This is a genomic window from Achromobacter sp., assembly GCF_050285565.1.
Classification (GTDB): Bacteria; Pseudomonadota; Gammaproteobacteria; order Burkholderiales; family Burkholderiaceae_B; genus Achromobacter.
Genome location: NZ_JBLZXG010000015.1, coordinates 1 through 55791, shown reverse-complemented (window position 1 = coordinate 55791; position 55791 = coordinate 1). Strand labels below are relative to the sequence as shown.

The following is a 55791-nucleotide window of genomic DNA, read 5'->3' as shown; positions in this document are numbered from 1 at the left end:
ACCGGCTGGAAGATCGGCTACTGCTGCGCGCCGCGCCAGCTCAGCGCCGAACTGCGCAAGGTGCACCAGTTCATGGTGTTCACGGTACCCTCGCCGATGCAGTTCGCGCTGGCCGAGTTCATGCGCGATCCCAAGCCCTATCTGAACCTGCCGGCCTTCTACCAGGCCAAGCGCGACCGCTTGTCGCAAGGCCTGGCCAAGACGCGTTTCAAGCCACTGCCCAGCCCCGGCACGTTCTTCCTGCTGGCCGACTACAGCGATATCTCCAAGCAGAGCGAAGCGGATTTCGCGCGCGACTTAACGGTGCGTCATGGCGTGACGGTGATTCCCGTTTCCGCCTTCTATCAGCGCCCCGACGCCGCCGAATCCAACCACCGCATCGTGCGCTTCTGCTTTGCCAAGAAAGACGCCACGCTGGACGCCGCGCTGGAACGGTTGGCGCAAGTCTGACGCCGAGCAACACGCGAACCGAAAGCGTCCCGATGGGGCGCCTTTCTTTTTGCTGCATCCGCGTTTCGACCCGCGAAAAAAAGGAGCGCCGTGGCGCTCCTGGGCAATCGCCGGCATCGCGCTCGCGGCAGCCCCTCGCCCCCAAAGGGCGGGGCTGCGCGCGAGCGCATCACGCCGGTCCGGCGGCAACCTTCCTGCCCTTGCGCATGCGGCGCAGAGCCTGCGGCACCACTACCACCGCGATAGCGGCGGTCCACAACGTGATGGCGACCGGACTGGCGAACAGCACCGACACATTGCCATCGGTCATCGACAGGGCGCGGCGCAGGTTCTGTTCCATCATGTCGCCCAGCACCACGCCCAGCACCAGCGGCGCCATCGGCACGCCGAACTTGCGCAGAAAGTAGCCGAGCGTGCCGATGCCGGCCACCAGCAGCAGATCGAAGGTACCGGCGTTGATCGCGTATACGCCGATGTAGCTGATGCACAGAATGCCCGGCACCATCATCCAGCCCGGCACCGACAGCACTTTCGAGAACAGGCGCACCATCGGCACGTTCATGATGAACAGCAATACATTGGCCACGAACAGCGACGCGATCAGACCCCACACCAGCTCCGGCTTGGAATCGAACAGCACCGGCCCCGGCGTGATGTTGTAGAGCGTCAGCGCCCCCATCATCACCGCGGTGGTGCCCGAGCCCGGCACGCCCAGCGTCAGCATCGGTACGAACGAACCGATGGCCGAGGAAGTGGCGGCCGCTTCGGGGGCCACCAGCCCGCGCATGTCGCCCTTGCCGAACTTGGCATCGGGATCCTTGGCTTCGACGATGCGCTTTTCCTGCGAATACGCCACGGCCGCGGCCACGCTGGCGCCCGCGCCCGGCAACACGCCGACGCCGAAACCGACGAAGGCACTGCGCACCACGCTCCACCAGGTAAAGGCCAGCTCTTTCAGATTGAAAATCTTGCGGCCGCTGGGCTTGACTTCGACACTGTAGCCGGCCATCACTTTTTCGAGCATTTCCAGCATCTCGCTGACGGCGAACAGGGCGATCACCACCACCACGAAATCGACGCCATCGGCCAGGTGCACCGAGTCGAAGGTATAGCGGTATACGCCCGAGTTCGCGTCCACCCCGATGACCGAGATCGACAGGCCGATCATCGCCGCCAGCACGCCCTTGATGGGCTGCTTGCCGAGCAGACTGGTGAGGCAGCAGAAGGCGAAGATCATCAGCACGAAGTATTCGGCGGGACCGAAGGCCAGCGCCCATTTGGCCAGCAGCGGCGCCAGCAGGATGATGCCCACCACCGACACGATGGCGCCGAAAAATGCCGACCACGCCGACAGCGACAGGGCCACGTTGGCCATGCCCTGGCGCGCCAGCGGATAGCCGTCCAGGGTGGTCATGATGGCGCTGGCCTCGCCCGGCACGTTCAGCAGAATCGATGTGATGCGGCCGCCGTATTCGGCGCCGACGTACACCGCCGCCAGCAGGATCAGCGCGGTCTCGGGCGGCAGGTTCATGGCGAACGCGATCGGGATCAGCATCGCCACGCCGTTGATCGGCCCCAGCCCGGGCAGCACGCCGACCATGGTGCCGAAGAATGAACCGATCGCGGCCACCAGGATATTGGTCCACGACAGCGCCACGCCAAAGCCGATCGACAGATGATCGAGGATTCCGCTCATATCAGGTTCTCCAGCAGTCCGCCGGGCAAGACCACATCCAGCACCTTGTCGAACAGCACGTAGAAGAAAGCGCTCATGACGACGCCGCCAATCGCGCACTTGATCCAGCCGCCACCGAACAGGCGGCCGACGAACACCGTCATCAACGCGGTGGCAACAATGAAGCCCAGCCACTGGAACAGAAATGCATACGCGGTGGCGAACACCACCATCAGCGCAATGCGGCCATTGGCGCCGGCCGGATTGGGCTCGACCGCGTTGCCGCCCTTGTAGGCCAGGCGCAGACCGCACAGGCCGATGATCAGCGCCAGCAGCAGCGGGAAGGCGCGCGGGCCCACCGGCTCGTAGGCGAACGGCGCTTCGATGCCCCACCCCGCCCAGGTCATGAAAGCCGCCAGCGCAAGCGCCGCGATGCCCAGGATTCGATCGTTCATGATCAGCATTCCGTTGGTAGAAGGCTTATTTCTTGATCAAGCCGAAGGAGTCGGCCAGTTCGGCGTATTGCTTGACCTGCTGCTTCACGTAGGCATCGAGATCGGCGCCGGTCTTGTTGAAGGGGAACAGTCCCTGCTGTTCGCGCAGCTTGGCGAACTCCGGCGCGGCGGCGACGCGGTTGAAGGCGTCGACCCAGAACTGGTAATCGGCATCCGACACCTTGGGGCCGACGTAGAAGCCGCGGATGATGGGCCAGACGATGTCGTAGCCCTGCTCTTTGGCGGTCGGCACCATGCCCAGCTTGCCCGGCAGGCGCTGATCGTTGAACACTGCCAGCACGCGGATGGGGGCGCCGCCTTCAAGCATGGTGAAGGCTTCGGCGGCATCGCCCATGTAGGCCTGGATGTGGCCACCGCGCAGCGCCGTCACGGCCTCGCCGCCGCCTTCGAAGGCCACGAAGCGCATTTTCTTGAAATCGACGCCGGCCGCCTTGGCCGTGAGCGCGGCCTTCATCCAATCCTGGCTGCCGACGGTGCCGCCAGCGCCCAGCACGATCTTGGTCGGATCCTGCTTGAAGGCTTCCATCAGGCCCTTCAGGTCGGTGTACGGCGAATCGTTGCGCACCACGGCCACGCCGTAGTCGGTGCCGATGGCCGCCAGCCAGCGCACGTCGTTGACGTTGTACTTGCCGAACTTGCCTTGCGCCAGGTTCAGCAGCGACCCGCCCGAGAACGCCACGATGGTGCCGGGTTCGTTGGGATGCTGGGCGACGATGTTGTTGTAGGCCACGGCGCCGATGCCGCCGGGCATGTAGACGATGCGCATGGCGCTCTTGAGCGCCCCGCTCTGCTTCAGGCCCTCGGTGGCCAGGCGGCAGGTCAGGTCGAAGCCGCCGCCGGGCTGGGCCGGCGCGATACATTCGGGGCGGCGCGGTTCGTCGGCGGCGTGGGCCGCGCCCAGGGACAGGGTGATCGCGCCGAGCGCCGCGACGGCGGCCAGGCGCAGCGTGAGGCTGGTCTGCATTCTTGCGTCTCCGAATTTATAGGTCTAGGCATGGCTGGCGCTCGAGGCGGCCTGCCGCCCGGTCGTGCATCCAGCGGATGCAACCGTACAAAATCGAAGCTTTCCAATACCTTTCAAAAACCGCGATTTTCCTGGTGCGGCGCAACATCGGCCGGTGTTTCCAGGGAAAACACCAGCGTGGCGCGCAAGCCGGGCACGGGCGCCCGGTTTTCCAGCACGAGGCGCGCCCCCAGCAAACCGGCGATGGTTTCGACAATGGCCAGCCCCAGCCCGGCGCCGGGCTTGTTCTTGCCGGCCGCGCCCCGGCGAAACCGGGTACCGGCGCGGGCGATGTCCTCGACCGACATGCCGGGTCCGCTGTCTTCCACCGCCAGGCGGGCCTGGCCGGCTTGCCGGCGCACCACCACGGTGACCACGCCGCCGGGAGCGGTGTAGCGGACGGCATTGTCGACCAGGTTGCTGACCGCCTCGCGCAGCAGCCACTCCACGCCGGGCACCCTCACGGGGTCGTCCCCGGCATCCAGGCCGATGTCGATCTGGCGGGCGCGCGCGGTCGGCAGCAGGGCGCGGATGACCCCGTGCGCCACCGCCGCCAGGTCGAGCGGTTCGGCCGTCAGCCCACCTTCGGCCAGCGAAGCGTCTTTAGCGCGCGCCAGCGCCAGCATTTGGTTGGTGGTGCGTACCGCCCTGTCCAACCCCTCCTGCATCGCCAGAAGGGCTGTACGAACCTCCTGGGGGCATGTTTCGCGCAAGGCGTAGGCGGTCTGGGTCCGCAAAACCGATAACGGTGTGCGCAATTGGTGCGAGGCGTCGTCCAGGAACTGGCTCTGAACCCTCGCCTGGGCCACGTAGCGGGCCATGTGGAGGTTTACGGCGGCAACCAGGGGTAGGACCTCACCCGGCATCTCGGACGCGCTGACGGGGCTTAAATCGTCCGCGGAGCGCCTTTCCACTTCCTGCCGCAGGCGCTCCAGGGGGCGCAGGGCCATGAACACCCCCAGGACGATCACCAGGACGCTGATCAGGATCACCGCCAGGTCGCGCTCGACCGAGCGCACCAGCACCTGGTGCAGGAAGGCCTGGCGGCTTTCCAGACCCTCGGCCACCTGGACAATGACCCGTCCCCCTTTATTCGCGTACAGCGGCGGATCCATGGGCCGGGCCAGGGCGGCCACGCGCACGGGCGCGCCCTGGTAGGTGGCGTAAAAAAACCGCGGTTCGCCGGACACCAGCGGTTGGGTCGGCATGGGCAGGCCGGGATGGCCGATTTCGGCCAGCCCGTCCTCGGTGGCCACGCGGTAGAACACGCTGCCATTGGCCGTGAGCTCGAAGAATTCCAGCATCAGGTACGGCTGCTCCATGGCTAATCCACCGCTGGCTGTGGATATGTTGTGGTCGATCGCGCGCAGCGCGCCGGCGAGCGAACGGTCGTAGGCAATATCGACCTGGTTGCGCAACTGGTGGTTGGACAGCCACAGGGCGCCCATCATCACCAGCACCAGGGTCGGAATCAGCCACCAGAGCAACTGTGTTTTCAGGGTGCGGTTGCGGTTTTTTTTCCTGGAAACCGGGGTTTTTTCCGGAAAACTAGTTGTCAACAGCGTTCTCCAGGCAGTAGCCCATGCCGCGCATGGTGGTGATCTGCACGCCGGTTTCCGCCAATTTCTTGCGCAGCCGGTGCACCAGCACCTCGATGGCTTCGAGGTTGATGTCAGCATCGTCCGTCACGATGCGATCGAGAATCTGCTGCTTGTTGATGGGTTCGCCGCTTTTCTGGATCAGCACGCGCAGGACCGCGTGTTCACGTGGGGATAACTGCAAAGCCTGTCCGCAGACCGTGAATTTCTGCGCGAAAGTCTCGAAAACCAGGTTTCCCAGGGTGAGCCGCGGATGTTCGCGGCCCCGGCTGCGGCGTACCAGCGCGATCAAACGCGCTTCCAACTCTTCCACAACAAACGGTTTCGGCAGGAAATCGTCCGCTCCCTCATGAAGCGTCCCGATTTTTTCGGCCAGTGAATCGCGCGCGGTCAAGACCAACACCGGCGTACGGTCGTCCCGCGCGCGGATCTTGGCCAGCAAGGTATGGCCATCCATGCCGGGAAGTCCCAGGTCGAGGATGACCGCATCGAATTCTTCGACCGCCAACCTTCTTTCGGCGATCAATCCGTCGTCAGCCCATTCGACCACGAACCCGGCGTGCCGGGCCAGGCTTCTTGAGAGCCAGCGAGCAAGTTCCGCTTCGTCTTCTATCAGAAGGATGCGCATGGACGGAGTCCGGGGGGGCGTGGCTGGGGGATAGGAGAAAGCATGTTTGTCTTTTCCCTGTATTTCTCTTTATATAAAGACTAATGATTAATAAGGCCTGTGGATAACTACCTTAACCTTGGAAACCCGTTTTTTTTCATCGACTTGCGAGCGTTTTTGGCTGTGCAAGAACTCTGTGTGGGAAAAGAGCTGAAGTTGGACAAGATTTCGGACCGGGTCCAAAACCCCTGCTTGTTCAACTCGCCTCCACACAATGTGCACAACCTGCCGCCTTAGGAGTTATCCACAGCCCTGTTCCGCCAAACCGGGCCTGGCAGCGGCACTTTTACCCCGAAAAAACGCCGGTTGCCTACCCTGGTTTTCGCCCCTTTGCGGGGCCGTAAAGGGCCCTGGAGGCGACGCCCGAATCGCCCGTGTGAGGGGTGCCGTTCCGCGCCGGTTGACGGCGGGCTGAACAAAAAGTGAGCAGATTTCCGCCGTAGAATCCGCCCATGGCACGACAACTCAGAATCAAAAAACCGGCCTGGGCGACCTGGCTGCGCGGCCGTCTGCTGGCTGACAATCTGCCCGCGACGCTGTGCGCGGCCGCCCTGATGGGACTGGCCGGCGCCCTGGCGACGGTGATTTTTCGGGAACTGCTGGGCTGGATCCAGATGCTGCTGGAAGGGGGCGATTCGCCGCACGGCATGGTGTCGCTGGCGCGCGGACTGTCCTGGTGGGAGCGTTTTCTGCTGCCGGCGGCCGGGGGCGCGATCGCCGGGCTGATCCTGCAGATCGCCAGCCGCCGCCTGCCGCCGCGCGGCGCCGCCGACTACATGGAAGCGATTGCCATCGGCCGCGGCGTCATCGGTTTTCGCCAGACCGTGGCGCGCAGCATTTCTTCTTTGTTTTCAATCGGTTCGGGAGCTTCGATCGGCCGCGAAGGGCCGATGGTGCAGTTGGCGGCGATGTTCTCGTCGCTGTCGGGCCGCTATCTGGTGCTGCCACCCCGCCATCTGCGCCTGTTGGTGGCCTGCGGCGCGACCGCCGGGATCACCGCTGCCTACAACGCGCCGATCGCCGGCGCCCTGTTCATCTCCGAAATCGTCTACGGCGCCATTTCGTCGGCCACGCTGGTGCCGCTGGTGGTGTCTTCGGTGGTAGCCAATATCGTCACCCGCCAGATCCTGCACTACGACGCGGTGTTCCATATGCCGCCGTTCGAATTCGTGTCGGGTTGGGAGGTCGCCAATTATCTGGGACTGGGTCTGATCGCCGGGTTGCTGGCGCCACAGTTCCTGCGGTTTCTCGACGCGAGCAAGAGCTTGTTCCGCCGCCTGTCGCTGCCGCTGTGGGCCAGGATGGCGCTCGGTGGAATGGTGGTCGGGGCGCTGTCGGTGTTCAAACCCGAGGTCTGGGGCAATGGCTATAGCGTGGTCAACAGCATGTTGCACACCGAATGGGCCTGGCAGGCGGTGGCGGCGATCCTGTTGTTCAAGATCGTGGCCACCGGCGCCAGCGTCGGCTCCGGCGCGATCGGCGGCGTGTTCACGCCGACTTTGTTCGTGGGCGCGGCGGTCGGCGCCTTGTACGGATCCGGGCTGCACGCTTTGTTTCCCGCTGGCGATCTGTCGGCGGTGTCGAGCTACGCGGTGGTGGGCATGGGCGCCTTGCTCGCGGCCACGACGCACGCGCCGCTGATGTCGATATTGATGATCTTCGAGATGACGCTGAGCTATGAGGTGATGCTGCCGCTGATGCTGGCCTGCATCAGCGGTTTCGTGATCGCGCAACGCATTCGGCCGGCATCGGTATACGCGAAATCTCTGGCCAGCAATCGCCTCGCGCGCGAGACGCTGAAAGCGGCGCCAGTGGGGTCGGCTGGCAAGTCGGAAAACGCCTGATTGAAGCTATTTTTGAATAAAAATCCCTTGAAAAATAGGGGTGAGCAAAAGCTCGCATATTTTAGAGGGCTTCCCTTTTTGCGTGACGGATAGGGGGCGGTGAAGGGTCGGGTTGGCTGGCCTGAAAGGCAGGATGGCCGGCTCGATTTTCAGCTGGAAAATCATCGTGGCATTGAGCGGATGTTTATAACGCGAGCAATTGCTCACTTATGTGCGACGTATCCATCGCCCAAGGTGGCGGCGCACGAAAATGCCGTGAACGTCCAGCTTGCCGCGGTGGCGCGCGTCGACACGGCTCCGCCCTTGCGCGGGCCCGATGCGCCCGCGGTCGCTGCCACGCCTGGCCTCACTTCCCAATACAGAAACTGGAGAAGATCTCGCCCAGCAAGTCGTCGCTGGTGAATTTCCCGGTGATGCTCGACAGGCTGTCATGCGCCAGCCGCAGTTCTTCGGCGAACAGATCCAGCACGCGGTCGTCCTGTTCGGCGTGTTCGGCCGCCAGCGCCAGGTGTTCGGCGGCGTCCTGCAGCGCGCGCAGGTGGCGCTCGCGTGCCAGCCAGGGCGATTCGGCGCCGGGATTCCAGCCGGCGATCCGCAGCAGCTCGGCGCGCAGCGCGTCCAGGCCGGCGCCGCGCTTGGCGGAGATGCCGAGTTCACCGGGGCCGGCGGCAAAGGCTGTGGATAACAGATCCACCTTGTTGAAAACCTTCAGCACCGGCGTGCGCGGCGGCAGGCGCGCGGTGATCTGCGCGTCGAGCTCATCGCCAGGCTGGGTGGCGTCCTGCAGGTGCAGGATGACGTCGGCGCGTTCGATTTCCTGCCAACTGCGGGCGATGCCGATGCTTTCCACGGTGTCGTCGGTCTCGCGCAGGCCGGCGGTGTCGACGATGTGCAGGGGCACCCCGTCAATATGGATCTGCTGCACCACTTTGTCGCGCGTGGTGCCGGCGATGGGCGTGACGATGGCGATGTCATCGCCGGCCAGCGCGTTCAGCAGGCTCGACTTGCCGACGTTGGGCTGGCCGGCCAGCACCACGTGCAGGCCTTCGCGCAGGATCACGCCCTGGCGCGCCTGGGCGATGAGATGATCGAGGTCCGCGGCCAGTTTTTCCAGCGTGGGGCGCGCCTGGTATTTCTCGAGGAAGTCGATTTCCTCTTCGGGGAAATCGAGGGTGGCCTCGACCAGCATGCGCAGGTGGATGATGCGGTCGGACAGATCATTGACGCGGGCCGAGAAGTCGCCCGACAGCGAGGCCATGGCGCCGCGCGCGGCGGCCACCGAGGACGCTTCGATCAGGTCGGCGACAGCTTCGGCCTGCGCCAGGTCCATGCGGTCGTTGAGAAAGGCGCGGCGGGTGAATTCGCCCGGCTCGGCCAGCCGCAGGCCGAGGTCGCGGCCCGCTGCCAGGCAGCTATCGAGCACGCGGCGCAGCACCGCGGGACCGCCGTGGCCCTGCAGCTCGAGCACGTCTTCGCCGGTGTAGGAATGCGGTCCCTTGAAGTACAGCGCGATGCCTTCGTCAAGCAGTTCGCCGTCGACCGCCTTGAACGGCAGGTAGTGCGCATGGCGCGGGGTGAGGTCGCGCTGGAACAGGCGACGCACCAATTCGGACAGGTCCGCACCAGAAACGCGCACCACGCCGATGCCACCTCTTCCGGGGGCGGTTGCAATGGCGGCGATGGGGGCGTGGACGGACATATCGGGGACAACGCGAGGCAAGGACAATAGGGGAATATAACTGTTGCGCGGGGCCTTGTTTGCTGGTTAAGGTGCGCCAGAGGTTTAAAACCCGAAACATCCCTGGGAGATCATGATGGCATCTCGGTTTTCGCGTGTGTTGGCCTGTGGTTCGGTGGCGGTTCTGCTGGCCTTCGGCACCCTCAATTCGGCGCTGGCGCGCGACCTGGTGATCGGGCTCAAGACCGAACCATCGTCGATGGATCCGCAATATCACGCGCTGACGCCGAACACCCAGATATCCCAGACCATCTTCGACACGCTGGTGGCCACCGACGCACAGCTCAAGCCGGTGCCGTCGCTGGCCGAATCCTGGACTGTCGACGGCAAGGTGTGGACCTTCAAGCTGCGGCCCGGGGTCAAGTTCTCCGATGGTTCGCCATTCACGGCCGAAGATGTGGTCTTCACCTACGACCGCGTGCCGAAGGTACCGAACAGCCCGTCGCCCTTCACGCTGTACCTGGGCTCGGTGGCCAAGGCCGAGGCGGTCGATCCGTTGACCTTGCGCATCACCACCAAGGAAGTGGCGCCGAACCTGCTGGTGAACCTGGCGCAATTGCCCATCATGTCGAAGAAGGCCGCCTCCGGCCCGGCGGCCGAGGGCAAGACCACCACCGAACTGAACAGCGGCGACGGCCTGATCGGCACCGGCCCGTACAAGTTCGTTTCCTGGAAGCGCGGCGCTGAATTCGTGTTGGCGCGCAATGACAATTACTGGGGCAAGAAGCCCACCTGGGACAAGGTCATCTACCGCCCGATCAGCAACGCCGCGGCGCGCGTGGCCGCGCTGCTGGCCGGTGACGTCGACATGATCGAGGATCCCCCGACCGATGACCTGCCCAAGCTCAAGGGCGACAAGAAGCTCTACGTCGAAGAGACACCGTCGGTGCGCGTGGTGTACGTGGCGCTGGACCAGTACGCCGAGCCGTCGCCGGGCATTCAGGGCACCGAAAAGAACCCGCTCAAGGACAAGCGCGTGCGCGAGGCGCTGTCGCTGGCGATCAACCGCGACGCGCTGGTCGAACGTGTGATGGGCGGCGTGGCGCTGCCCGCGGGCAACCTGCTGCCCTACCCCATGTTCGGCTCGAGCAAGGAGCATTCCAAGGCGCCCAAGGCCGATGTGGAAAAGGCCAAGGCGTTGTTGAAGGAAGCCGGCTATCCCAATGGCTTCTCGATCACGCTGGGCGCGCCCTCGGGCCGCTACGTCAACGACTCCAAGGTGGCGCAGGCCATCGCCTCGATGTGGACGCGCGTGGGCGTCAAGACCAGCGTCGATGCGATGGCGCCGCCGGTGTTCTTCAAGAACCGCGACAGTTATGCGTTCTCGGCCTACCTGGCCGGTTGGTCGGTGACCAGTGGCGAGATGTCGAACGCGCTGACCTCGCTGCTGGTGACGCGCAATCCCGAAGCGGGCCTGGGCACCACCAACCGCAGCCGCTATTCCAACCCGAAGATGGACGAACTGGTGAAGGAAGCCTCGGCCACCATGGATGACGCCAAGCGCGCCGAGCTGCTGTCCAAGGCCAGCAACATCGCCATGGACGACTATGCGATGCTGCCTGTGCATTTCGAGCTGTCGGTGTGGGCGATGAAGAACGACATCCGCTATCAGGGCCGTCCCGACCAGGTCACGCTGGCGCAGTTCGCAACGCTGAAGAAGTGACGCGATTCGCGGGCGGTATCCAGTGCTAGCGACAATCGTACGAAGACTGCTGCAAACCATCGTCGTCATGCTGGTCATGTCGGCGCTGGTCTTCGCCGGCATCTACATGGTCGGCGATCCGGTGTCGATGCTGGCCAGTCCGGAGGCCACCGAAGCGCAGCGCGCGGCCATCCGCGCCTCGCTGGGCCTGGACCTGCCGCTGTGGCGGCAGTACCTGATCTTCATGGGCCAGGCGGTGCGCGGCGATTTCGGCAACAGCTTCCTGACCGGCGAACCGGCCATGCGTTTGATCCTGGAGCGCATGCCGGCCACCGTCGAACTGGCCTGTGTGGCCATGCTGCTGTCGGTGCTGATCGGCGTGCCGCTGGGCATCATTGCCGGCCTCAAGCCCAAGGCGGCGGGCTCGCGCGCCATCATGACCGGATCGGTGCTGGGCTTCTCGCTGCCCAACTTCTGGGTCGGCCTGATGCTCATCATGGTGTTCGCGGTGATGCTGGGCTGGGTGCCGGCCGGCGGCCGCGGCCAGACGGTCAGCATCGGTTCGCTGCAACTGAGCGTGCTGACGCTGGATGGCTGGTTGAGCCTGGCGCTGCCGGCGGCCACCATCGCCTTCGCCAAGTGCGCCATGATCATCCGCGTGACGCGCGCCGCCACGCGCGAGGCGCTGCCGATGGACTACATCAAGTTCGCGCGCGCCAAGGGCCTGTCGGAAAAGCGCGTGCTGGGCGTGCACCTGCTCAAGAACATCCTGATCCCCGTGGTGACGGTGGCCGGCCTGGAGTTCGGTCAGGTGATGGCGTTCGCGGTGGTGACCGAGACGGTGTTCTCGTGGCCCGGCATGGGCAAGCTGCTGATCGATTCCATCATCAACCTGGACCGGCCGGTGGTGGTGGCGTACCTGCTGCTGATTGTGTTCTTCCTTGTAATGCTGAACCTCGTGGTGGACATCATCTATACGGTGCTCGATCCCCGCGTACGCCTGGATAGCCGCCGATGACCGCCCCCGCGACCGCCACCGCGCCGACCGCCGCCGCCAAGGAACAGACGCCGTGGCGCCGTTTCCTGGGCGATTTCTTCGCCAGCAAGCTGGCCACGCTGGGCCTGGTGATGCTGGTGCTGATCGTCGGCGCCGCGCTGCTGGCGCCGTGGATCGCGCCGCAGAATCCGTATGACCTGGCGTCGCTCGACATCATGGATTCCAAGCTCAAGCCGGGCAGCGAAAGCGGCGATGGCGCCATCCACTACTGGCTCGGCACCGACGGCCAGGCGCGGGATCTGCTGTCGGCCATTCTGTATGGCATGCGCACCAGCCTCTTGGTGGCCACGGTGTCGGTGCTGGCGGCGTTCGGCATCGGCGCCACGGTGGGGCTGATCGCGGCGTACTTCGGCGGCCGCATCGATGCCCTGCTGATGCGCATTGTGGATATCCAGTTGTCGTTTCCGGCGATTCTGGTGGCGCTGATGCTGCTGGCGATCCTGGGCAAGGGTGTGGATAAGGTGATCATTGCGCTGATCGTGGTGCAGTGGGCCTATTTCGCCCGCGCCGCGCGCGGCGCCGCGCTGGTCGAGCGCGGCAAGGAATACGTCGAGGCGGCGCGCTGCATGTCGCTGTCGTGGGGGCGGGTGCTGTTTCGCCACGTGCTGCCCAACTGCATGCCGCCGCTGATCGTGATCGCCACCATCGACCTGGCGCATGCCATCGCGCTGGAGGCCACGCTGTCGTTCCTGGGAGTGGGCGTGCCGGTGACCGAGCCGTCGCTGGGCATGCTGATCTACAACGGCTTCGAGTACCTGCTGTCGGGGCAGTACTGGATTTCGTTCTTCCCCGGCATCGCGCTGGCGCTGGCCATCATCGCCATCAACCTGGTGGGCGACCACTTGCGCGATGTGCTCAACCCGCGCCACGCGAATTGAGGGCGGACGCGATGCAGACGCAAGCTGTGGAAAAGTCGCCGGTGCTCGATGTGCGGGGCTTGAAGACGCATTTCTTCACCCGCAATGGGGTGGTGAAGGCGGTCGATGGCGTCGACCTGACCCTGGCCGAGGGCGAGATCCTGGGCCTGGTCGGGGAATCCGGGTCGGGCAAGAGCATTACCGGCTTTTCGTTGATGGGCCTGTTGGACGAGCCCGGCCGCATCGTCGAGGGCGAGTTGCGCCTGAACGGCGAAGACCTGCGCGGCGCCTCGCCAGCGCGCTGGCGGCAGTTGCGCGGCCAGGAGATCGCCATGATCTTCCAGGACCCGATGATGACGCTGAATCCGGTGCTGCGCGTCGATACGCAGATGATCGAGGCGGTGCGGGCGCACCACAAGGTATCGCGCGACCAGGCGCGTGCACGCGCGTTGCAGACGCTGACGATGGTCGGCATCCCCTCGCCGCAGGAACGCCTGCGTACCTATCCCCATCAGTTGTCCGGCGGTATGCGGCAGCGCGTGGCGATCGCGATCGCGCTGCTGAATTCCCCGCGCGTCATCATTGCCGACGAACCCACCACGGCGCTGGACGTGACCATCCAGGGGCAGATCCTGTTCGAAGTGCAGAAGCTGTGCCGCGAGACCGGCACCGGCCTGGTGTGGATCACCCACGACCTGGCGGTGGTGGCGGGCCTGGCCGACCGCGTGTCGGTGATGTATGCCGGCCGCGTGGTCGAGACCGGCAGCACGCGCGACGTCATCAGCCATCCGATGCATCCGTACACGCACGGCCTGATCGCCTCGATCCCCACGCCGCAATCGCGTGGCCGGCCGCTGGTACCGATTCCCGGCATGACGCCGTCGCTGCTGAATCTGCCGCAGGGCTGTGCGTTCCGCGGGCGTTGCCCGCGCGCCACCGACGCCTGTCTGGTCGAACCGCAGCCTGTGCAAGTGCGCCCATCGCAATGGGTGCGCTGCTGGCATGCCGGCGCGCCGGAGGTCCAATGAACGCCGCCGATCACAACGCCGCCCCCATCCTGTCGCTGCGCGGCGTGGAGCTGCGCTTCACGCAACACGTGGACCTGGCCGGCCGCATCGCCAACCTGCTGGGCGCGGGCCTGAAGACCCAGGTGGTGCACGCCGTGGCCGGCGTGTACCTGGACGTGCAGCCGGGCGAAGTCATCGGCATCGTCGGCGAATCGGGCTGCGGCAAGTCGACGCTGGGCCGCATTGTCTCGGGCATCCTGCCGCCTTCTTCCGGCGAGGTGCGCTACCAGGGGCAGGCCGTGAAGGCCATGGCGCCGCCGCAGCGGCGCGCCTACGAGCTGGGCGTGCAGATGATCTTCCAGGATCCCTACGCCTCGCTCAACCCGCGCATGCGGGTGCGCGAGATCATCGGCGAGGCGCCGGTGGCGCATGGCCTGATCCGCGCGCGCGACAAGGCCGAGTACGTGGCCGGCCTGATGCGCCAGGTGGGGCTGGACCCGGCCTTCGCACAGCGTTATCCGCACCAGTTCTCGGGCGGCCAGCGCCAGCGTATCGGCATCGCGCGGGCCCTGGCGCTGAAACCCTCGGTGATCGTATGCGACGAGGCCGTGGCGGCGTTGGACGTGTCGATCCAGGCGCAGGTGCTGAACCTGTTCGAGACGTTGCGCGACGAGCTGGATCTGACGTATCTGTTCATCAGTCATAACCTCAGCGTGGTCAGCCACATCTCCGACCGCGTGGCCATCATGTATCTGGGCCGCGTGGTCGAGCTGGCGCCGACCGAGACCGTGTTCCAACGCGCCAACCATCCGTACACGCAGGCCCTGCTCAAGGAACTGCCAACGCTGACACCGGGGCGCCGCAGCTACCAGCCGATCAAGGGCGAGCTGCCGTCGCCGCTGGACCCGCCGGGCGGCTGCGCCTTCCATCCGCGTTGTCCACAGGCCATGCCGCGCTGCAAGACCGAGCGGCCGCTGCTGCGCGAGGTGGCGCCGATGCAGTTCAGTGCCTGCCACCTGAACGACGCGGCCTGACGGCAATCCGTAACAACACTGGACGCGGCCGGCGACGGGCGCGAGAATTTCCCGATAGTCTGTCATACGACATCCGTTCTCTTCTTTTCGCCCCTATTCCATCCGTCTATCCATCGCCATGAAAACCCTAGCCGAAATCGAACGCGCCCACGGTGAACTGACCGAACTGCGCCGTGACATCCACGCCCATCCCGAGCTGGCCTTCCAGGAAACGCGCACGTCCAATCTGGTGGCCGAGCGCCTGCGCCAATGGGGGCTGGAGGTCCACACGGGCCTGGGAAAAACCGGCGTGGTCGGCATTCTGCGCGCCGGCAGCGGCGGCAAGACCATCGGCCTGCGCGCCGACATGGACGCGCTGCCGATGCCCGAGCACAATCGCTTCGCGCACAAGTCCACCATCAGCGGCCGCATGCACGGCTGCGGCCACGACGGCCACACCACGATGCTGCTGGGCGCGGCGCAGTACCTGTCCACGCATCGCGATTTCGACGGCACCGTGGTGTTCATCTTCCAGCCGGCCGAGGAAGGCGGCAACGCCGGCGCGCGCGCCATGATGCAGGACGGCCTGTTCGACAGATTCCCCTGTGACGCGGTGTTCGGCATCCACAACATGCCGGGCATGCCGGTCAACCAGTTCGGTTTTCGCGCCGGCCCCACCATGGCGTCCAGCAACCGCTGGGACATCGTCATCAAGGGCGTGGGCGGCCACGCCGCGCAGCCGCACGCGTCGGTCGATCCGATCATCGTCGCGGCCGACATGGTGCATGCGCTGCAGACGGTGATTTCGCGCAGCAAGAATCCGCTGGAGCAGGCGGTGTTGTCGATCACGCAGATCCACGCCGGCGACGCCTACAACGTGATTCCCGGCGAAGCGGTGCTGCGCGGCACGGTGCGCACCTATTCGGTCGAGGTGCTCGACAAGATCGAGCAAGACATGCGCCGCATTGCCACCACGCTGCCGCAGGTCTATGGCGGCACCGGCACGCTGGATTTCGTGCGCGCCTATCCGCCGCTGGTGAACTGGGAAAAGGAAACCGCGTTCGCCGCGCAAGTGGCCGAAGATACCTTCGGCGCCGAGAACGTGGTGCGCGACATGCCGCCCTTCATGGGGGCCGAGGATTTCTCGTTCTTCCTGGAGTCGGTGCCGGGCGCCTACCTGTTCCTGGGCAACGGCGACGGCGACCATCGCATGGAAACCTATCACGGCATGGGCCCGTGCCAACTGCACAACCCGAACTACGACTTCAACGATGCGTTGTTGCCGGTGGGCGCGACGTATTGGGTCAAGCTAGTCGAGGCCTACCTGCCCAAGCAGAAGTAACGCGCCACGGCGTTTCAGGCATTGCGGCGATATGCTGATGCGCGATGCCGCGACAAACCGCCCGGTTCCCCGGGCGGTGTTTCTATATGACGCCAGGCTTTGTTCAAACGCCGATAACTTCGTTTGAGATATCGGGCGCGCTTTCCATAATCGGTCATTCCTGATCCGCCGGTGGGCGGATCGCAGCGCCGGCGGCCATGCCGCCACGCCAACCGGAGTGACCGATGTCCCAGAGCAACGCCGTGCGGCGTGAAGAGGCCGTCCCCGTTTCGCCGCCGCCCCTGGCGCAGGCGTTCGAGCTGCGGCGGTTGCCGGGCCCCGTGGGCGCGGAGATCGTTGGCCTGGACCTGGGCCGCGAACTGGCGCCGGCCGATTTCAAGCGCGTGCACCAGGCGCACCTGGATCATCACCTGCTGGTGTTCCGCCAGCAGCGCATCACGCCGCAGCAGCACATCGATTTCAGCCGCCGTTTCGGCCGCCTGATGATCCACGTGCTGCACCAGTTCCACCTGGCCAACCACCCCGAGATCCTGATCGTCTCCAACATCATCGAGAACGGCAGGCCGGTCGGCCTGGGCGATGCCGGCAAGTATTGGCATTCGGACATCTCGTACAAGGAACTGCCCAGCCTGGGGTCGCTGTTGCACGCGCAGGAATTGCCGGCGCAAGGCGGCGATACGCTGTTCGCCAACATGCACCTGGCCTACGACACCCTGCCCGCCGCGCTGCGCAACGCCGTCGAAGGCAAGCGCGCGGTGCATTCGTACCTGGCCAAGTACGGCCAGTTGCAAAAGGAAGGCAACTGGCGCCCCGACCTGAGCGCGCAACAGGTGGCGCAGGTGCAGGCGGTGTCGCATCCGGTGGTGCGCACCCACCCTGAGAACGGCCGCCGCGCGCTGTTCGTGAGCGAGGGCTTCACCACCCATATCGAAGGCTTGCCGGAGGACGAAAGCCGGCAATTGCTGGACGAGCTGTTCGCGCACAGCGTGCGGCCCGAGCACATCTACCGCCACCGCTGGCAGCCGCACGACCTGGTGTTCTGGGACAACCGCTCGCTGATCCACCTGGCGGGCGGCACGCCCGACCACCTGCGCCGCAAGCTGTACCGCACCACCATCGAGGGCGACGCGCCGTTCTAGGCCGACCCGCGACGTGTCCACAAGGATCCCCATGCAACTGTCCCCTGATTTGCGCGAACGACTGGTTCGTACCGCCACCGCCGCTGGCGTGGCGTTGGCGTTGGCCCTGGTCGCCCTGGCTTCGCCCACGCCCGCGGTGGCCGCCGATGGCGCGTCCACCCCTCTCGCGCCACTCTCGCCCTCTGCGACCGCCCGCCACGGCTGACCGATCCGCGCCGGCCTATGGATGCTCCAGGGGGGCGGCGATCCCCAACGCCTGTGGATTTCCTGTGGGTTTCCTGTGAATGAGCTGTGGATGAATGGGGATAACTTTTTTCGGCCCAGTTGTGGAAAAGTCGCTTGCGGCGGTTTTCGGAGCGAAACGCCGGCGTGAAACGCGGACGCCGGGCCGAAAACCGTGAACGCCGGCAACAAAACGGGCGGCCCGCAGGCCGCCCGAGGTGTGTTGCGCGGCGTGGCGGCCGCGCGCGGATGTCGTGTTTACAACTTCAGGCCCAATGCCTTGGCCACGCCCGCCGCATAGGCCGGATCGGCCTTGCGGAAGTGCTCCAACTGGCGGCGCTGGATTTCCTCGGGCACGCCGGCCATGTGGCGGCCGATGTTGCCGAACAGCAGTTCCTGCTGCGCCGGCGTCATCAGGCGGAACAAGGCGCCCGGCTGCGAGTAGTAGTCGTCGTCGACGCGGTGGTTCCAGCGCGCGGCGGCCTGACCGTCCAGCGGCAGCGGCGGTTCGCCGGCTGACGGGGTTTCCTTCCACTCGCCGGCGCTGTTGGGCTCGTAGTTGAGCGTGCCGCCGGCGTTGCCGTCCACGCGCGCCGCGCCATCGCGGTGGAAGCTGTGGAACGGGCAGCGCGGCGCGTTCACCGGAATCTGGTGATGGTTGATGCCCAGGCGGTAGCGGTGCGTGTCCCCATAAGAGAACAGCCGGCCCTGCAGCATCTTGTCCGGCGAGAAATCGATGCCGGGCACGACGTTGGCGGGCGTGAAGGCGGCCTGCTCGACCTCGGCGAAGTAGTTCTCCGGGTTCTTGTTCAGTTCCAGCACGCCGACTTCGATCAGCGGGTAATCGCCGTGCGGCCACACCTTGGTCAGGTCGAACGGGTTGATGTGATAGGTCTCGGCCTCGGCCGCGGGCATGATCTGCACCTTCAGCGTCCACTTCGGGAAATTGCCGCGCTCGATGTTCTCGAACAGATCGCGCTGCGAGCTTTCACGGTCATGGGCCACCACTTGCGCCGCTTCCTCGTCAGTGAGACAGGCGATGCCCTGCTGCGACTTGAAGTGGAACTTCACGTAGAAGCGTTCACCGCCGGCGTTGACGAAGCTGAAGGTGTGCGAGCCGAAGCCATGCTGCTGGCGCAGGTTGGCCGGGATGCCGCGGTCGCTCATCAGAATGGTGACCTGGTGCAGCGATTCGGGGCTGAGCGACCAGAAATCCCAGGCCGCGGTGGCGCTGCGCAGGTTGGTTTTCGGATCGCGTTTCTGGGTGTGGATGAAGTCGGGGAACTTGAGCGGGTCGCGGATGAAGAACACCGGGGTGTTGTTGCCCACCAGATCCCAGTTGCCTTCGTCGGTGTAGAACTTGATGGCGAAGCCGCGCACGTCACGCTCGGCGTCGGCTGCGCCGCGTTCGCCCGCCACGGTCGAGAAGCGCAGGAACAGCGGGGTCTGCTTGCCGACCTTGGAGAAGATGCTGGCGCGGGTGTATTTGGTGATGTCGTGGGTGACGGTGAAGGTGCCATAGGCGCCCGAGCCCTTGGCGTGCACCACGCGTTCGGGGATGCGTTCGCGGTCGAAATGGGCCAGCTTTTCTATCAGCCAGAAGTCCTGCAACAGCGCCGGGCCGCGCGGGCCGGCGGTCAGGGTGTTGTTGTTGTCGGCCACCGGGGCGCCCGAGGCGGTGGTCAGATGCTTCTTGTCGGTCATGGCACACTCCCTACGTAATTCCTGGAATGCGCGGCGCCGAGGCCGCGCAAGGTGATCGGATACCGTCCCGGGACATTGCCGGCCGGGAGATATCTCCGACACATCATAGGGGTCATTGTTTGCAGTGTGAAGTTGATTGATTAACCAAATTCGATTGAAAATAACTATAACGAACGCAACTTGAGCCGCATCGACGGCGAACCGCTCTAAAGCATGGACAAAAAAAACCGGCCCCTGGGGGCCGGCTTTCAATTGCGCGAGCGGGAATCAGCGATTGGCCGCGGCTTCCGTCTTGCGCTGCATGGCGCGGGTGATCGACCACTGCTGGGCGATCGACAGGGTGTTGTTGACGCACCAGTAGAGCACCAGGCCGGCCGGGAAGAAGAACATCATCCCGCCGAACACCAGCGGCATGATCATCATGACCTTGGCCTGGACGGGGTCCGGGGGCGTCGGGTTCAGCTTGATCTGCAGGAACATGGTGGCCATCATGATGGCGGGCAGAATGAAGTACGGGTCGCGGATCGACAGGTCGTGCACCCACAGGATCCACGGCGCGCCGCGCATCTCCACGCTGGCCAGCAGCACCCAGTACAGCGAGATGAACACCGGGATCTGCACCAGCATCGGCAGGCAGCCGCCCAGCGGGTTGATCTTCTCGGTGCGGTACATCTCCATCATGGCCGCGTTGAGCTTCTGCTTGTCGTCGCCGTACTTTTCCTTCAGGGCCTGCAGGCGCGGGGCGACCTGCTTCATGCGGGCCATGGAGCGGTAGCTGGCGGCGGCCAGGGGGTAGAACAGCGCTTTGATCAGCACGGTCAGGGCGACGATGGTCCAGCCCCAGTTGCCCAGGATGGAATGCAGCCAGGTCATCAGCGTGAACAGCGGCTTGGCGATGATGGTCAGCCAGCCGTAGTCGACCACCAGCTCCAGGCCGGGGGCGAGCGCCGCCATGGCCTTCTGGTCCTGCGGGCCAACCCACAGGTGCGAATCGACGCGGGCGGCGGCGCCCGGGGCGATCTCGCCGACGGCCTCGATGGTGCGGGCGGCGTACAGGTTCTTCTGCACTTCCAGCACTTCGTTGTTGCGCGGCTTGCCTTGCGGCGGCACCCAGGCGGTGGCGAAGTAGTGCTGCACCACGGCGATCCAGCCGTTGTCGGCCTGCTTGATGTAGTTGGCCTTCTTCTTCTCGATGTCGGCGAAGGTCATCTTCTGGAACTTGTCCTGTTCCGAGTAGACGGCGATGCCGGTGAAGGTGTGATAGAAGCTGGAGGTGTCGGCCGGATCGTTGCCGTCGCGCTCGAGCTGCAGGTACAGCGCGGGCGTCACGGGGGCGCTGCCGACGTTGGCCAGGTCATGGCGCACGTCGATGTCATAGCGGCCGCGATGCAGCGTGAAGGTCTTGGTGACCTTCACGCCACCGGATTCGGCTTCGAACGTCACCACCAGGTTGTCGCCGGTCATCTGGCGGTCGGTCGAGACCACCCGGAACGGGGTCTGGTGGGTGGGGAAGTTCTGGCCGTTGGCGGCGCCAACGACGCCGGTCTGGGCGACGTAGTTCAGGCCAGCGGTGCGGTCGAGCAGCACGGTGGGCTTGTCGGGCTGGCCGGTGGCCGGGTATTTCAGCAGTTCGGCGCGCACCAGTTGGGCGCCCAGCGTGTCGAAGGTCAGGCGCAGCACGTCGGTGGTGACGACCACTTCTTCCGAGCGCGTCGGCACCGGCGCGGCGGCGCCGGGCACGGCCGAGGGCGCGGCGGCGGCGGTCGCGGGCGGCGCATTGGGCACCGAGGGCGTCGCGTTGTTCGCGGCGGCCGGCGTGCCGTTGGCGTTCGTGCTGGCCGTGGGCGCGGGGGCCCCGAACAACGACGGTTTGCCGTTATGGATCTGCCAGTTGTTCCAAAGGAGCAACAGCGAGAAGGAGAAAATCATCCAGAGGACGGTTCGTCGGATATCCATGGTGCCTACTGAAGTGAATACGGGCCAGCAAAGCCCGCCAGTTTAGCGTCAATCATGCTCGATGCGGTGGCCATGGGAACAGCAGGCACCGCCCTTGGTTCCCTTGTCCGGGGGAACCGGGTCCCAGCCGCCGGGCGACCAGGGGTGGCAGCGGCCAATGCGTCGCAGCATCAGCCAGAAGCCGCGCCAGGGCCCGTGGCGCTCGATCGCCTCGATCGCGTACGCCGAGCAGGTCGGGGTGAAGCGGCATTGCCGGCCGATCCAGGGGCTCAGGAAAAACCTGTAGAACCGGATCGGGGCAATGAGTATTGCGGCGCCCACGGAATGCCCGCGTCGCGGACGGCTTGCCTGCCGGGGGGAAGGCCCGCTCATCGCGCGATCCGCTGGAAGTGAGCGTCCGCTTCGGCGCGGGCCGCGCGCTTGAGCGCGGTGAGCGTGGCGGGTGTCACTTTGCAGTGCAGCCGCACCACGTAGTCTTTGGCCGGCAGCGCCAGCCGCTGGTGGCGGAACGCCTCGCGGATGGCTCGCTTGAGGGCGTTGCGCGTGCTGGCGTGGGCGGCGAAGCGCTTGGCGATCACCAGGCCCAGCCGGGCGCAGCCGTCCTGGCCGGGGGGCAGATCGTTGGCAGCGGCGCTCACAACGAAAAACGCCCCTCGGGCCAGACGCCGGCCTTTGAGGGCGGCGGCGAACTCGGAGGGGCGATGCAGCCGCGCCTCCGGCGGAAGCGTGGCGCGCGGCATGGACTGCGGGTCAGCGGGTCAGGTGTCTGCGCGAAAAGCCAGACTTAGACAGCCAGACGCTTGCGGCCCTTGGCGCGGCGAGCGTTCAGGATGGCGCGGCCAGCGCGGGTCTTCATGCGCACGCGGAAACCATGGGTGCGCTTGCGGCGGGTAACGGAAGGTTGGTAGGTGCGTTTCATGGACGATCCACAAAAAGAACAAAAGTCAGAAGGGACCTGCCCGGAGGGTTCCTGGTCGCAAATCCGGTAGCGGGTATCTAGTAAGCGTTTCGCTGTGAATCGCACATGACATGCGGATTCACTGGCAAAGACAGGCTTGTAGACGGGGCTCTGGTCCGGGTTAATCCCCGGGCGACCTATTCAGCAAGGCTCACGGTTCCGGGGACGGGGTAAGTGTAACCATTACCCTGTTACCCGTGCGAACCTGAGCCTTCTGCGAAACCTTCTGACAGACAGAATTCGGAAAAGCCCACCATTTCAGCAAGTTTTCCCTGTCTTGTCAAACAGTTAAGGGGGCGCCATGTAGACGCTTATGGCCCTCCCTGTGGATAACCCCAGCCCAGGCAAGGTAGAATCGAGGTTTGAATAAGAGCGACATGAAAGAATTCTGGCAGACCTGCGTCAGTCGTCTTGAGCAGGAACTCCCCCCCCAACAAATCAGCGCGTGGATACGACCGCTGGTCCCGCTTGCGTATGACGAAACGCAGGCGGTGCTGCGCGTTGCCGCCCCCAACCGGTTCAAGCTGGACTGGGTGCGCAAGAACTTCTCCCACCAGATCGAAGCGTTGGCCGCGGAGTGGTTCGAGCGTCCGGTACAGGTGCTGTTCGAATTGCCCACGCAGGGCGCCACGCCGCGCATGCCGGTGGCGCCGGTGCGCGCCGCGCAGCCGTCCGCGCCGTCCGCGTCCGCGGGCGCCATGCCCATGGGCGGCGCGCCGCCACCCGGCATGCCGGCGCAGCAGCCCGCCGCGCCCGCTCCCGTCGCGACCAGCGCGGCGGCCGTGGCCGTGAACGCGGACGCCGCCAACATCGTGTACGAGCGCTCGCGCCTGAACACCGACCTGACGTTCGAGAACTTCGTGACCGGCAAGGCCAACCAGCTGGCGCGCGCCGCCGCGCTGCAGGTGGCCGAGAACCCGGGCACGTCGTACAACCCGCTGTTCCTGTACGGCGGCGTGGGCCTGGGCAAGACCCACCTGATCCACGCCATCGGCAACGCCATGGTGGCGGCGGGCACCGGGGTGCGCGTGCGCTACGTGCATGCCGACCAATACGTGTCCGACGTGGTCAAGGCCTACCAGCGCAAGGCGTTCGATGACTTCAAGCGCTACTACCATTCGCTCGACCTGCTGCTGATCGACGATATCCAGTTCTTCTCCGGCAAGAACCGCACGCAGGAAGAATTCTTCTATGCGTTCGAGGCGATGGTGGCGCAGCGCAAGCAGATCATCATCACCAGCGATACCTATCCGAAGGAACTGTCGGGCATCGACAGCCGCCTGATCTCGCGTTTCGATTCCGGCCTGACGGTGGCGATCGAGCCACCCGAGCTGGAGATGCGCGTGGCGATTCTGCTGCGCAAGGCCGAGTCCGAAGGCGTGCCGATGCCTGAAGAAGTGGCGTTCTTCATCGCCAAGCACCTGCGCAGCAACGTGCGCGAGCTCGAAGGCGCGCTGCGCAAGGTGCTGGCCTACGCCCGTTTCCACGGCCGCGACGTGCTCACCGTGGACGTCTGCAAGGAAGCCCTGAAGGATCTGCTGTCCGTGTCCAACGGCCAGATCACCGTCGAGAACATCCAGAAGACGGTGGCGGATTTCTACAAGATCAAGGTCGCCGACATGTATTCGAAACGCCGGCCGGCCAATATCGCCTTGCCGCGCCAGGTCGCCATGTACCTGGCCAAGGAGCTGACCCAGAAAAGCCTGCCGGAAATCGGCGATCTGTTCGGTGGCCGTGACCACACCACCGTGCTGCATGCCGTACGCAAGATTTCCGACGCCCGCGCCAAGCAAGCGGAGCTCAACCATACCCTGCACGTGTTGGAACAAACTCTAAAAGGATGAACATGCAACTCGTACAAACCACACGCGATGCATTGCTGAAACCGCTGTCGACTGTGGCGGGCATCGTCGAAAGACGCCATACCCTGCCCATCCTGGCGAACATCCTGATGCGCAAGGAAGGCAACAAGGTTGCCTTCATTGCGACCGACCTGGAAGTGCAGATCACCACGCACGCCGACTTTGGTGTTGGTCACGACAACGAGTCCACCACGGTCGCGGCGCGCAAGCTGCTGGACATCCTGAAGGCCCTGCCGGACACCGGCGACGTGCGCCTGGCGCTGGCCAGCAACAAGCTGTCGGTGCAGTCGGCCAAGAGCCGCTTCGCGTTGCAGACGCTGGCCGCCAGCGAATTCCCCACCGTGGCCCAGCCCGAGCAGTGGGACGTGTCGCTGACCATGCCGCAACGCACGCTGCGCCACCTGTTCAACATGGTGCACTTCGCCATGGCGCAGCAGGACATCCGTTACTACCTGAATGGCATGCTGCTGGTGTTCGAACCGGGCCGCGTGCGCGCGGTCGCCACCGACGGCCACCGCCTGGCGCACTGCTCCACCGAAGCCGACGGCATCAGCGAACGCCACGAAGTCATCGTGCCGCGCAAGACCGTGCTGGAAATGCAGCGCCTGCTGGAAGATTCCGACGAACCCGTCTCGATCGACGTGGCGCCGGGCCAGATCCGTTTCCGCTTCGGCGACGTCGAGCTGGTGTCCAAGCTGGTCGAAGGCAAGTTCCCCGACTTCACCCGCGTCATCCCGACCAACTACACGCGCCACTTCCTGGTGGGCCGCGAAGCCCTGCAGGGCAGCCTGCAGCGCGCCGCCATCCTGACCACCGACAAGTTCAAGGGCGTGCGCCTGCAACTGGCGCAGAACCAGATGAAGATCTCGTCCTCCAACGCCGAGCAGGAAGAGGCGCAGGAAGAAATCGACATCGACTACGGCCATGAACCGCTGGACGTGGGCTTTAACGTCGGCTACCTGCTCGACGTGCTGGCCAACGTCAAGGTGGACAACATCCAGTGGTCGGTCATGCCCGATGCCAACGCGTCGGCGCTCATTACCCTGCCCGAAGACGACCAGTTCAAGTACGTCGTCATGCCCATGCGGATCTGAGTCCGCGCACATGTGGGTTTGTGCCGCCCGCGGGCCCGATGGCCCGCCGGCGGTCCGGCCGCCAGGCCGTTCTTTAAAGCGTTATCGATACAGACATGTCAGATCAGCAGAACACCACTCCCGAGAACAGCGGCTACGGCGCTGACTCGATCAAGATGCTCAAGGGGCTGGAGGCCGTGCGCAAGCGCCCCGGCATGTACATCGGCGACACGTCCGACGGCACGGGCCTGCACCACATGGTGTTTGAGGTCGTCGATAACGCCATCGACGAAGCCCTGGCCGGCTATTGCGACGACATCGTCGTCACGATCCACACCGACAATTCCATTTCCGTCACGGACAACGGCCGCGGCATCCCGACCGATATCCACAAGGACGACGAATTCCACCGCAGCGCGGCCGAAATCGTCATGACCGAACTGCACGCCGGCGGCAAGTTCGACCAGAACTCGTACAAGGTGTCCGGCGGCCTGCACGGCGTGGGCGTGTCGTGCGTGAACGCGCTGTCCGAGTGGCTGCGCCTGACCATCCGCCGCAACGGCGAAGTGCACCAGATGGAATTCCGCCAGGGCGAGCGCGTCGCGCCCCTGGCCGTGACCGGCACGACCGACAAGCGCGGCACCGAAGTGCGCTTCCTGGCCGACCCGATCATCTTCAACAACATCGAGTACCACTACGAGATCCTCTCCAAGCGCCTGCGCGAGCTCTCGTTCCTGAACAACGGCGTCAAGATCCGCCTGATCGACCAGCGCCAGGGCAAGGAAGAGAACTTCGCCTTCTCGGGCGGCGTGAAGGGCTTCGTCGAATACATCAATCGCGCCAAGACGGTGCTGCATCCGAACGTGTTCTCGGTCAGCACCGAGTCGTCGGCGGGCGGCGTGCCGGTGGGCGTGGAAGTGGCGATGCAGTGGAACGACAGCTACAGCGAAAGCGTGCTGTGCTTCACCAACAACATCCCGCAGCGCGACGGCGGTTCGCACCTGACCGGCCTGCGCGCCGCGATGACGCGCATCATCAACAAGTACATCACCGACAACGAACTGGCCAAGAAGGCCAAGGTCGAGACGTCCGGCGACGACATGCGCGAAGGCCTGGCCTGCGTGCTGTCGGTGAAGGTGCCCGAGCCCAAGTTCAGCAGCCAGACCAAGGACAAGCTGGTGTCCAGCGAAGTGCGTCCGGCGGTCGAGGAAGCCGTGGCCCGCACGCTGGAGACCTGGCTGCTGGAGCACCCGAACGACGCCAAGGCCTTGTGCAACAAGATCGTCGAAGCCGCCCGCGCGCGCGAAGCCGCCCGCAAGGCGCGCGAAATGACGCGCCGCAAGAGCGTTCTTGAAGGCGCCGGCCTGCCCGGCAAGCTGGCCGACTGCCAGGAAAAAGACCCGGCGCTGTGCGAGCTGTACATCGTCGAGGGTGACTCGGCAGGCGGCTCGGCCAAGCAGGGCCGCGACCGCAAGTTCCAGGCCATCCTGCCGCTGCGCGGCAAGGTGCTGAACGTCGAGAAAGCGCGCTTTGACCGCCTGATCGCCAGCGAGCAGATCGCCACGCTGATCACCGCGCTGGGCACCAGCATCGGCCCGGACTTCAACGTCGACAAGCTGCGCTACCACCGCCTCATCATCATGACCGACGCGGACGTGGACGGCGCGCACATCCGCACGCTGCTGCTGACGCTGCTGTACCGTCAGATGCCCGAGCTGGTGCAGCGCGGCTACGTCTACATCGCGCAGCCGCCGCTGTACAAGGTCAAGGTCGGCCGCGAAGAGCGCTACCTGAAGGATGACCAGGAAGAAGCGCAGTTCATGCTGCAACTGGCCCTGAAGGATGCCGAGATCATCGCTGGCGGCAACATCATCCGTGGCGACGAGCTGAGCGATCTGGCGCGCCAGTACGTGGCCGCCGACGGCGTCATCGCGCGCCTGTCGCGCGTGTTCGACGTGGCGGCGCTGTCGGCCATGGCCGAGGGCGTGGAGATCAACCTGGACACGGCCGAAGCCGCCGCCGATTCGGCCAAGCGCCTGGCCGACGCCATGCGCGATCCCATCAGCGGCAATGGCGTGGAAGTGGTGCCCGAGTTCGACGCGGCCACCGAACGTCATCGCCTGTCGATCCAGCGCATGCACCACGGCAACGTGCGCGTCAGCATCATCGACGCCGACTTCATTGGCGGTTCGGACTATGCGATTCTGTCCAAGGCCGCCAAGAGCTTCTCCGGCAAGGTCGGCCCGCAGTCGCTGGTGGCGCGCGGCGAAGGCGACAAGCGCAAGGAACAGACCGTGTCCGACTTCCGCGAAGCCATGCAGTGGCTGCGCAGCGAAGCCGACCGCGGCATCTCCAAGCAACGCTACAAGGGCCTGGGCGAAATGAACCCGGAACAATTGTGGGAAACCACGATGGACCCGAAGGTGCGCCGCCTGCTGCGCGTGCAGATCGAAGACGCCATCGCCGCCGACGAGGTCTTCACCACGCTGATGGGCGACGACGTGGAGCCGCGCCGCAACTTCATCGAGGCGCATGCGCTGTCGGCGGGGAACATCGACGTCTGATCGTATCGCCGACGCGCCTCGCGCGAACGGCGTGCACGAAAAGGGGCTGCCTTGGCGCAGCCCCTTTTCTATTGCGCGGGCGATCGGCCCCGGCCCTGCGGCGCGCGCCCTACCCCTGCACGTCGCTGGCCCAGGGCTCCGCCGTCAACCGCTGCGCCAGATACTCGATCAATGCCTGCACCCGCGCCGGCCGCCGGCGGCCCGGCGGCGTGACGATGTGCAGCGCGATCGGGTCGACCTGCCAGTCGTCCATGGCGGTTTCCAGCGCGCCCGATTGCAGGTCTTCCCAGGCCAGGAATTCCGGTTGCAGCGCCAGGCCCAGTCCGGCCTGCAACGCCGGTGACAGGGCCTCGGCATTGTTGACGTTCAACTGCACCGGCAGCGATTGCGAGAACTCGCCGTGCTTGTCGTGGCGAAAGCGCCAGCTCGAGCCGTTGCGCGCATACATGTATTGCAGCGCGGTGTGTTGCGCCAGGTCGCGCGGATGCTTGGGCCGGCCGGCGCGCTTGAAGTAGCTGGGCGCGCCCACCAGCAGGATGCGCACCGAGCACAGGCGCCGCGCCAGCAGCGTCGAATCGACCAGGTTGGAGATGCGCAGCGCCAGGTCGAAGCGCTCGGATACGAGGTCGGCCTGCTTGTCGCTGAACTCGATCTCCAGGTCGACCTCGGGATGGGCCTGCATGAAGGGCGGCAGCATCGGCGCCAGGTGCGTGACGCCGAACGACATGGGCGCGGCCAGGCGGATCTTGCCGCGCAGGCTGGTGGATTTTTCCGTGACCTCGGCCTCGACCGCTTCGCCTTCTTCGAGGATGCGGGCGGCGCGTTCCAGCGCGGCGTAGCCGGATTCGGTCAGCGACATGCTGCGCGAGGTGCGGTGGAACAGCATGGTCTTCATCTTGGTTTCCAGCCGCGTGATGGTCTTGGAAACCGTGGCCTGGGACAGGGACAGTTCGGCCGCCGCCTTGGCGAAGGAGCCCGTGTCGGCGACCTTGGCGAAGATCGCCCAGCCCTCCAGATCCGGCAGTTTGTTCATGGTGGTTCTCGCAAATAAGGTCGCGTCGATGATAGCGGCTGACTATGTGGCGAACAAGAATGCCCGAGGCGGCGCGCAGGGGAAATGCCCCTGTCACGCGGATCATGCAAAAAATGGAAAGGATGCAATTCCCCGTTGCGGATTCTCAGGCGGCGGGCGCTTGCCTAATATGCCCATACCGACACACGACGTGAACGAGACCCCGCAAACGGCGGTTCGAACACAACGCAAACGGGGCAGGCCGCAGCGGCTTGCGCAGGTCCCCGAATTCACATTGCCGCATTTTCCTGAACGATTCCTTGAAAGAGAGAGCCACCATGTCCGCCAACAAGTACCTCGAAGTCCTGACCCCGCAAAACAGCCAGATCATCTTCATCGACCAGCAGCCGCAGATGGCTTTCGGCGTGCAGTCGATCGATCGCCAGACGCTCAAGAACAACGTGGTGGGCCTGGCCAAGGCCGCGCGCACCTTCAACATCCCGACCACCATCACTACCGTGGAAACCGACGGCTTCTCGGGCAACACCTTTCCCGAACTGCTGGCCGTGTTCCCCGAGAACAATATCCTGGAACGCACCTCGATGAACTCGTGGGACGACCAGAACGTGCGCGATGCGCTGGCCGCCAATGGCCGCAAGAAGATTGTCGTGGCCGGCCTGTGGACCGAGGTCTGCAACACCACCTTCGCCCTGTGCGCCATGCTGGAAGGCGACTACGAGATCTACATGGTGGCCGACGCGTCGGGTGGCACCTCGGCTGATGCGCACAAGTACGCCATGGATCGCATGATCCAGGCTGGCGTGGTGCCGGTGACCTGGCAACAGGTGATGCTGGAATGGCAGCGCGACTGGGCTCGCCAGGAAACCTATGACGCCGTGACCGGCATCGCCAAGGAACACTCGGGCGCCTACGGCATGGGCATCGACTACGCCGTCACCCATGTGCACAAGCTGGCCGAGCGCGTGACGCACGGCGAACGCATCGGCCCCAACCCGGCCAAGTAAGCCGCCTGCCGGGCCGGCCGAGGCAGCGCCTCGGCCGGCCCGGCGCGATTCCTTTCCGAACACGGCCGGCGGCACGATGAACGCCCCTGGCGACCCCAAAGCGATCCAGGAGCGCTCCATGCCGAACAGCAACACCCATTCCCCGGGGAGCGGTTTCGCGCCCTTGCGCCAGCCCGTCTTTGCCGTGCTGGGGGCGGCCGCCGTGCTGGGCAACGTCGGCAGCTTCATGCGCGATGTCGCCAGCTCCTGGCTGGTGACCGATCTGTCGGCCAGCCCGGCGGCGGTGGCGCTGATCCAGACGGCGGCCACGCTGCCCATCTTCCTGCTGGCGATTCCCGCCGGCGTGCTGTCGGACATTCTCGATCGCCGGCGTTTCCTGATTTTCGTGCAGTTGCTGCTGGCGTCGGTCAGCGGCACATTGCTGCTGCTGTCGCATTTCGGCGCGTTGACGGTGGACTACCTGATCGCGCTGACGTTCGTCGGCGGCATCGGCGCGGCGCTGATGGGGCCGACCTGGCAGTCGATCGTGCCGGAGCTGGTGCCGCGCGAGGACCTCAAGGGCGCGGTGGCGCTCAATTCCCTGGGCATCAATATCGCGCGCGCCATCGGCCCGGCGGCGGGCGGCCTGATCCTGGCCAGCTTCGGCGCGGCGGTGACCTACGGCATGGACGTGTTGAGCTACGCGTTCGTGATTGCCGCCCTGCTGTGGTGGAAGCGTCCGGCCAAGGTCGACAGCGCCCTGTCGGAGAACTTCTTCGGCGCGTTCCGGGCCGGCCTGCGCTACACGCGGGCCAGCAAGGAGCTGCATCGCGTGTTGCTGCGCGCCGCCGCGTTCTTCCTGTTCGCCAGCGCGGTCTGGGCCTTGCTGCCGCTGGTGGCGCGGCAGATGCTGGGCGGGTCTTCCGGCTTCTACGGCGTGCTGCTGGGCGCGGTGGGCGCGGGGGCGATCGTCGGCGCCCTGGTCATGCCGAAGCTGGGCGCCAAGCTCAACGCGGATGGGCTGGTGCTGCTGGCCTCGTTGGTCAGCGCGGTGGTGATGGGCGTGCTGGTGTTCGCGCCGCCCAAGTGGCTGGCGGTGCTGATGCTGGTGCTGTTGGGCATGGGCTGGATCACCGCGCTGACGACGTTCAACGGCGTGGCCCAGGCGATCCTGCCCAATTGGGTGCGCGGCCGCGGCCTGGCGGTGTACCTGATGGTGTTCAACGGCGCGATGGCGGCCGGCAGCCTGGGCTGGGGCCTGGTGGCGCGGGAAATCGGCGTGCCGTATGCGCTGGTGGTGAGCGCGGTCGGCCTGGTGCTCGTGGCGCTGCTGTTCCACCGGGCGCGGCTGCCGGTGGGCGAGGCCGACCTGCAGGCGTCGAACCATTGGCCGGAACCGCTGGTGTCCGCGCCGGTGGCGAATGATCGCGGCCCGGTGCTGATTCAGGTCGAGTACCGCGTTCGTCAGGCGGATCGCCCCGCCTTCCTGGAGGCGATGCAGCGCCTGTCGCAGGAACGGCTGCGTGATGGCGCCTACGCCTGGGGCGTGGTCGAGCACACCGGCGAGCCGGAGCGGGTGATGGAGTGGTTCTTCGTGGAATCGTGGGCCGAGCATCTGCGCCAGCATCACCGGGTGTCGCATGCCGACGCCGACCTGCAGGCCGAGGCGCTGCGTTTCCATATCGGCCCGGACAAGCCCGAAGTGCATCACTTCCTGGCGTTGAAACGCTGACCGCACCGCCGTCGCATCCGCTAACCCGACCAGGAGTCTCATCATGATCGAGCGCCGACCCCTCACTACCCTGGGCCACGCCCGCCGCGGCTGGCTCGACGTCAAGCACCATTTCTCGTTCGCCAGCTACCAGGATCCCCAGCGCATGCGTTGGGGCGCGCTGCGCGCCTGGAACGACGAGACCCTCGCGCCGGGCGCGGGCTTTCCGCCGTTGCTGCATACCGACGTGGAAATCGTCACCTGCGTGCGCGAAGGCGCCCTGACGCACGAAGACGACCTGGGCAACCGCGGGCGCACAAGCGCCGGCGAGGTGCAGGTCATGAGCGCGGGCAGCGGCGTGACGCATGCGGAGATCAACATGGAAGGCGGGCCTGCCCGGGTGTTCCAGATCTGGCTGGAGCCGGAGCGTCGCGGCGTGCCGCCCAGTTGGGGCCGCAAGTCGTTTGCGCGCGAGGCCCGCCATGGCCGCTTCGTCACGCTCGCCAGCGGCATCGAGGGCGATGACGACGCCCTGCCGATCCGCAGCGACGCGCGTGTGCTGGCGGTGGCGCTCAAGGCGGGCGAAGCCGCCACCTACCGCTTCGCGCGCGGCCGGCGGCGGGGCTACCTGGTGTCGTCCAAGGGACGCTTGACCGTCAACGATGTCGAGATCGGCAGCGGCGACGGCGCCGCGATCCTGGACGAGACCGCCGTGCGCATCACCGCGCTGGACGATGCCGAGGTGCTGTTGGCCGATACCCATGCATGACCCATTCCCTCTATAAGGACGCACATGAAGATCTATCTACTTTCCCTGGGCGCCGGCCTGCTGGTCGGCGTGGTGTACAGCCTGCTGCAGGTGCGCTCGCCCGCGCCGCCGCTGGTGGCGCTGATCGGCCTGCTCGGCATCCTGGTCGGCGAGCAGATCGTGCCGGTGGGCAAGCAATTGCTCAACGGCAGCGCTTTCGCCGCCGCCTGCGACAAGGAGAAGGCGGTGAGCCATGTGTTCGGGCAATTGCCCGGCCGCCAGGCGCAAGACAAAGACCAAAGCTGATGGAGAACCCACCATGTCAAACGCTTCAGACACCACGCCCGATATCATCTTCCACAACGGCCGCATCACGACCCTGGACCGCGCCAAGCCGCAGGCCAGCGCGGTGGCGATCAAGGACGGCCGCTTCGTCGCGGTCGGCACCGACGCCGAGGTCATGGCGCTGGCCGGGCCCGCCACCCGGCGCGTCGACCTCAAGCAGCGTGGCGTCCTGCCCGGCCTGTTCGACAACCATACCCACGTGGTGCGCGGCGGCCTGAACTACAACATGGAGTTGCGCTGGGACGGCGTGCGCTCGCTGGCCGACGCCATGGCCATGTTGAAGCGCCAGGTTGCCATCACGCCGGCGCCGCAATGGGTGCGGGTGGTGGGCGGTTTCACCGAGCACCAGTTCGCCGAGAAGCGCCTGCCGACGATTGAAGAAATCAACGCCGTCGCGCCCGACACGCCGGTGTTCCTGCTGCACCTGTATGACCGCGCCCTGCTCAACGGCGCCGCGCTGCGCGCGGTGGGCTACACCAAGACCACCCCTAACCCGCCCGGCGGCGAGATCATCCGCGACGCGCAGGGCAACCCCACCGGGCTGCTGCTGGCCAAGCCGAACGCCACCATCCTGTACGCCACGCTGGCCAAGGGGCCCAAGCTGCCGTTCGACTATCAAGTCAATTCCACGCGCCACTTCATGCGCGAGCTGAACCGGCTGGGCGTGACCGGCGTGATCGACGCGGGCGGCGGCTTCCAGAACTATCCCGATGACTACGCCGTGATCCAGAAGCTGGCCGACGAAGGCCAGATGACGGTGCGGCTGGCCTACAACCTGTTCACGCAGAAGCCCAAGCAGGAGAAGGAAGACTTCCTCAAGTGGACCTCGAGCGTGAAGTACAAGCAGGGCACCGATTACTTCCGCCACAACGGCGCCGGCGAGATGCTGGTGTTCTCGGCCGCCGACTTCGAGGACTTCCGCGTCGAACGGCCGGACATGCCGCCGGAAATGGAAGGCGAGCTGGAGGAAGTGGTGCGGGTGCTGGCGCAGAACCAGTGGCCGTGGCGCTTGCACGCCACCTATGACGAGACCATCTCGCGCGCCCTGGACGTGTTCGAGAAGGTGCACCAGGACACGCCGCTGACCGGCCTGAACTGGTTCTTCGACCACGCCGAGACCATTTCCGACAAGTCGATCGACCGCGTCGCCGCGCTGGGCGGCGGCATCGCCGTGCAGCACCGCATGGCCTACCAGGGCGAATACTTCATCGAGCGCTACGGCGCTGCCGCGGCCGAGGCCACGCCGCCGATCGCCAGGATGCTGGATCGTGGCGTGAAGGTGTCCGCCGGCACCGACGCCACCCGGGTCGCGTCCTACAACCCGTGGGTGTCGCTGTCGTGGATGGTGACCGGCAAGACGGTGGGCGGCACCCGCCTCTATCCGGCGCGCAACTGCCTGGATCGCGAAACCGCGCTGCGCATGTGGACCGAGAACGTGGCCTGGTTCGCCAACGAGGAAGGCAAGCGCGGCCGCATCCAGCCGGGCCAACTGGCCGACTTCATCGTGCCGAGCAAGGACTACTTCCGCTGCGCCGAGGACGAGATCTCGTTTTTGACGTCCGAGCTGACCGTGGTCGGCGGCCGCGTGGTCTACGGCGCGGGCGAATTCGGCCCGCTGGACGACCACCCGCTGCCGCCCGCCATGCCGGACTGGTCGCCGACGCGCCTGTTCGGCGGCTATGCCGCCTGGGGCGACCCCGACGGCGCCGGCCGCAATTCGCTGGGCTACCGCAACATGGCGGCCTGCGGCTGCGCCAGCAGTTGCGGACTGCACGGGCATGACCATGCCAAGGCCTGGGCTTCGAGCGCGCCCAGTTCCGACCTGCAGGGCTTCTTCGGCGCCCTGGGTTGTTCCTGCTGGGCGGTTTGAGGAGGCCGGTCATGAGCGCGAGCTTTCATTGGGAACAACGGCTGGCCGGCCTGGCCCGGCCGCTGTTCGGTTCTGCCGCCGCGCGGTTCCTGGCCTACCTGGGCCTGTGCGCCGCGTATCTGCAGGGCGGGCTGGTCAAGCTGACCGACTTTCCCGGCGCGCTGGCCGAGATGGCGCATTTCGGCCTGGCGCCGGGGCCGCTGTTCGCGGTGCTGGTGATCGCGCTGGAATTGGTGGCATCCGCCATGATTCTGGTGGGACGGCTGCGTTGGTTGGGGGCGCTGGCGTTGGCGGGCTTCACGCTGCTGGCCACGGGCATTGCGCTGCGCTACTGGGAGATGGCGCCAGGGCAGGAACGCTTCATGGCCGCCAATGCGTTCTATGAGCACCTGGGGCTGGCGGGCGGGTTGCTGCTGGTGGCGTGGCTGGATCTGCGCGCATCCGGCTCCGGGGCGCCGGCCACGGCCTGAGATGCCTGCTCGCCCGAACGCGACAAGGCCCCGTCAAGGGGGGCCTTGTCGCGTGGGCCGGCGGGCGGTCGTTGTTCTCACCGCCCGGGCCGCGCCTTCAAATCCGCCATTTCTTCCTGCATCAATTGATGCGCGTAGCGCGAGAACACGCTGACCAGGCGAGTGCGGGTGTGATACGGCGGGTACAGCAGCGCCACCGTCACCGGCACCGCCGGGCTGAAGGGGCGCACCTCGACGCCGTTGGCCTCGTATTCCTCGCGCGCGGCCAGCGGGTTGATCAGCGCCACGCCCAGGCCGGCGCCCACCAGCGCACAGACCGACGAGCCCAGGCCGGCCTCGGCCACCGTCTGGCGCTCGACCTTGGCGGCCTTGAAGACCGCGTCGATCTTTTCCCGCAGCGGGGTGGCGCTGGGGAAGGCGATGAAGGGTTCGCCGGCGAAATCGGCGGGCTTGAGTTTTTTCAGCTTGGTCAGCCGGTGGCCCTTGGGCAGCACCGCCACGCAGTTCATGGTCAGCACCGGCTCGACCTGGATGCCGGGGCTGTCGCCCGACAGCATGGCCAGGCCGGTGTCGCAGAAGCCCGAGCTGATCCAGTTGTGCACGGCGCTGGCGTTGCCGGAATGGATCGAGACCATGACGTCCGGGTATTCGGTCTTGAAGGCGGCGACGATGCGCGCCAGCAGGCCGCCGGCCAGGCGCGGCATGGCGGCCACGCTCAGGCGGCTGGCGCTGAACGAGCGGATGCTGGCCGCCGCCGATTCCAGGCCCGCCAGGCCGATGAAGGTCTTTTCCACCTCTTGAAAGAAGCGCGAACCGTCCTGGGTCGGGGTCAGGCGGCTGCCATTGCGGTCGAACAGGGGAAACTGGGTGATTGCTTCCAATTGCGCGATTAAGCGGCTAACGTGCGGCTGCGAGGTATGCACTCTGCGCGCCGCGGCGGTCATGGATCCGGTCATCATGACGGCTCGGAAAGCCTCGATGTGTCGCAAGCCCATTCGTGTAATGGCCATATCAAATCCGTATAGAGGAATACCCGATTGGAACTGGATAAAACCATAACGCTAGTTGATACTTTTTGCCAGCCGCGGGGCTCATCGCGGGACGCGGCGGTTCGCATGCAATCCGGCACCGCTGTTCGTGAACATAAACACGCGCCGCACGACCGGCGCCAAGGGAATACGATGAAAGCATTTGCCGCGATTTCGGTGGCCGCCGCCCTGTTCGGCAGCGCCGCCGCCCACGCCGAAGGCCCCAGCCGCCTGGACAAGATCCGCGACACCGGCGTGATCACCATCGGCCACCCCGAGACCTCGGTGCCGTTCGCCTATCTGGACGGCAATCAGAAGCCGATCGGCTACACCGTCGAGATTTGCCAGGAAATCGCCCAGCACATCAAGACCGCGCTCAAGCTGCCCAAGCTGGACGTCCGTTACAACCCGACCACTTCGGCCACCCGCATTCCGCTGCTGGCCAACGGCACCATCGACCTGGAGTGCGGCAACACCACCAACAACCTGGAACGCCACAAGCTGGTGTCGTTCGCGCCCACCACGTTCGTGGCGCAGGTGGTGCTGGTGGCGCGCAAGGATGGCGGCGTCGATCCCAACAACCTGGCGTCGTTCCGTGGCAAGACCATCGCCGCGCAAGCCGGGGGCCAGACCTTCAAGCTGATTTCGCGCCTGAACGCCGAGGGCAACCTGGGCATCAGCATGGCGCCCACCAAGGATACGGCGGAAACGCTGCTGATGGTGGAATCGGGCCGCGCCGCCGGCTCGGCCAATGACGACGGCATCGCCTATGGCGTGGTGGCCTCGTCCAAGAACCCGGATGCGTTCGTGATCGGCACCAAGGGCCTGGAACTGGCGCCCTACGGCATCATGCAGCCCAAGGACGACCCGGCCTTCAAAAAGGTGGTGGACGAGGCCGTGATCGACATGATGAAGAGCGGCCGCGTCGCCGCGATCTACGACAAGTACTTCAATTCGCCGATCCCGCCCAAGCAGATCAACCTGAAGTACCCGATGAGCGACGCGCTCAAGCGCGCGCTGGCGCATCCGACCGACTCCGGCGACCCCAAGGCCTACGAGTAAGCCTGCCTGCCGCGGCGGCCCGTCATGGGCGCCGCGGCGCCGCGCGACCCGGGGCGCCGTCCGCCGGCGCCCTCTTCTTTCGTTCTCCTCAGGTCCTGAAGCATGAACTACAACTGGAGCTGGAGCATCTTCCTGGAGATGTCGCCCGACGGCGTGCATACCTTCCTGGAGACGATCCTGATCGGCGTGGGCTGGACCCTGGCGCTGGCCCTGACGGCGTGGGTGTTCTCGCTGCTGCTGGGGTCGTGCCTGGGCGTGATGCGCACCGCTTCGTCGCGCCTGGCCAATGCCGTCGGCGCGACCTATGTCGAGATTTTCCGCAATGTGCCGCTGCTGGTGCAGATGTTCCTGTGGTATTTCGTGTTGCCCGAGCTGCTGCCGCACGCCTGGGGGCTGGCGATGAAGCAGATGCCGCAGCCCTGGGGGCAGTTCCTGCCGGCGGTGCTGTGCCTGGGCTTCTACGGCTCGGCGCGCGTGGCCGAGCAGTTGCGCGCCGGCATCCAGTCGTTGCCGCGCGGGCAGTTTCAGGCCGGTACCGCGCTTGGCCTGACCGAGACGCAGGTGTACCGCTACATCATCCTGCCCGAGGCCTATCGCATCGTGCTGCCGCCCCTGACCTCGGAGTTCATGGGCACGATCAAGTATTCGTCGGTGGCGCTGACCATCGGCCTGCTGGAGCTGACCGGCCAGACCCGCTCGATGGCGGAGTTCAGTTTCCATATCTTCGAGGCCTTCACGGCCGCGACCGTGATCTACCTGATCCTGAATGGCATCGTGGTGCTGGGCATGCGCCTGCTTGAGCGCCATGTGGCGGTCCCCGGCCTGATCGGCGCGGCGGCCAAGAACGGACGCTAGGCATCGGCATGGGCAATTTCGATTTCGACGTCATCGGCAGCGCGCTGCCGTACCTGTTCCAGACCGGCATGACGTTCACGCTGACCCTGACGCTGCTGGCGGCGGTGATGGGGCTGGCGCTGGGCACGCTGCTGGCCATGATGCGGCTGTCGCGCTTCAGGATCCTGTCGGTGCCGGCGGGCATCTATGTGAACGTGATGCGGTCGGTGCCGCTGCTGCTGGTGATCTTCTGGTTCTACTTCCTGGTGCCCTACATCGCCGCCTGGATCGTGGGCTCGCCCACGCCGCTGCGGGTCGGCGCGTTCAATTCGGCGGTGGTCACCTTCACGCTGTTCGAGGCGGCCTACTTCTGCGAGATCATGCGCGCCGGCATCCAGTCGATCGCGCGCGGCCAGGTCTCGGCCAGCATGGCGCTGGGCCTGACCCACTGGCAGGGCATGCGCTACGTGATCCTGCCGCAGGCCATTCGCAACATGGTGCCGGCGTTGCTGACGCGGGTCATCATCCTGTTCCAGGACACCTCGCTGGTGTATGTGCTGTCGCTGACCGACTTCCTGGGCGCGGCGGCCAAGATTGGCCAGCGCGACGGCCGGCTGGTGGAACTCTATCTCTTCGTGGCGGTGGTGTATTTCGTGATCTGCTTCACGGCATCCCGTCTGGTCAAGCGGCTGGAAAAGCGCGTCCGGGTGCTGCGCTAGGCGCGCCGGGTTATCCACAGGTTCAACGATGCAACTTTCTTCGAAACCCCCGATGATCGAGATCAAGCAGGTCAGCAAGTGGTATGGCGATTTCCAGGTGCTGGATGATTGCTCCACCACGGTTGGCCGCGGCGAAGTGGTGGTGGTGTGCGGCCCGTCCGGGTCGGGCAAATCGACCCTGATCAAGACCGTCAACGCGCTCGAACCCTTCCAGAAAGGCGAGATCGTGGTCAACGGCATCCATGTCGGCGATCCGCGCACCAACCTGCCCAAGCTGCGCTCGGTGGCGGGCATGGTGTTCCAGCACTTCGAGCTGTTCCCGCACCTGTCGGTGACCGAGAACCTGTGCCTGGGCCAGGTCAAGGTGCTCAAGCGCGGCAAGGACGAGGCCCGCGCCCGCGCGCTGGCGCTGCTGGAGCGGGTGGGCCTGTCGGCGCACAGGGACAAGCATCCGGGCGAGCTGTCCGGCGGCCAGCAGCAGCGCGTGGCGATCGCCCGCGCCCTGTCGATGGATCCGGTGGTGATGCTGTTCGACGAGCCGACCTCGGCGCTGGATCCGGAGATGGTCAACGAGGTGCTGGACGTGATGACCGACCTGGCCGGCGAAGGCATGACGATGATGGTGGTGACCCATGAAATGGGGTTCGCCCGCCGCGTCGCCGACCGCGTCATCTTCATGGACGGCGGCAAGATCGTCGAGGACTGCCCGAAGGCGGCCTTTTTCGACGATGTCGAGGCGCGCGCGCCGCGCACGCGCCAGTTTCTTTCCAAAATTCTGCAGCACTGATCGTTATGACCCAGCGGATTTCCGTCGACTCCTCCAGCGCACTCGTCGACCTGCGCAGCGATACGGTGACCCACCCCACCGCCGCCATGTACGAGCGCATGCGCACCGCCCCGATCGGCGATGACGGGCTCGACGGCGACCCCAGCGTGCGCGCGCTGGAAGCGCACGTGGCCGCGCGCCTGGGCAAGGAAGCCGGGCTGTTCGTGCCCAGTTGCACCATGGCCAACCTGCTGGCGGTGCTGGCGCAGTCGCAGCGCAACGAGCAGGTGGTGCTGGAGTCGGCCGCGCACATGTATACGTCCGAGCGCGGCGCCGCCACTTTCACCGGCCTGTTCTACCAGGGCGTGCCGGGCACCGATGGCGCCATGGACCTGGATCGTCTGGAAGACGCGTTGCAGTCCGGCGGCCACAAGCTCAAGACCGCGCTGGTGGCGATGGAGACGTCGCACAACAACGCTGGCGGCACGGTGCTGCCGCTGGATCACATGCAGGCGGTTTATGGCATGGCGCAGGCCTGTGGCGTGCCGGTGCACCTGGATGGCGCGCGCCTGTTCAATGCCGCCGTGGCGCTGGGCGTGGCGCCGGCCGCGATCACGCGCCATGCCGATACGGTGTCGCTGTGCCTGTCCAAGGGCCTGAGCGCGCCGGTGGGCGCGGTGTTGACCGGCGCGCGGCCGGTGATGGCACGCGCCCGCATGCTGCGCCGCATGCTTGGCGGCACCCAGCGCCAGGCCGGCATCATGGCCGCCGCCGGGCTCGAAGGCGTGCAGACCATGGGCGACCGGCTGGTGGAGGATCATGCGCGCGCGCGCCGCCTGAGCGAGGGCCTGAACCGGCTGGCCCCGGCGCTGTCGGCGACGGTGCCGCAGACCAACATCGTGCAGGTCGAGACCGCCGACACCGGCATGACCAATGCGCACTGGGTCACCGCGCTGGAAGGCGCGGGTCTCTTGACGCGGCCGTGGGGCCGCACGCGGCTGCGCTGCGTGACCCATCGCCATATCGATGACGCCGACATCGACCGCGCCATCGACGCCTTCAAAAAGGTGCTGGCAAGCCGCTGAACCAGTGCTTTCCGGGGGCGGGCGATGCAATAATGGCCGGATGTCCGCTACCCACCTATCCAAGAAAGATTATCTCTGCGCACTGTCGGTGGTGGTGATCTGGGGCCTGAACTTCGTCGTCATGAAAGTCGGCCTCAACGGCCTCTCGCCCATGATGCTGGGGGCGCTGCGCTTCGCCCTGGCGGCCTTTCCCCTGGTGTTGTTCGTGCGGCCGCCGCGCCTGCCGTGGCGATGGATCGCGGCCTACGGACTGGTACAGGGCCTGGGCCAGTTCGGCCTGCTCTTTACGGCCCTCAAGTTCGGCATGCCGGCGGGCATGGCTTCGCTGGTGATCCAGACCCAGGCGTTCTTCACCTTGCTGCTGGCCGCGCCGGTGCTGCGCGAGCGGGCCCGGCCGCATCATTGGGTCGGGCTGGGCGTGGCGGCGCTGGGGCTGGTGGTGATCGCCGCGGGCCGCGGCGACGGGCCGGGGCAGATGACCATGGCGGGCTTCGTGCTGACGCTGGGCGCCGCGTCCATGTGGGCCGTGTCCAACATCATCGTGCGGCTGGCCAGCCGCAAGGCGCCCGGTTACGACCCCTTCGCGTTCATCGCCTGGAGCAGCGCCGCGCCGGTGTTGCCGTTCCTGGCGCTGGCGGCATGGGCCGACGGCTGGGACGCGGTGATGGCGATGCTCCTGGGCATCGGCTGGGGTGAGGCGCTGTCGGTGCTGTACCTGGCGGTGCTGGCCACGCTGCTGGCCTACACGCTTTGGACCCGGCTGCTGACGCGCCATCCGGCGGCCAGGATCGCGCCGTTCTCGCTGCTGGTGCCGGTGGTGGGGCTGTGGGCCGCGTCCGCGGCCTTCGACGAACGCCTGCAGCCTTTGCAGTGGGTGGGCGCGGGCTGCGTGCTGGCGGGGCTGGTCGTCAACCAGGTGGGCGGGCGTTGGCAGCGCAAACACTGAGCCGGCCGCCGCAACGCGCGATCGGGGATTGCCGGCCGCGCGGTCTCATCCCTTTGCGCGCGCGTCTCCCACCCCCTTTGGGATGAGCGCGGCCAGCGCCGGCGCGCGGCCTACAGCTGTTCGAAGTGAGCATAGCGTTTGTCGGTGTACTCCCGGCGCGTGACCATTTCGGTGACCTCGGCCCCCGGCGGGCCGCGCCGCAGCCATTCCAACATGTGATCGACCTGGTCGGGCGTGCCCTGCACCATGGCTTCGACCGTTCCGTCCAGCATGTTCTGCACCCAGCCGCGCGCGCCCAGCAGGTGCGCGCGCCGCACCGCCGCATGGCGGTAGCCCACGCCCTGCACGCTGCCGCTGACGGTGACGTGGACGGTTTCGATATGGGTGTCTTGCATGGGATCTCCTTCGGATGATGCGCCGCGTCGCGCCGGTGCATTAGGCGGTTCCGGCTACAGCGGATGGTCGATAGGCCCTCCGGGCATCGAAGCGATACGTTAGAGCACATGTCAAAACGTGCCAACGGGAACACCCGCAAGCAAAGCTTGGAGAAGCCATTATGGAAGAGACCAGTTTGTTGTCGGAAGCAGAAACAGCACGCTATCGGGACCAGGGCTACCTGGCCCTGCCGGACATGTGCCCGCAGGACGAGGTGGGCTACATCCGGCGCACGCTGCTGGAATTGTTCGCGAACAAGACCGGCTACAACGAGGGGGCGCAATACGACTTCATCAGCCGCGACGACCCATCCAAGCCAGCCAAGTTTCCGAGTCTGCACGATCCGCGCCATTATGCCCCGGGCTTGTTGAAGACCACCTATCACGAACGCACGCGGGAGCTGGCGCGCCAGTTGCTGGGCGAGGATGCCGCGCTGTATGGCGAGCACGCGCTGCTCAAGCCGGCGTTGGTCGGGCCGGAGACGCCATGGCACCAGGATGAAGCGTTCCGTTCGCCCGATTTCGTCTACAACGAACTGAGCATCTGGCTGGCGCTGCAACCGGCCACGCTGGAGAACGGTTGTATGCAGTTCATCCCCGGGTCGAACAAGAGCGAGGTGCTGGAGCATCGCTCGCCGGGTGGGGACAAGACGCTGCATCCGCTCGAATGTTGCGCCGATTTCCCGCGCCATCTGGCGGTGGCCGAACCATTGCGGCCCGGCGGCTGCACCGTGCACGATGCGCGCACGCTGCATTTCACGGGCGCCAACACGTCGCCGCAGCCGCGCTTGGCGTACATCCTGATTTACAACACGCCGCCGGTCTACAAGCCCGGCCGGCGCCAATTCCCGTGGCTGGAAGGCCGCTGGACCGACAGCCAGACACGCAAGAAGGAATGGCATCGCCGTGGCGGCCTGGCGGTCGATGTGATGCGGCGCCTGCCGGCGGCGCGCCTGACCAGCCCGCGCTGGGTGGCGTGGGCCACGATCCGCGCGGTGAGCAAGGTCTGGCCGCGCTAGCGGCGCCACAGCGGCCGTGACATGCGGCCGCGATGAATGGGGGACGCGAGGCCGGCGGCAGGCGCTTGCCGGCCCCGGCGCGTATACTGGGCAGCGCCGCAGGGTCTGGCCGCCATGCGCTCCCCCGGGTGTCCTGGCGACGCAGGCGGGTTGGCGTGGAGGTGAAGGCCGCTGCGGGATCGCGACTCTCCTTCCCCAGAAGAATAACCATGACCGCTGACCTTTCCACGATCACCTGCATCGAAGATCTGCGCGCGATCGCGCGCAAGCGCGTGCCGCGCATGTTCTACGACTACGCCGACTCGGGCGCCTGGACCGAAAGCACCTACCGCGCCAACGAAAGCGACTTCCAGAAGATCAAACTGCGCCAGCGCGTGGCGGTGAACATGGAGGGCCGCTCGTTGCGCACGACGCTGGTGGGCCACGATGTGGTGATGCCGCTGGCGATTTCGCCGACGGGCCTGACCGGCATGCAGCACGCCGATGGCGAGATCCTGGCGGCCAAGGCGGCGGCGGAGTTCGGGGTGCCGTTCACGCTGTCGACGATGAGCATCTGCTCGCTGGAAGACGTGGCCGCGGCCACGGGCAAGCCGTTCTGGTTCCAGCTTTACGTGATGCGCGACCGTGAGTTCGTCGGCAACCTGATCGACCGCGCCAAGGCGGCGGGTTGCTCGGCGCTGGTGCTGACGCTGGATCTGCAGATCCTGGGCCAGCGCCACAAGGACATCAAGAACGGCCTGTCGACGCCGCCCAAGCCGACCATTCGCAATCTCATCAATCTGGCGACCAAGCCGCGCTGGTGCCTGGGCATGCTGGGCACCAAGCGCCGCACGTTCGGCAACATCGTCGGCCATGCGAAGGGCGTGAGCGATCTGTCGTCGCTGTCGGCGTGGACGGCCGAGCAGTTCGATCCGCGCCTGAGCTGGGACGATGTGGCGTGGATCAAGCAGCGTTGGGGCGGCAAGCTGATCATCAAGGGCATCCTGGATGTCGAGGATGCGCAATTGGCGGCCAACAGCGGGGCCGATGCGCTGATCGTCAGCAACCATGGCGGGCGGCAACTGGATGGCGCGATGTCCTCGATCGCGGCATTGCCTGGCATTGCCGACGCGGTGGGCTCGAAGATCGAAGTATGGATGGACGGCGGCGTGCGGTCGGGGCAGGATATCCTCAAGGCGGTGGCGCTGGGCGCGCGGGGGGCGATGATCGGGCGGGCGTTCCTGTACGGGTTGGGGGCTTACGGGCAGGCGGGCGTGACTCGCGTGTTGGAGATCCTTTACAAGGAAATGGATACGACGATGGCGCTTTGCGGGCGGCGCAATATCGAGGTTGGGGATCGGAGTATTTTGTTGCCGGGGACTTATCCCGTCTGAGGTTCTTTGGATCGGCTGAAAGCCGGTGGGTCGCTGGGTGCGGCTCGCCGGCTTTTTTGCTTTCTTGCTTGCGGATTTCGCGCTTCGTAGGTCGGCCGGCGCGGCGAGGGGCGGGCGGGGCGCGCCTACGATTGCGGTCCGGAGCCTCCGCTCCGGACTGCCCCATCGTCATCCTCGTCCGCCTTCGGCTCCCTACGGATTCCCTCGGGCGCATCTACACGGCGCGCCCCACCCGCCCCTCGCCGCGCCGGCCTGCGTGTGTCGAGAGTTGTGGCGCTGCTGGAGCGGAGGGGGCATGGGAGGGCTTGCGTTGCCCGTCGTGACCCGCTGCGCGGGCAGCCGGTCACGACATACGCGGTGTCTTGTGGTGGCGCGATGTGCGCTGCGCGGCGTTGACGCGGAGCTGGGTTGGGCCGGCCTTGGGTGGCAGAGAGGGTGTTTTGGGCGGCTGTCTCACTCCCGGTTGCCGGTGCCCAGAAATTGGCTGGGGCGCCTCAACGCCGGGTCGAAGGGGTTGAGTTGGGCGCTGATGCCGGCGGCTTCGCGGCGCAGGATTTCCACGATCAGGGGCAGGCGTTCGTCGCTGATGCGTTCGACGGGGGCGGCGATGCTGAGGGCGGCGACGGTGACGCCGTTGGGGTCGCGGACGGGGACGGCCAGGCCGGCGATGTTGGGGAAGATGCCCTGGCCCTTGCTGCGGGCGTATTGGAGTTCCTGGCATTCCTTGATGCCGGCGCGCATGGTGATTTCGTCGACGAAACCGAGGTGGTGCAGGCGCGGGATGTTGAAGCGCAGGACTTCTTCGCGTTCGGCTTCGGGCAGGTTGGCCAGCAGCAGCAGGCCGCCCTGGCCCAGGCCGAGCGGAACGCGGCCGCCGATGTCGCCGGTGTGCGAGCGCACCGGGAAGGCGCCGTCGATGCGGTCCAGGCAGACGGCGTCGAAGCCGCTGCGCACCAGCAGGAAGATGGTGTCGTTGAGCATGCCGCTCAGGCGCAGCATGGCGGGGCGGTAGATGGCGCGCAGCGTGGACTGGTGGTTGCCGGCATTGGCGGCCAGAGAGAAGAAGGCGACGCTGAGCTGGTAGCCCTTGCTCTGCGCGGGCTGTTCGACCATGCCCTCCTGCACCAGGCCCTGCAATACGCGGTGGACGGTGGCCTGGGCCTGGCCGGTGCGTGCGGCGATGTCGGTCAGGCGCAGCTTTTCGCCCTTGGCGTCGGACAGGGCGCGCAGCACGGCGAAGGCGCGTTGCAGGACGCCCTGGGCGCCGGCGTCGTCGGTGGCTTCTGATTTCTTCATTGTTCAATTCCGATAACCAAAATATACAACTGCATTTTTATCAAGAAATTCAGCTATACGGAAATAAGGAGATAAAAATTCGAATATTCGGAAAACCCTAATTGACCGGCCTTTTTGACGACTCCTAGACTGCCCTGCATCGATTGCAATGCGGGGTCTGCCTCGCGCACCGCTCCTCATCGGGCACGGGGTTTGGAATATGTCATTTCTGCGGCTGGACAACGTCTCCAAGAATTACGGCGACCTGCGGGTCGTCTCGGACCTGAGCCTGGCGGTCGAGAAAGGGGAATTCGTGTCGTTGCTGGGGCCCTCGGGCTGCGGCAAGACCACCACGCTGCAGATGATCGCGGGCTTTGCCGACGTGACGCGCGGCAGCATCACGCTCGATGGCCGCGACATCACCCATGCCAAGCCGAACACGCGCGGGCTGGGCATCGTGTTCCAGAGCTATGCGCTGTTTCCGCACCTGACGGTGGCGGACAACGTGGCGTTCGGGCTGAAGATGCGCAAGGTCGAACGCAGCGAGCGCCAGGCGCGGGTGCGCGAGGCGCTGGCGCTGGTCAAGCTGGACAAGCACGCCGACCGCTTTCCGCGTGAACTGTCGGGCGGACAGCGGCAGCGGGTGGCGCTGGCGCGCGCGCTGGTGATCCGGCCGCCGGTGCTGCTGCTGGACGAGCCGTTGTCGAACCTGGACGCCAAGCTGCGCGAGGACATGCAGTTCGAGCTGCGCAGCATCCAGAAGCAGATCGGCACCACCACCGTGATGGTGACGCACGACCAGGCCGAGGCGCTGTCGATCAGCGACCGCGTGGTGGTGATGCAGGACGGCCGCGCCACGCAGGTGGATGCGCCCTATCGCATGTACGAGCATCCGCAGAGCGAGTTCATTTCGCGCTTCGTCGGCAAGACCAACCTGCTGCCGGGCCGCGTGACGCGCTGCGGCGCGCAGGCGGAAGTGGAAACCGGCGCGCTGCGCGTGCTGGTCGACGGCACGGGCCTGCGCCACGGCGACAGCGTGCAGCTGTCGCTGCGTCCGGAGAAGCTGGTGCCGGTGCCCGCTGGCCAGGGCAAGCTGTCCTGTGTGGTCAGCACGCGCTACTTCCTGGGCAGTCAGTGGATGTACGGGCTGGATTCGCCGGTGGGGGCGCTGACGGTGCTCACGCCCAACGATGGCCGCCGGCCGCACGACGATGGCGACCGGATCGGGCTGGACTGGGCCGAAGGCGTGCTGCGCGTGCTGCCGGTGGCAGCCGCCCAAGAGGCCTGACATGGCGACGCTGACCCGACCCGGCGCCGCCAGCGCGCCCAAGCCGCGCACCGACGGCCTGCTGGCCATCCTGGGTTCGATCCCGCTGGCGATCGTGTTCCTGACGCTGGTGCTGACGCCGCTGGCGTTGACGCTGGTGCTGTCGTTCCGGCCGTTCGACTACAGCGCCGGCATCCTGCCGGGGCACACGTTCGAGCACTACCTGGCAGTGGTGACTGACGGCTATTTCCTGGAAATCTTCTGGCGCACGTTCTGGATCGCGGGCGTGACCACGCTGATCTGCGTGCTGATCGGCGCGCCCGAGGCCTACATCCTGTCGCGCATGGGCAAGCCGTGGCGCTCGATCTTCCTGCTGGTGGTGCTGTCACCGCTCTTGATCTCGCTGGTGGTGCGCGCCTTCGGCTGGAGCATGCTGCTGGGGCCGGGCGGCGCCATCGGCCGCGCGGCCGCGGCGCTGGGCCTGGGGCCGCTGCTGTACACGCCCACGGCCGTCATCATCGGCCTGGTGCACGTGATGCTGCCGTTCATGGTGATTCCTGTGTGGACTTCGCTGCAGAAGCTGGATCCGACCGTCGAGCACGCGGCGCTGTCGCTCAATGCCTCGCGTTTCCAGACGCTGCTGCGCATCGTGCTGCCGCAGGCCATGCCGGGCATCCTGTCGGGCAGCCTGATCGTGTTCGGGCTGTCGGCCAGTTCGTTCGCGATTCCCGCGTTGCTGGGCGGACGCCGCCTGAAGATGGTGGCCACGGTGGTCTACGACGAATTCCTGACCGAATTGAACTGGCCGCTGGGCGCGGCCATCGCCATCGTGCTGCTGGTGGTCAACGTCATCATCATGCTGGCGTACAACCGCGTGGTGGAACGTTCCTACCGGCGCAGCCTGGGTTGAGCGAGGACAGCGATCATGCAGAAAAACGGCCCCTTCGCCCTGTTCTTCAACGCCCTGGTGGTGCTGTTCGTGCTGGCGCCGCTGGCGATCGTATGCCTGGTGGCGTTCACCCCCGAATCGACGCTGACGGTGCCGACCACGCGGTTCTCGCTGCGTTGGTTTCATGCGGTGTTCGAGCATCCCAATTTCATGCAGGCGTTCCAGAACAGCCTGTGGCTGGCGTTCCTGTCGGCCAGCATCGCGGTGTGCCTGGCGGTGCCGGCGGCCATTGCCATCACGCGCTACCGTTTTCCGGGGCGCGATGCGCTCAACGGCCTGTTCCTGTCGCCGCTGATGATCCCGCATCTGGTGCTGGGCGTGGCATTGCTGCGCTTCTTCGCGCTGCTGGGCACCACCGGCAGCTTCGGTTGGCTGGTGTTCAGCCACGTGGTGGTGATCACGCCCTACGTGATGCGGCTGGTGATCGGCGCGCTGGTGGGCTTTGACCGCTCGGTCGAGCATGCGGCGCTGTCGCTGGGCGCGAGCCGCGCCACGGTGTTCTTCCAGGTGACGCTGCCGCTCATCATTCCGGGCGTGTCGGGCGGCTGGCTACTGGCCTTCATCAACAGTTTCGACGAACTGACCATGTCGGTGTTCATCACCGCGCCCTCGACCCTCACGCTGCCAGTGCGCATGTACATGTACGCCACCGAGTCGATCGACCCGATGATGGCCGCGGTGTCGGCGCTGGTGATCGGCCTGACCGCGGTGACCATGCTGCTGCTGGACCGGGTCTACGGCCTGGACCGCGTGCTGGTGGGACAGAAATGACGATCAAGCCGGGTACGCAACGGGAGACCCCGCCATCATGGCAATACTGAAACGCCTGGCCGAGACGGCCCGGCCCACTGTCGCCTTCACGCTGGACGGCAAGCCTTGCACCGCGCTGGCCGGTGACACCGTGCTGACCGCGGTACTGACGCAGGCCGAGCGCCTGCGCGTCTCGGAATTCGGCGGCGGCCCGCGCGCCGGCTTCTGCATGATGGGCGCCTGCCAGGACTGCTGGATGCAGCGCGAGGACGGCACGCGGCTGCGCGCCTGTTCCACCTACGTCGAAGCCGGCATGCGCCTGCGCAGCACGCCGCTGCGCGCCGATCGCGTGCCGGGCACGCTGGCGGCGGAGGGCGACGCATCATGATCCTGCCCGTGATCGTGGGGGCCGGTCCGGCCGGCATCCGCGCCGCGCAGACGCTGGCGGCGCACGGCCTGCGGCCGGTGGTGCTGGACGAGGCGCCGCGCGCCGGCGGCCAGATCTATCGCCAGCCGCCGCCGGGCTTCGCGCGGCCCAAGGCGGCGTTGTACGGCTTCGAGCACCGCAAGGCCGACGCGCTGCACCGCAAGATGGACGAGTTGGCGCCGCAATTGGACTACCGCCCCGGCAGCCTGGTGTGGAACGCCGAGGGCAAGACGCTGGACGTGCTGCGCGACGGCAAGAGCGCGCCCCTGCCCTACACCCACCTGATCCTGGCCACCGGCGCCACCGACCGCGTGCTGCCGTTCCCGGGCTGGCTGACGCCGGGCGTGTACACGCTGGGCGGCTCGCAGGTGGCGTTGAAGCACCAGGGATGCGCGATTGGCGAGCGGGTCGTGTTCCTGGGCACCGGCCCGCTGCTCTACCTGGTTGCGTACCAATACGCCAAGGCCGGCGCCCGCGTCGCGGCGGTGCTGGATACCGCGCGCTTCGCCGACCGGCTGGCGGCGTTGCCCGGCATGCTGCGCGCGTCGGGCCTGCTGGCCAAGGGGCTGTACTACATGGCCTGGCTGCGCGCGCATGGCGTGCCCCTGGCCAGCGGCGTGCGGCCGGTGCGGGTCGAGGGCGAGGCGCGTGTCAGCGGGCTGGTCTACCGCCGGGGATCACGCCAGCGGCGGGTGGATTGCGACGCGCTGGGCTACGGCCTGTCGCTGCGTTCCGAAACGCAGCTGGCGAGCCTGGTGGGCTGCCAGTTCGCCTTCAACGTCCGCGATCGTGGCTGGACCCCACGCCTGGATGCGGCCGGACGCAGCAGCGTGGCCGGCGTGTACGTGGCCGGCGACGGCGCGGGTATCGGCGGCGCGGACGCGGCCGAGCTGGCCGGCGAGCGCGCCGCGCTGGCCTTGCTGGAGGATGCGGGGCACACCGTGTCCGTTGCGCGGGCGCGCGAACTCGAATCGCGCCTGGCCGTCAACGGCCGCGTGCGCGACGCGTTGGAGCGGGCCTTTCCGTTTCCCGAGGATTGGGCCGCCGACATTGCCGACGACACCGTGGTGTGCCGCTGCGAAGAGGTCACCGCCGGCACGATGCGCGCGGCGGTCCACGGCACCGGCGCGCACGAACTGAACCGCCTGAAGGCGTTGACCCGCGTCGGCATGGGCCGCTGCCAGGGCCGCATGTGCGGCGCCGGTGCGGCCGAAGTGTTGGCGCATGCCTGCGGCACCGGGCCGGATGGCGTTGGCCGCCTGCGCGGCCAGCCGCCGGTCAAGCCGATTCCCGTGGATATCGTCTGTCTCGACCGCTCGGAGAAGCCCGCGCCATGACCGAACGCATCGAGACCGAAGTCGCCATCCTCGGCGGCGGCATCGTCGGCGGCAGCGCCGCGTTGTTCCTGCGCCGCCTGGGCGTGCCGGTGGTGCTGCTGGAGGCCGCGCTGTGCGGCGCCCGCGCCAGCGGCGTCAACTACGGCGGCGTGCGCCGCCAGGGGCGCGGCCTGGAGCAGATGCCGCTGGCGCGCCGTGCGCACGAACTGTGGGGCCAACTGCCGCAGCTGATCGGCATCGACGGCGAATACGTGCGCTCGGGCCACCTGAAGCTGGCGTGTTCCGAGGACGACCTGCAGGCCCTGCACGCCTATCGCGCGCAGACCCGGGGTTACGGCATGAACCTGGAGATGCTGGACCGGGCAGCGCTGGCGCGCCGTTTCGGCTGGCTGGGCGCGCACGTGGTGGGCGGCTCGTTCTGTCCCGAGGACGGTCACGCCAATCCGCGCCTGGTATCCCCCGCCTTCGGCCGTGCCGCCCGCGCGCTGGGCGCCGACGTGCGCGAAGGCACCGCCGTCACCGAGGCCCGCCACGACGGCGAGCGCTTCGTGCTGCGCGCCGGCGACACGCTCGAAGTGCGTTCGCGTTTTCTGCTCAATTGCGCCGGGGCCTGGGCCGGCCGCTTTGCCGCAGGCTTTGGCGAGGTCGTGCCCGAGACTTCCATCCATCCGCTGATGATGGTGACCGAGCCGTTGCCGCTGTTCATGGACGTCAGCCTGGGTATGCAGGGCGGCGGCATCTACGCGCGCCAGGTGGCGCGCGGCAACTGCGTCATCGGCGGCGGCCGCGCCGTGCCGTCCGGGCCCGACTACGCCCGTCCTGGCCGCGACGCGCTGGGCGCCCTGATGGCCAACGCCGCGCGCCTGCTGCCGCCTTTGCGCGGCGCGCGGGTGATCCGCTTCTGGACCGGGGTCGAAGGCAACATGCCCGACCACAACCCGGTGCTGGGCCCGAGCGCCACCGTGCCGGGCCTGTTGCATGCCTTCGGCCTGTCGGGCGCGGGTTTTCAGATCGGCCCCGCCGTGGGCGAAGTGCTTTCCGAACTGGTCGTGCGCGGCCGGTCTTCCATTCCCATCGACGCCTTCGGCATCGGACGATACACGGGGGCCGCTCACGGCGCCGTGCCTCGGTTGGGGCCTGTTCGTGAGCAAACGCAGGAGTCTCCATGAAGCACAACAAGCAGGGCGTTCGCCGCCCGTCCAAGGGGAAGTGGCTGCTGGGCCTGGCGCTGGCCGCGCTGTCGGCGGGCGCCATGGCGCAGCAGAAGACGTTGTACGTCGGCATGAACGGCGGCGACATGGAACGCGCCTTCACGCAGTACGTGTTCCCGGATTTCGAGAAGGCCAACAACGTCAAGGTCGTGGTGGTGCCCGGCACCTCCACCGACGTGCTGGCCAAGGCCCAGGCCTTCAAGGACAAGCCGCAGATGCACGTCATGTTCCTGGATGACGGCATCATGGCGCGCGCCATTTCCATGGGCCTGTGCGCGCCGCTCGACGACGCGCCTGTGCTCAAGGATCTGTATCCCACCGCTGTCATGAAAGACCGCATGGCCGCCGGCATCGACATCGGCATGACCGGCCTGGGCTACAACACCCGCCTGTTCAAGGAGAATGGCTGGGCCGCGCCGACCTCGTGGATGGACCTGGCCGATCCCAAGTTCAAGGGCAAGGTGGTGTTCCAGTCGGCCTCGGGCAGCACCTTCGGCCTGCACGGCTTCCTGATGTTCAACCGCATCCAGGGCGGCACCGACCAGAACACCGAGCCCGGCTTCAAGCAGTGGCCGTCCACCATCGGCCCCAATGTGCTGGAATACATCCCCAACTCGGCCAAGCTGGCCGAGATGATCCAGTCCAACGAAGCCGCCATCTTCCCGCTGACCCCGACCGCCATCGCGCGCCTGAAGAAGCGCGACATTCCGGTGGAATACGCGCAGCCCAAGGAAGGCTCGGTGATCCTGATGGTGGCCGAGTGCGTCATCGCCAAGAACAGCGAGCCGGAACTGGCGCAGAAGCTGGCGCTGTACCTGCTGTCGCCGCAGGCGCAGGCCAAGGCACTGGAAATGGGCGGCCATTTCCCGTCCAATAAGAACGTTCAACCGCCGGCCGGCACCGAAGAGGCGCTCAAGCGCTTCCAGGGCTACATGGACAACGCCAAGATCCTGGACTGGGACCAGATCAACGCCAGCCGTCCGGCCTTCAACGCGCGCTGGAACCGCACGGTCGAACGCTGACGGCGGGCGCGCCGCGCTGTCCGTGCATCGCGGGCGGCGTGGCGCCGATCCCATCAGGGCGCGCGCGCCCGCAACGGAGCACGGCAGGCATGCGACTCATCATCAGATCCGGCGGAGCAGCGGCCATGCCGGAATGGCACGCGCATTTCAGGGCACACGCGCCCGGGCTGGAAATCGTCGGCTGGTACGAAGACGTCGACCCCGCCTCGATCGACTACGCCCTGGTCTGGGCCCCCGAACCTGGCCGCCTGGCCACCTTTCCCAACCTCAAGCTCATCATCAGCGCCGGCGCCGGGGTCGACCACATCGTCGCCGACCCTGCCTGGCCGCGCCAGGTGCCCATCGCCCGCATGGTCACGCCGCGCACCGAAACTGAAATGGCCGAATTCGTCCTGACCAGCGCGCTGATGCTGACCCGCGACCTCAAGCGCGCCATCGACCAGCAGGCCCGCCGCCATTGGGAACTGTACGAGTCCCTGCGCGTGGCCGCCGACGTGCGCGTCGGCATCATGGGCCTGGGCCACCTCGGCATCGCCGCCGCTCGCCTGCTGGCCAAGGTCGGCTTTCCCGTCAGCGGCTGGTCGCGCGGCGCCAGCACCCTGCCCGACGGCCTGCCTTCCTATGCCGGCCCCGACCAGTTCTCCGAATTCCTGTCCCGCACCGACCTGCTGGTCTGCCTGCTCCCCGCCACCGAAGCCACCCGCGGCATCCTCAACCGCGACACCTTCGCCTGCCTTCCCCGTGGCGCCAGCCTCATCAACGCCGGCCGCGGCAGCCACATGGTCACCCAGGACCTCCTCGATGCCCTGGACAGCGGCCACCTGCACCAGGCCCTGCTGGACGTCTTCGACCCCGAACCCCTGCCCCCCGAGTCCCCCCTCTGGACTCACCCCGGCGTCATCATCACCCCCCACTGCGCCGCCATTCCCGACCGCCAGGAACGCGCCCGCCACACCGCCTGGCTCATCACCGCCAACGAACGCGGCGAGGCGCTGCCCAACATCTACGACCCCGCCCGCGGCTATTAAAAAGCCAACCAAGCAGTTATCCACAGCCGTTGCTTCGCATCGCCAAATCCACGAGCTGTGGAAAACTCGCTTTCCTCCCCCCAGCGCCCGTGAAGTGAAATCAACAAGAGCCAGGAGCGCCGTGCCGAGGGGTGGGCGGGGCGTGTAGACGCGCCCGACGGAATCCGAAGGAGCCGCAGGCGACGAGGATGAGGATGGGGCAGTCCGGAGCGAACGCTCCGGACCGCAGTCGTAGCCCCGCCCACCCCTCGGCACGGCGCTCCTGGCGTCTAAAGAACGCCGCCTTCCACCAGCAAAAAAACTCCGTCCGCCCCACAAAAAAACCGCAAAATCTGCAAACCAAGGCCGCCTACATTTGCTCCCCAAGGAGCCACGCACTTGAAACCCCAAACCCGCACCACCTACGCCCACCGCCTGGACCCCGTCCTGCGCTGGCTGGCAAGCCACCCCGACGCCGACCCCGACCTGTACCGGTTGGCCGACCTGGCTTGCCTTTCGCCCTATCACTTTCACCGCGTCTACCGCGCCGTGATGGGCGAAACCGTGAACGCCACCGTGCAGCGCATCCGCATGCACCGCGCGGCCGTTTCATTGGGCAGTACCGGGGATTCCTTGCGTGACGTTGCGCAGCGCGCCGGCTATGAGTCGGACGCCGCCTTCAACCGCGCGTTCGGCGCCACCTTCGGCATCCCGCCGGGGCGCTACCGCGCGACCCGCTCCCGACCTTTCGATCCCAAGGAGCCAGGCATGTACCCCATCACCATCGAAACCTTCCCCGGCGCCGTGCTGGCCGCCCTGTCGCACCAAGGCAGCTATCAGGAAATCGGCCCGGTCTTCACCCGCGCCTTCATGCTCGCCGCCAGCCGCGGGCTGGCGCGGCCCGAGGCCATCGGCTTTGGCGTCTACTTCGACGATCCCGAGCAGGTGCCACCCGCGAAGCTGCGCTCGATGGCCGGCATGTCCGTCGCGCCAGACGCCGAGCTGGGCGACGAACTGGAACGCTTCGAGATTCCCGCCATCCGCTGCGCCATCCTGACCTACACCGGCCCCTATAACGAGATGGACAAACCCTACAACTGGATGTTCTCGGAATGGCTGCCGGGCAGCGGCATGGTGCCGGCGGACTTCCCCATGTTCGAGCAGTACCTGAACGACCCGCGCACCACGCCGCCGGCGCAACTGCAGACGCGCATCTGCATGCCGGTAAAGTAAACGGGCGACGCCGCCAGGTATTGCTGCAGCCACGCGCGCGCCGTTCGCCATCGATCGTTTCGCCGGCGCCACGGGCGCGCCGGCATCCACCTCCAAGGAGCAGTACCCATGACTGATATCGTGCGCAAGGATTCCAACGAGCGCCTGAGCCGCATCGTGATGCACGGCGACACCGTGTACGTGGCGGGCGTGACCTCGTCGGCCGAAGGCGGCATCACCGCGCAGACGCGCGACGTGCTGGCCAAGATCGACGGCTATCTGGCGCGGGCCGATTCTGACAAGACCCGACTGCTGTCGGTGCAGATCTGGCTCAAGGACATCGACCGCGATTTCGCCGGCATGAACGCGGTGTGGGCCGAGTGGGCCCCGGCCAACGCGCTGCCGACCCGCGCCACGTGCGAGGCCAAGCTGGCCTCGCCCGAACTGCTGGTGGAGATCATCGTCACGGCCGCGAAACGGCCGGGATACGTTGGCGGGCCGGCGTCGGAAGCCTGATTGCGGCGCGCGGAATCCGGCGTCGCGATACCGGATCCTTGCGGTGGCGCCTCGTCGCTGCGCGGACAGCGGCGGGTGATGGCGGCTCGCCTCGGACACGCCTTATTTCGTTATCCCTCGATGCATTTTCCAGGTTTTACGCTTCCTCGCTGTTGATAATCGGCGCGTTGACAAGGAAGTGTTTTGGATCGGCCGGCAAGTTCGGCCGCCGGGGATTCGTAGCGTGCCAGCCGGTCAGGTTTTCACCCGCAATATCGAGGCATCTTGCCGCGAACGTCATGGTTCGCGGCAAGGACGGTGGCGTTGCAAGCTGGCCGCCGCGCGCGCCGCCGCCTGCCTGACGCTATGTCTTGGGTTCGCCGCCGCCCTGACCTTCCCGCCTCGCCTGGCCGCGCAATCCTTGCCCGCGGAGGCCGCCACTCGCGCCAGCGACATCCAGCGCCGCCAGGAGCAGGAACTGGACGCCCAGCGCGCCCGCGCCGCCGAGCGGCCGGACGTGCTGTCGC

Annotated in this window: 52 protein-coding genes and 1 pseudogene (1 of these 53 only partly in view); 38 read left to right on the top strand and 15 right to left on the bottom strand. The window is 66.5% G+C overall.

Going from position 1 to position 55791, the window contains the following annotated elements; all coding sequences use genetic code 11:
• Positions 1-450: the end of a pyridoxal phosphate-dependent aminotransferase gene (locus tag ACN6O8_RS25310; RefSeq protein WP_427993717.1), read on the top strand. 717 nt of this gene lie to the left of the window's left edge; only the last 450 of its 1167 coding nucleotides appear in the window; the start codon falls outside the window, past its left edge; the stop codon is at positions 448-450.
• Between the two features lie 169 nt (positions 451-619).
• Here the strand turns inward: ACN6O8_RS25310 and ACN6O8_RS25305 are convergent, their stop codons facing one another.
• From ACN6O8_RS25305 to ACN6O8_RS25285, 5 genes are all read right to left on the bottom strand, one after another.
• Positions 620-2146, bottom strand: coding sequence for a tripartite tricarboxylate transporter permease (locus ACN6O8_RS25305; protein ID WP_427993716.1), 1527 nt, complete (start codon positions 2144-2146; stop codon positions 620-622).
• A complete protein-coding gene (locus ACN6O8_RS25300; protein ID WP_427993715.1) occupies positions 2143-2580 on the bottom strand; it encodes a tripartite tricarboxylate transporter TctB family protein in 438 nt (145 codons plus the stop codon). The genes ACN6O8_RS25305 and ACN6O8_RS25300 overlap by 4 nt, the downstream gene beginning before the upstream one ends.
• Positions 2581-2605: 25 nt before the next feature.
• Positions 2606-3604, bottom strand: a complete 999-nt coding sequence (locus tag ACN6O8_RS25295; protein ID WP_427993714.1) for a Bug family tripartite tricarboxylate transporter substrate binding protein — start codon at positions 3602-3604, stop codon at positions 2606-2608.
• 113 nt (positions 3605-3717) lie between these two features.
• Positions 3718-5094, bottom strand: coding sequence for a sensor histidine kinase (locus ACN6O8_RS25290; protein WP_427993740.1), 1377 nt, complete (start codon positions 5092-5094; stop codon positions 3718-3720).
• 97 nt (positions 5095-5191) lie between these two features.
• A complete protein-coding gene (locus ACN6O8_RS25285; protein WP_427993713.1) occupies positions 5192-5869 on the bottom strand; it encodes a response regulator in 678 nt (225 codons plus the stop codon).
• A gap of 491 nt (positions 5870-6360) precedes the next feature.
• On the opposite strand from ACN6O8_RS25285, the gene ACN6O8_RS25280 reads away from it, so the two are divergent.
• The gene (locus ACN6O8_RS25280) at positions 6361-7752 is read left to right on the top strand and encodes a ClcB-like voltage-gated chloride channel protein (RefSeq protein ID WP_427993712.1); all 1392 of its coding nucleotides are present in this window, start codon (positions 6361-6363) and stop codon (positions 7750-7752) included.
• A 346-nt stretch (positions 7753-8098) separates the two neighbouring features.
• On the opposite strand, the gene mnmE is transcribed toward ACN6O8_RS25280, so the two are convergent.
• Positions 8099-9451, bottom strand: coding sequence for a tRNA uridine-5-carboxymethylaminomethyl(34) synthesis GTPase MnmE (gene mnmE, locus ACN6O8_RS25275; protein WP_427993711.1), 1353 nt, complete (start codon positions 9449-9451; stop codon positions 8099-8101).
• Positions 9452-9566: 115 nt separating this feature from the next.
• Between mnmE and ACN6O8_RS25270 the strand changes: the two genes are divergently transcribed.
• The 8 genes from ACN6O8_RS25270 (at position 9567) to ACN6O8_RS25235 (ending at position 17752) form a co-directional block, all read left to right on the top strand.
• On the top strand, positions 9567-11153 hold the full coding sequence (locus ACN6O8_RS25270) for an ABC transporter substrate-binding protein (RefSeq protein WP_427993739.1): 1587 nt from the start codon (positions 9567-9569) through the stop codon (positions 11151-11153).
• 22 nt (positions 11154-11175) lie between these two features.
• Positions 11176-12150 (top strand): ABC transporter permease, encoded by a 975-nt coding sequence (locus ACN6O8_RS25265; RefSeq protein ID WP_006389548.1) that lies wholly within the window; start codon positions 11176-11178, stop codon positions 12148-12150.
• Positions 12147-13067, top strand: a complete 921-nt coding sequence (locus ACN6O8_RS25260) for an ABC transporter permease (RefSeq protein WP_427993710.1) — start codon at positions 12147-12149, stop codon at positions 13065-13067. The genes ACN6O8_RS25265 and ACN6O8_RS25260 overlap by 4 nt, the downstream gene beginning before the upstream one ends.
• Positions 13068-13078: 11 nt before the next feature.
• Positions 13079-14074 carry an ABC transporter ATP-binding protein gene (locus tag ACN6O8_RS25255; protein WP_427993709.1) on the top strand — a complete coding sequence of 332 codons (996 nt, stop codon included), beginning with the start codon at positions 13079-13081 and terminating at the stop codon, positions 14072-14074.
• A complete protein-coding gene (locus ACN6O8_RS25250) occupies positions 14071-15087 on the top strand; it encodes an ABC transporter ATP-binding protein (RefSeq protein ID WP_427993708.1) in 1017 nt (338 codons plus the stop codon). The genes ACN6O8_RS25255 and ACN6O8_RS25250 overlap by 4 nt, the downstream gene beginning before the upstream one ends.
• Positions 15088-15205: 118 nt before the next feature.
• On the top strand, positions 15206-16408 hold the full coding sequence (locus ACN6O8_RS25245; RefSeq protein WP_427993707.1) for a M20 aminoacylase family protein: 1203 nt from the start codon (positions 15206-15208) through the stop codon (positions 16406-16408).
• A 224-nt stretch (positions 16409-16632) separates the two neighbouring features.
• Positions 16633-17547, top strand: coding sequence for a TauD/TfdA dioxygenase family protein (locus tag ACN6O8_RS25240; RefSeq protein WP_427993706.1), 915 nt, complete (start codon positions 16633-16635; stop codon positions 17545-17547).
• A gap of 31 nt (positions 17548-17578) precedes the next feature.
• Positions 17579-17752 (top strand): hypothetical protein, encoded by a 174-nt coding sequence (locus ACN6O8_RS25235; protein ID WP_427993705.1) that lies wholly within the window; start codon positions 17579-17581, stop codon positions 17750-17752.
• A 275-nt stretch (positions 17753-18027) separates the two neighbouring features.
• Here ACN6O8_RS25235 and ACN6O8_RS25230 read toward each other — a convergent pair whose 3' ends face one another.
• From ACN6O8_RS25230 to rpmH, 5 genes are all read right to left on the bottom strand, one after another.
• The gene (locus ACN6O8_RS25230; protein ID WP_427993704.1) at positions 18028-19473 is read right to left on the bottom strand and encodes a catalase; all 1446 of its coding nucleotides are present in this window, start codon (positions 19471-19473) and stop codon (positions 18028-18030) included.
• A 267-nt stretch (positions 19474-19740) separates the two neighbouring features.
• On the bottom strand, positions 19741-21429 hold the full coding sequence (gene yidC / locus ACN6O8_RS25225; RefSeq protein ID WP_427993703.1) for a membrane protein insertase YidC: 1689 nt from the start codon (positions 21427-21429) through the stop codon (positions 19741-19743).
• A 48-nt stretch (positions 21430-21477) separates the two neighbouring features.
• A complete protein-coding gene (yidD, locus tag ACN6O8_RS25220) occupies positions 21478-21801 on the bottom strand; it encodes a membrane protein insertion efficiency factor YidD (RefSeq protein WP_427993702.1) in 324 nt (107 codons plus the stop codon).
• The gene (locus ACN6O8_RS25215) at positions 21798-22169 is read right to left on the bottom strand and encodes a ribonuclease P protein component (protein ID WP_427993701.1); all 372 of its coding nucleotides are present in this window, start codon (positions 22167-22169) and stop codon (positions 21798-21800) included. The genes yidD and ACN6O8_RS25215 overlap by 4 nt, the downstream gene beginning before the upstream one ends.
• Positions 22170-22213: 44 nt before the next feature.
• Positions 22214-22348 (bottom strand): 50S ribosomal protein L34, encoded by a 135-nt coding sequence (gene rpmH / locus ACN6O8_RS25210; RefSeq protein ID WP_003816025.1) that lies wholly within the window; start codon positions 22346-22348, stop codon positions 22214-22216.
• 416 nt (positions 22349-22764) lie between these two features.
• Between rpmH and dnaA the strand changes: the two genes are divergently transcribed.
• From dnaA to gyrB, 3 genes are all read left to right on the top strand, one after another.
• Complete coding sequence (gene dnaA / locus ACN6O8_RS25205; protein ID WP_427993700.1) at positions 22765-24231, top strand: chromosomal replication initiator protein DnaA; 1467 nt, start codon at positions 22765-22767, stop codon at positions 24229-24231.
• 2 nt (positions 24232-24233) lie between these two features.
• Positions 24234-25343 carry a DNA polymerase III subunit beta gene (dnaN, locus tag ACN6O8_RS25200; protein WP_175135442.1) on the top strand — a complete coding sequence of 370 codons (1110 nt, stop codon included), beginning with the start codon at positions 24234-24236 and terminating at the stop codon, positions 25341-25343.
• Between the two features lie 95 nt (positions 25344-25438).
• Positions 25439-27886 carry a DNA topoisomerase (ATP-hydrolyzing) subunit B gene (gene gyrB, locus ACN6O8_RS25195; protein ID WP_427993699.1) on the top strand — a complete coding sequence of 816 codons (2448 nt, stop codon included), beginning with the start codon at positions 25439-25441 and terminating at the stop codon, positions 27884-27886.
• A gap of 109 nt (positions 27887-27995) precedes the next feature.
• Here gyrB and ACN6O8_RS25190 read toward each other — a convergent pair whose 3' ends face one another.
• Positions 27996-28919 carry a LysR family transcriptional regulator gene (locus ACN6O8_RS25190; RefSeq protein ID WP_427993698.1) on the bottom strand — a complete coding sequence of 308 codons (924 nt, stop codon included), beginning with the start codon at positions 28917-28919 and terminating at the stop codon, positions 27996-27998.
• Between the two features lie 317 nt (positions 28920-29236).
• Between ACN6O8_RS25190 and ACN6O8_RS25185 the strand changes: the two genes are divergently transcribed.
• From ACN6O8_RS25185 to ACN6O8_RS25160, 6 genes are all read left to right on the top strand, one after another.
• Positions 29237-29923 carry a hydrolase gene (locus tag ACN6O8_RS25185; RefSeq protein WP_427993697.1) on the top strand — a complete coding sequence of 229 codons (687 nt, stop codon included), beginning with the start codon at positions 29237-29239 and terminating at the stop codon, positions 29921-29923.
• A 118-nt stretch (positions 29924-30041) separates the two neighbouring features.
• A complete protein-coding gene (locus ACN6O8_RS25180; RefSeq protein ID WP_427993696.1) occupies positions 30042-31634 on the top strand; it encodes an MFS transporter in 1593 nt (530 codons plus the stop codon).
• A gap of 43 nt (positions 31635-31677) precedes the next feature.
• Positions 31678-32382 (top strand): pirin family protein, encoded by a 705-nt coding sequence (locus ACN6O8_RS25175; protein WP_427993695.1) that lies wholly within the window; start codon positions 31678-31680, stop codon positions 32380-32382.
• 24 nt (positions 32383-32406) lie between these two features.
• Complete coding sequence (locus ACN6O8_RS25170) at positions 32407-32667, top strand: XapX domain-containing protein (protein ID WP_427993694.1); 261 nt, start codon at positions 32407-32409, stop codon at positions 32665-32667.
• 13 nt (positions 32668-32680) lie between these two features.
• Entirely contained in the window at positions 32681-34576 is a 1896-nt protein-coding gene (locus tag ACN6O8_RS25165; protein ID WP_427993693.1) for an amidohydrolase, read from the top strand.
• An 11-nt stretch (positions 34577-34587) separates the two neighbouring features.
• Entirely contained in the window at positions 34588-35046 is a 459-nt protein-coding gene (locus ACN6O8_RS25160) for a DoxX family protein (protein WP_427993692.1), read from the top strand.
• A gap of 77 nt (positions 35047-35123) precedes the next feature.
• Here ACN6O8_RS25160 and ACN6O8_RS25155 read toward each other — a convergent pair whose 3' ends face one another.
• Positions 35124-36056 (bottom strand): LysR substrate-binding domain-containing protein, encoded by a 933-nt coding sequence (locus ACN6O8_RS25155; protein ID WP_006389526.1) that lies wholly within the window; start codon positions 36054-36056, stop codon positions 35124-35126.
• A gap of 171 nt (positions 36057-36227) precedes the next feature.
• Between ACN6O8_RS25155 and ACN6O8_RS25150 the strand changes: the two genes are divergently transcribed.
• The 6 genes from ACN6O8_RS25150 to ACN6O8_RS25125 all read left to right on the top strand — a co-directional run bounded on the left by ACN6O8_RS25150 (position 36228) and on the right by ACN6O8_RS25125 (position 41486).
• Positions 36228-37136 carry an amino acid ABC transporter substrate-binding protein gene (locus ACN6O8_RS25150; RefSeq protein WP_427993691.1) on the top strand — a complete coding sequence of 303 codons (909 nt, stop codon included), beginning with the start codon at positions 36228-36230 and terminating at the stop codon, positions 37134-37136.
• 102 nt (positions 37137-37238) lie between these two features.
• A complete protein-coding gene (locus tag ACN6O8_RS25145) occupies positions 37239-37991 on the top strand; it encodes an amino acid ABC transporter permease (RefSeq protein ID WP_026382417.1) in 753 nt (250 codons plus the stop codon).
• 8 nt (positions 37992-37999) lie between these two features.
• The gene (locus ACN6O8_RS25140) at positions 38000-38689 is read left to right on the top strand and encodes an amino acid ABC transporter permease (protein ID WP_427993690.1); all 690 of its coding nucleotides are present in this window, start codon (positions 38000-38002) and stop codon (positions 38687-38689) included.
• Positions 38690-38741: 52 nt separating this feature from the next.
• Entirely contained in the window at positions 38742-39476 is a 735-nt protein-coding gene (locus tag ACN6O8_RS25135) for an amino acid ABC transporter ATP-binding protein (RefSeq protein ID WP_427993738.1), read from the top strand.
• 5 nt (positions 39477-39481) lie between these two features.
• Positions 39482-40540, top strand: a complete 1059-nt coding sequence (locus ACN6O8_RS25130; RefSeq protein ID WP_427993689.1) for a threonine aldolase family protein — start codon at positions 39482-39484, stop codon at positions 40538-40540.
• A 40-nt stretch (positions 40541-40580) separates the two neighbouring features.
• Complete coding sequence (locus tag ACN6O8_RS25125) at positions 40581-41486, top strand: EamA family transporter (RefSeq protein WP_427993688.1); 906 nt, start codon at positions 40581-40583, stop codon at positions 41484-41486.
• A gap of 110 nt (positions 41487-41596) precedes the next feature.
• Here the strand turns inward: ACN6O8_RS25125 and ACN6O8_RS25120 are convergent, their stop codons facing one another.
• Positions 41597-41881: an acylphosphatase gene (locus tag ACN6O8_RS25120; RefSeq protein ID WP_427993687.1), complete on the bottom strand. Its 285-nt coding sequence runs from the start codon at positions 41879-41881 to the stop codon at positions 41597-41599.
• 161 nt (positions 41882-42042) lie between these two features.
• Here ACN6O8_RS25120 and ACN6O8_RS25115 point away from each other — a divergent pair, with 161 nt between their 5' ends.
• Both ACN6O8_RS25115 and ACN6O8_RS25110 read left to right on the top strand, forming a co-directional pair.
• Positions 42043-42939 (top strand): phytanoyl-CoA dioxygenase family protein, encoded by an 897-nt coding sequence (locus ACN6O8_RS25115; protein WP_427993686.1) that lies wholly within the window; start codon positions 42043-42045, stop codon positions 42937-42939.
• A gap of 209 nt (positions 42940-43148) precedes the next feature.
• Complete coding sequence (locus ACN6O8_RS25110; protein ID WP_427993685.1) at positions 43149-44312, top strand: alpha-hydroxy acid oxidase; 1164 nt, start codon at positions 43149-43151, stop codon at positions 44310-44312.
• A gap of 453 nt (positions 44313-44765) precedes the next feature.
• Here ACN6O8_RS25110 and ACN6O8_RS25105 read toward each other — a convergent pair whose 3' ends face one another.
• Entirely contained in the window at positions 44766-45608 is an 843-nt protein-coding gene (locus ACN6O8_RS25105) for an IclR family transcriptional regulator (RefSeq protein WP_427993684.1), read from the bottom strand.
• Positions 45609-45807: 199 nt separating this feature from the next.
• Here ACN6O8_RS25105 and ACN6O8_RS25100 point away from each other — a divergent pair, with 199 nt between their 5' ends.
• From ACN6O8_RS25100 to ACN6O8_RS25050, 11 genes and pseudogenes are all read left to right on the top strand, one after another.
• Entirely contained in the window at positions 45808-46875 is a 1068-nt protein-coding gene (locus ACN6O8_RS25100; protein WP_427993683.1) for an ABC transporter ATP-binding protein, read from the top strand.
• A gap of 1 nt (position 46876) precedes the next feature.
• Positions 46877-47764: an ABC transporter permease gene (locus tag ACN6O8_RS25095; protein ID WP_427993682.1), complete on the top strand. Its 888-nt coding sequence runs from the start codon at positions 46877-46879 to the stop codon at positions 47762-47764.
• A 15-nt stretch (positions 47765-47779) separates the two neighbouring features.
• Positions 47780-48574, top strand: a complete 795-nt coding sequence (locus tag ACN6O8_RS25090) for an ABC transporter permease (protein WP_427993681.1) — start codon at positions 47780-47782, stop codon at positions 48572-48574.
• Between the two features lie 37 nt (positions 48575-48611).
• Positions 48612-48941: a (2Fe-2S)-binding protein gene (locus ACN6O8_RS25085; RefSeq protein ID WP_427993680.1), complete on the top strand. Its 330-nt coding sequence runs from the start codon at positions 48612-48614 to the stop codon at positions 48939-48941.
• The gene (locus tag ACN6O8_RS25080; protein ID WP_427993679.1) at positions 48938-50317 is read left to right on the top strand and encodes an FAD-dependent oxidoreductase; all 1380 of its coding nucleotides are present in this window, start codon (positions 48938-48940) and stop codon (positions 50315-50317) included. The genes ACN6O8_RS25085 and ACN6O8_RS25080 overlap by 4 nt, the downstream gene beginning before the upstream one ends.
• Positions 50314-51486: an NAD(P)/FAD-dependent oxidoreductase gene (locus tag ACN6O8_RS25075; RefSeq protein WP_427993678.1), complete on the top strand. Its 1173-nt coding sequence runs from the start codon at positions 50314-50316 to the stop codon at positions 51484-51486. Before ACN6O8_RS25080 ends, ACN6O8_RS25075 begins: the two co-directional genes overlap by 4 nt.
• Positions 51483-52550 (top strand): ABC transporter substrate-binding protein, encoded by a 1068-nt coding sequence (locus ACN6O8_RS25070; protein WP_427993677.1) that lies wholly within the window; start codon positions 51483-51485, stop codon positions 52548-52550. The genes ACN6O8_RS25075 and ACN6O8_RS25070 overlap by 4 nt, the downstream gene beginning before the upstream one ends.
• Before the next feature lie 89 nt (positions 52551-52639).
• Entirely contained in the window at positions 52640-53578 is a 939-nt protein-coding gene (locus ACN6O8_RS25065) for a 2-hydroxyacid dehydrogenase (protein ID WP_427993676.1), read from the top strand.
• Between the two features lie 378 nt (positions 53579-53956).
• Entirely contained in the window at positions 53957-54790 is an 834-nt protein-coding gene (locus tag ACN6O8_RS25060) for an AraC family transcriptional regulator (RefSeq protein ID WP_427993675.1), read from the top strand.
• A 108-nt stretch (positions 54791-54898) separates the two neighbouring features.
• Positions 54899-55285, top strand: a complete 387-nt coding sequence (locus ACN6O8_RS25055; RefSeq protein WP_427993674.1) for a RidA family protein — start codon at positions 54899-54901, stop codon at positions 55283-55285.
• Between the two features lie 223 nt (positions 55286-55508).
• Positions 55509-55791 (top strand): annotated as a pseudogene (locus ACN6O8_RS25050) (hypothetical protein); the annotation flags it as partial.

Excerpts from the sequence above, each read along its gene's own strand:
- ACN6O8_RS25305 (WP_427993716.1), bottom strand. The coding sequence starts at position 2,146 with ATGAGCGGAATCCTCGATCATCTGTCGATCGGCTTTGGCGTGGCGCTG.
- ACN6O8_RS25300 (WP_427993715.1), bottom strand. The coding sequence starts at position 2,580 with ATGAACGATCGAATCCTGGGCATCGCGGCGCTTGCGCTGGCGGCTTTC.
- ACN6O8_RS25295 (WP_427993714.1), bottom strand. The coding sequence starts at position 3,604 with ATGCAGACCAGCCTCACGCTGCGCCTGGCCGCCGTCGCGGCGCTCGGC.
- ACN6O8_RS25290 (WP_427993740.1), bottom strand. The coding sequence starts at position 5,094 with ATGATGGGCGCCCTGTGGCTGTCCAACCACCAGTTGCGCAACCAGGTC.
- ACN6O8_RS25285 (WP_427993713.1), bottom strand. The coding sequence starts at position 5,869 with ATGCGCATCCTTCTGATAGAAGACGAAGCGGAACTTGCTCGCTGGCTC.
- ACN6O8_RS25280 (WP_427993712.1), top strand. The coding sequence starts at position 6,361 with ATGGCACGACAACTCAGAATCAAAAAACCGGCCTGGGCGACCTGGCTG.
- mnmE (WP_427993711.1), bottom strand. The coding sequence starts at position 9,451 with ATGTCCGTCCACGCCCCCATCGCCGCCATTGCAACCGCCCCCGGAAGA.
- ACN6O8_RS25270 (WP_427993739.1), top strand. The coding sequence starts at position 9,567 with ATGGCATCTCGGTTTTCGCGTGTGTTGGCCTGTGGTTCGGTGGCGGTT.
- ACN6O8_RS25260 (WP_427993710.1), top strand. The coding sequence starts at position 12,147 with ATGACCGCCCCCGCGACCGCCACCGCGCCGACCGCCGCCGCCAAGGAA.
- ACN6O8_RS25255 (WP_427993709.1), top strand. The coding sequence starts at position 13,079 with ATGCAGACGCAAGCTGTGGAAAAGTCGCCGGTGCTCGATGTGCGGGGC.
- ACN6O8_RS25250 (WP_427993708.1), top strand. The coding sequence starts at position 14,071 with ATGAACGCCGCCGATCACAACGCCGCCCCCATCCTGTCGCTGCGCGGC.
- ACN6O8_RS25245 (WP_427993707.1), top strand. The coding sequence starts at position 15,206 with ATGAAAACCCTAGCCGAAATCGAACGCGCCCACGGTGAACTGACCGAA.
- ACN6O8_RS25240 (WP_427993706.1), top strand. The coding sequence starts at position 16,633 with ATGTCCCAGAGCAACGCCGTGCGGCGTGAAGAGGCCGTCCCCGTTTCG.
- ACN6O8_RS25235 (WP_427993705.1), top strand. The coding sequence starts at position 17,579 with ATGCAACTGTCCCCTGATTTGCGCGAACGACTGGTTCGTACCGCCACC.
- ACN6O8_RS25230 (WP_427993704.1), bottom strand. The coding sequence starts at position 19,473 with ATGACCGACAAGAAGCATCTGACCACCGCCTCGGGCGCCCCGGTGGCC.
- yidC (WP_427993703.1), bottom strand. The coding sequence starts at position 21,429 with ATGGATATCCGACGAACCGTCCTCTGGATGATTTTCTCCTTCTCGCTG.
- yidD (WP_427993702.1), bottom strand. The coding sequence starts at position 21,801 with ATGAGCGGGCCTTCCCCCCGGCAGGCAAGCCGTCCGCGACGCGGGCAT.
- ACN6O8_RS25215 (WP_427993701.1), bottom strand. The coding sequence starts at position 22,169 with ATGCCGCGCGCCACGCTTCCGCCGGAGGCGCGGCTGCATCGCCCCTCC.
- rpmH (WP_003816025.1), bottom strand. The coding sequence starts at position 22,348 with ATGAAACGCACCTACCAACCTTCCGTTACCCGCCGCAAGCGCACCCAT.
- dnaA (WP_427993700.1), top strand. The coding sequence starts at position 22,765 with ATGAAAGAATTCTGGCAGACCTGCGTCAGTCGTCTTGAGCAGGAACTC.
- dnaN (WP_175135442.1), top strand. The coding sequence starts at position 24,234 with ATGCAACTCGTACAAACCACACGCGATGCATTGCTGAAACCGCTGTCG.
- gyrB (WP_427993699.1), top strand. The coding sequence starts at position 25,439 with ATGTCAGATCAGCAGAACACCACTCCCGAGAACAGCGGCTACGGCGCT.
- ACN6O8_RS25190 (WP_427993698.1), bottom strand. The coding sequence starts at position 28,919 with ATGAACAAACTGCCGGATCTGGAGGGCTGGGCGATCTTCGCCAAGGTC.
- ACN6O8_RS25185 (WP_427993697.1), top strand. The coding sequence starts at position 29,237 with ATGTCCGCCAACAAGTACCTCGAAGTCCTGACCCCGCAAAACAGCCAG.
- ACN6O8_RS25180 (WP_427993696.1), top strand. The coding sequence starts at position 30,042 with ATGCCGAACAGCAACACCCATTCCCCGGGGAGCGGTTTCGCGCCCTTG.
- ACN6O8_RS25175 (WP_427993695.1), top strand. The coding sequence starts at position 31,678 with ATGATCGAGCGCCGACCCCTCACTACCCTGGGCCACGCCCGCCGCGGC.
- ACN6O8_RS25170 (WP_427993694.1), top strand. The coding sequence starts at position 32,407 with ATGAAGATCTATCTACTTTCCCTGGGCGCCGGCCTGCTGGTCGGCGTG.
- ACN6O8_RS25165 (WP_427993693.1), top strand. The coding sequence starts at position 32,681 with ATGTCAAACGCTTCAGACACCACGCCCGATATCATCTTCCACAACGGC.
- ACN6O8_RS25160 (WP_427993692.1), top strand. The coding sequence starts at position 34,588 with ATGAGCGCGAGCTTTCATTGGGAACAACGGCTGGCCGGCCTGGCCCGG.
- ACN6O8_RS25155 (WP_006389526.1), bottom strand. The coding sequence starts at position 36,056 with ATGGCCATTACACGAATGGGCTTGCGACACATCGAGGCTTTCCGAGCC.
- ACN6O8_RS25150 (WP_427993691.1), top strand. The coding sequence starts at position 36,228 with ATGAAAGCATTTGCCGCGATTTCGGTGGCCGCCGCCCTGTTCGGCAGC.
- ACN6O8_RS25145 (WP_026382417.1), top strand. The coding sequence starts at position 37,239 with ATGAACTACAACTGGAGCTGGAGCATCTTCCTGGAGATGTCGCCCGAC.
- ACN6O8_RS25140 (WP_427993690.1), top strand. The coding sequence starts at position 38,000 with ATGGGCAATTTCGATTTCGACGTCATCGGCAGCGCGCTGCCGTACCTG.
- ACN6O8_RS25135 (WP_427993738.1), top strand. The coding sequence starts at position 38,742 with ATGATCGAGATCAAGCAGGTCAGCAAGTGGTATGGCGATTTCCAGGTG.
- ACN6O8_RS25130 (WP_427993689.1), top strand. The coding sequence starts at position 39,482 with ATGACCCAGCGGATTTCCGTCGACTCCTCCAGCGCACTCGTCGACCTG.
- ACN6O8_RS25125 (WP_427993688.1), top strand. The coding sequence starts at position 40,581 with ATGTCCGCTACCCACCTATCCAAGAAAGATTATCTCTGCGCACTGTCG.
- ACN6O8_RS25120 (WP_427993687.1), bottom strand. The coding sequence starts at position 41,881 with ATGCAAGACACCCATATCGAAACCGTCCACGTCACCGTCAGCGGCAGC.
- ACN6O8_RS25115 (WP_427993686.1), top strand. The coding sequence starts at position 42,043 with ATGGAAGAGACCAGTTTGTTGTCGGAAGCAGAAACAGCACGCTATCGG.
- ACN6O8_RS25110 (WP_427993685.1), top strand. The coding sequence starts at position 43,149 with ATGACCGCTGACCTTTCCACGATCACCTGCATCGAAGATCTGCGCGCG.
- ACN6O8_RS25105 (WP_427993684.1), bottom strand. The coding sequence starts at position 45,608 with ATGAAGAAATCAGAAGCCACCGACGACGCCGGCGCCCAGGGCGTCCTG.
- ACN6O8_RS25100 (WP_427993683.1), top strand. The coding sequence starts at position 45,808 with ATGTCATTTCTGCGGCTGGACAACGTCTCCAAGAATTACGGCGACCTG.
- ACN6O8_RS25095 (WP_427993682.1), top strand. The coding sequence starts at position 46,877 with ATGGCGACGCTGACCCGACCCGGCGCCGCCAGCGCGCCCAAGCCGCGC.
- ACN6O8_RS25090 (WP_427993681.1), top strand. The coding sequence starts at position 47,780 with ATGCAGAAAAACGGCCCCTTCGCCCTGTTCTTCAACGCCCTGGTGGTG.
- ACN6O8_RS25085 (WP_427993680.1), top strand. The coding sequence starts at position 48,612 with ATGGCAATACTGAAACGCCTGGCCGAGACGGCCCGGCCCACTGTCGCC.
- ACN6O8_RS25080 (WP_427993679.1), top strand. The coding sequence starts at position 48,938 with ATGATCCTGCCCGTGATCGTGGGGGCCGGTCCGGCCGGCATCCGCGCC.
- ACN6O8_RS25075 (WP_427993678.1), top strand. The coding sequence starts at position 50,314 with ATGACCGAACGCATCGAGACCGAAGTCGCCATCCTCGGCGGCGGCATC.
- ACN6O8_RS25070 (WP_427993677.1), top strand. The coding sequence starts at position 51,483 with ATGAAGCACAACAAGCAGGGCGTTCGCCGCCCGTCCAAGGGGAAGTGG.
- ACN6O8_RS25065 (WP_427993676.1), top strand. The coding sequence starts at position 52,640 with ATGCGACTCATCATCAGATCCGGCGGAGCAGCGGCCATGCCGGAATGG.
- ACN6O8_RS25055 (WP_427993674.1), top strand. The coding sequence starts at position 54,899 with ATGACTGATATCGTGCGCAAGGATTCCAACGAGCGCCTGAGCCGCATC.